Here is a 55710-nt window from a genome sequence, read left to right on the forward strand (position 1 = left end):
ACCCTTCGACAGGCTCAGGGACCCAGGGTGGCGGCGCAGGGACCCAGGGGTACGGCTCCGGGGCTCCGCGGCCGGGGCGCGATGCGGAGGCGGCGGTGTACTTCTCCATCGCCGAGTCGCTGACCAACGCGGCGAAGCACTCCCGAGCGAGTGAAGCGCGCGTCACCGTCCGGCTCCGTGAGGGGAACACCCTCTGGGCGCGGGTCGAGGACAACGGCATGGGTGGCGCCCAGGTGATCCCGGGCGGAGGCCTCGACGGTATCGCGAACCGGATCCTCGCCGCCGGCGGGACCTTCCGTCTCGACAGCCCGCAGGGCGGCCCGACCAGCCTGGAGGTGAACGTGCCATGCGCATCCTGATCTGCGAGGATTCCGTCCTCCTGCGCGAGGGCCTCGTGCGACTGCTCGAGGACGCGGGCCACGAGGTGGTCGCGGCCCTCACCGACACGACCGGTCTTCGCGAGGCCGTGATCTCGACCACGCCCGACCTCTGCATCCTGGACGTGCGGCTGCCGCCCACGTTCACGGACGAGGGCATCCGCGCGGCGCTGGACCTGCGAGCCGTGCACCCGGCGCTCGCCATCCTCGTGCTCTCGCAGTACGTGGAGGAGCGCTACGCGTCCGACCTCATCGCCGCCCAGGGCGGACCCCTCGGCTACCTCCTGAAGGACCGGGTGGCGGACGTCGCCGAGTTCATCGATTCGGTGCAGCGGATCGCCGACGGCGCCACGGTGCTGGACCCGGAGGTCGTGGCCCAGCTCCTGACGCGCCGGAACCGCGACGACCGCATGATGCGGCTCACCGAGCGGGAGCGCACCGTGCTGGCCCTGCTCGCCGAGGGCAAGTCGAACCAGGCGATCGCCGGCCTCCTCTTCCTCTCGGCGGCGAGCGTCGAGAAGCACATCACCTCCATCTTCCAGAAGCTGGGCTTCGAACAGGACGAGTCGGGCAACCGCCGCGTGCTCGCCGCCCTCGCCCACCTCGAGAACACGGGCGGCACGACGCCGCCGAACGGCCAGACAGGAGTCTCACGATGACCACCGACAACACCGGAGCGCAGGGCGGCCACACCCCGATCACTCCTCCCCCGCCGCCGTCCGCGGCTTCCCCCGCGGCGGCGCCCGGCGCGCCCGGACCCCGGCGCTCCTCCGGAGCGACCGCCGTCATGATCGTCACCGCGGTCGTCGGTGGGATCGCGCTGCTCGGAGCCGGAGGCACGGCGGCCGTCGCGGCGACCGGGACCCTCCTCTCCTCCAGCCGACCGGATTCGGTGCAGACGGTGGACGTCGACGGCGTCACCGCGATCGATCTCGACGCCGACGCGAGCATGGTCCGCATCGACTTCGGCGATGTGGACGCAGCGGAGCTCTCCGTGACCAACGGCCGCGGTGCGTGGACGTTCGAGCGCGAGGCGGACGAGCTCGTCGTCCGGAGTCCTCGCCCGGCCTTCGGCTGGTGGTTCGGCAACTGGTTCGGCGACGACGAGCGCGCGGTCCTCACGCTGCCGGAGGAGCTCAGCGGCTCCGCCCTCGACGCGAGTCTCACTCTCGATGCCGGCGCTCTCGACGTCTCCGGTGAGTTCGGCTCCCTGGAAGTCCAGATCAACGCCGGAGCCCTCGACGTCTCCGGTGCGGCCTCGGCCTTCGACGTGCAGATGAACGCGGGCCGCGCGGACGTGCTTCTCGACGGCGTCGACCAGGCGGATCTCGGCATCGCGGCGGGCGATCTGACGGTGGAGCTGACCGGCGACGCGCCCACGACGACCACGATCGACGTGAGCGCGGGGTCCCTGAACCTGACCCTCCCCGATGTGGAGTATCGGATCAGTCAGGACGTCAACGCGGGTTCCTTCGACGCGCGGGTCGACGAGTCCCCGAGCGCTCGCCGCACGATCGACGTGTCGGTGTCGGCCGGCAGTGTGGACGTCGAGCCGGGACGGTGAATCGGCCGAGGGCGAGGATCCCGGAAGGGGTCCTCGCCCTCGATTCGGATTTTCGCCGAAACTCCGGTAAAGTTCTGGAGGTTGACGGGGCTATAGCTCAGGCGGTTAGAGCGCTTCACTGATAATGAAGAGGTCCCAGGTTCAAGTCCTGGTAGCCCCACCCTTTCAATTCAAGAATTCCCTCACGGGGCCTTAGCTCAGTTGGTAGAGCGCCTGCTTTGCAAGCAGGATGTCAGGAGTTCGAATCTCCTAGGCTCCACCGTCCGCTCCCCCGCCTCACCTCACCCGTCCGATGGCGTGAGTTCGCGTAGTGCCGTGTACAGCCGCTCGGCTCGTCCGCCATCACGCTTCGATGTCCTCGATCGAGTGGGGTACTCGCGAGGCCTCGTGTACAAGGATCCCCCTGCTACTACTGTCGTGTCGCTGGGCGTAAGGAGAGCCGACTGGTGGTCCGCGGTTCTCGTCGATGTGCGCGCTGTGGCACCGTTCGAGTTCGACTGCGCACTTTCAGCGTGCCAGGATCGATGGCCCTGCGGTCAGAAGGCACAGTCGCGAAGAGTCGGTGAGCATACGACAGAGACGGCAGTCGGGTTCTAACGCAGGACGCTCCCTGGACTGCAGATGGCTAAATCTATTGAACGGAGACACAGCGCCGGGAGCCGGCAGCAGTCGGGCCGCACCCGCGGTTAGCCCGATGCGAAGGACAGTCGCGTTACGAGTCGTTTGCGACGCGTGCAGTTGAGCTTGAGGTCGTTACTGTGCTTTATGGTCGTTCGGACGGCGTGGGTACACCGTCTTGATAGGCAGCGGGACGACTCTCGCTAGGGAGGGCGTTGATCGTATCCCGGGCTTGCTGGACGGCTGTCGCAAACCAGGAAATCTCTTCCACACCACTCACCACCAGCGGTTCAGCACCCTGTCGCGTGTTCATCGTGGTTCCCCTTTCGTCTTCAACGTCTGTCTAGTGGTGGCGTCCGACACTGCGACTGGGACCCCCGCCTCACGGCCTGACGGATCGGCGAGCGGGTCCGCTTCCGCCAACCGGAACCGGGCTTCGCTCTTGTTGAACTGTACGAAGCTCCCGCTCGCGTCGCGCTTGCGGTGCGGGCTTTGGAAGACCGTAGGGTAAATGTTCCACGAGGCCCCGCGGAACGGTTCGACTAGAACCTTGCTGCCGACCGCTTCGCGATCCAGGGTGATTGAATCAGCGTACATCTCGGCAGCCAGCGACTTGGGGTAGGGGTCGACGAAGACGACTCGAACAATCCCGCTCGCAACGATTAGCCGCATGCACATATGGCACGGGAAGGCGGTGGTGTAGAGGGTGGACCCCTGAACCGCGCAGCCAAGTCTCGCGGCATGGGAGAGAGCGGACATCTCAGCGTGAACGATTCGTCCAAACTCTATGAGGGATAGTAGTCGTGTTCGCTTCATCCCAGCTTCAGTCGACTCAAGCACCTTCGTGATCTTCTCGGACGACGACAGAGCAGATAACTCTGCCGAGAGAAAGCCGCCCCTACTCAGGGACTCCAACGCCTCTTGAAGGGTTCTTCTGCTTTGACGTCTGTTGAAATCAGAGCCAAGAGCAAAATCTCGACCGTCGGGCTCATCACCCTCCCAGTATTCACCCCCGCCGAACTTCGGGACTTCGTTGGCACCGGTACTTAGTAGCTCGCCACTAGGCAGAGTTATTACGGCGCCGACCTGTCGTCCCGGGTCTGCGGACCGAAGCGACGCTCCGAACGCATGAAACATGGCGACCTCGTCGCGGTTGGGGGTCCGGAACGGATCACCGAAGAGCAACCCGACCATTCGGCTCACCTCTCCATGCAGCCCTTGGTCGATGTCGATCAGATAGTCTGCTTCGGCGTAAGCGTCACGCCCGTGCTGACCGTACTCATTCTCTATGTCCATCTCATCCCGCCGGATGAGTTGCTCGACGCGGGAGGCATGATTTGAGTCCCCTGGAGACTCGTCCTTCAAGAAGGCTAGGAGATTACGAAAGCGCCTGCGCGGGTCTTGGTGTACACCTACTAGAACGAATCGTCGACCGTACGTGTGACGGAGTAGCGCAACTTCATGCTCGTGCTTGAGGGTGCGAAGAATCCATGCGAATCGTCGTCTAGCCGTGTCCGGACGCGCAGTCTGGATTCGAGCAATAGCCAGCCCGGCTAGGATGTCCCCGCTGCCGTACTCGCGCCGAAGCTCGTCTCCTTTATCCATGCGAGCGCTGTAGTACCCCGTGGTATCGGAGGCTTCGGTAGAAACGTCGAGCAGATGACTTAGCCGGATCGTGTCACTGTCGTAGTTGTAAACCCGTAGCTCGTCTTGGAGTGCGACAACCAAAGAGTCCAGATCAGTGCCAATCGGTGCAACGAAGCCGAAAATGATCTCGAAGTCCGGGCTTCCAACGACGTCTACCAGCACGGTCACTCCCTCTATGGCGTCTTACCACCATGGCTGATGTGGCTCAGATTAGCTGAGAACGCGATCTCCCGGCGTGTTGGGTTCCTGACGGATCGATGCGACGGGATCCTCAGCGGTTAGCTTGCGGTGCCCTCGGTCGTCGTGGTGAGCTCATGCGGTGCCGCGTTGAGGCGCTCGACACCGTCCGCCGTCACGACCACGATGTCCTCGATGCGGGCACCCCACTCGCCGGCGAAGTAGATGCCGGGCTCGATGCTGAAAGCCATGCCCTCTCGGAGCACGAGGTCGTTGCCGGGGGCGATGTAGGGCTCCTCGTGCACCGAGACGCCGATGCCATGACCCGTGCGATGCAGGAACGCGTCGCCGAGGCCCGCCTCCGCGAGCACCGAGCGGGCGGCCGCGTCGACCTCCGCCGCCGTGACCCCGGGGCGCACCGCATCCACGGCCGCCTGCTGCGCCCGGACGAGGGTGGCGATCCGGTCCGCGGCTGCCGGATCGGGCGTTCCGACGACGTAGGTCCTCGTGCTGTCGGAGTTGTAGCCGCTCGGAACGGCACCGCCGATGTCGACGACCACCACATCGCCGTCCTCGATGACCCGGTCGGAGACCTCGTGGTGCGGGTCGGCCCCGTTGGGCCCCGACCCGACGATGACGAACTCGACCGTCCGATGCCCCTCCTCCACGATCGCCGCGGCGATGTCGGCGGCGACCTCGCGCTCGGTGCGGCCGGCGCGCAGCCATCCGGGCACGCGGCGGTGCACGGCATCGATGGCCGCGCCGGCGCGACGCAGCTCGGCGATCTCCTCCTCGTCCTTGGTCATCCGGCCCTCCCGGAGCACCGGCGTGGCCAGTTCGAGCCGGGCCTGCAGCCGTTCCCCGATCGGCACGACATGCAGCGCGGGAAGCGCATCCGACACACCGACGCGGGCGACGGCACCGGTGGCCGCGGCGACGAGGGCGTACGGATCGTCGCCGTCGACCCAGTCGGCGACCGCCAGTTCGAGTTCGCCGACGGCCGTGCTGCGCACCTTGGCGAGCTCCATCCGGGGGACGATGACGGTCGCCGCGCCGCGCGGTGGCAGCACGAGGGCGGTCAGGCGCTCGATGGTGTCGCCCTCGACACCGAGGAGGTACTGCAGGTCGGGGCCGGGACCGACGATGATCGCGTCGAGGCCGGCGGTCTGAGCGCGCTCCTGTGCGCGCTCGAGGCGTCGTGCGTAGACGGCGGCGGAGAAGGGAAGGGTGCTCACAGGCACCACGCTAACGCGCGCGACCCCGCGGCGTCAGACCCTCTTCGAGATCAGCTGATGGCCTGGCGGATGCGCCCGGCGAGGAACTCGAGGTCCTTCTCCGTGAGTGCGGTCACCGCGTACGCGGTCGGCCAGACGGTGCCGTCGTCGAGGTTCGAGATCGGCTCGAAACCGAAGGTGCCATAGCGGACCTTGAACTTGCCCGCCGGCTGGAAGAAGCACAGCACCTTGCCGTCGCGGCCCCACGCCGGCATGCCGTAATAGGTCCGAGGCACGAGCTCCGGCGCCACCTCGGAGACCAGCGCGTGCAGCTTCTCGGCGAGCAGCCTGTCCTCGTCGCTGAGCTTCGCGACAGCCTCCTTGAGATCGGCCTCTCCGGCGGCGCGGAGTTCCTCGGGCGACTTCTTGGCTCGGGAGCGTCGGGTGCGCGCCTCCTTCGCGGCGGCCTGCATGGCCTCGCGCTCCTCGGCGGTGAAGTTCTTCTCGGTGTCGGCCATGATGTTCCTCTCGTGCGGCCCGGATGATGCTCCCAGCGTAAGGACGGCGCGCGGTGCCGTGCTTCTCGATTCCTGATCGATCGCGCCCGTCGTCACGCGGCGGGACACAGCTCGATACCCGGATAGGGTGTGACGCATGGACCTGCGCGTCGCCGCATACGGGGTCGTCACCGACGAGGGTGGACGCCTGCTGCTGGCGCGATGGACGGAGGGCCGGCGCATCGCGTGGACGCTTCCCGGTGGGGGACTGGAACCCGGTGAGGCACCGGAGGATGCCGTGCGCCGGGAGCTCCGAGAGGAGACCGGCTACACCGTCCGCGTCGGCTCGCTCCTCGGCATCCACTCCCGTGTCATCCCCGCCGGGCGGCGTGTGCAGAAGTCGCCTGATCCCCTGCATACCCTCCGGATCGTCTATCGCGCGGAGGTCACGGGCGGGAAGCTGCGCTGGGAGACGGACGGCTCCACCGACCGGGCGGAGTGGTTCGCCCTCTCCGCCGTCGCAGGGCTGCAGCGGGTGCGGCTGGTCGACATCGCGCTGCGGATGGCCGGGCTGCTCTGACGAGCCGCGGCAGGATCCTCAGCGTTCCTCGGGAACCGAAATGTCGGCGACGGTCGCGCCGTACGCCGCGATGAGCGCGTCGGCGTCGACGAAAAGGCTGTAGCCGTGCGCACCGGCGCCCATCGCGATCCGCTCGCCGACGATGGACGCATCGGCGTAGACCGGCCAGTCGGTGGTGCTGCCGATCGGGACGATGGTGCCGCGCTCGTAACCGGTCGCCGCGAGAGCGAGCTCGGGTTCGGGCAGGCGGAGCTTGTTCACTCCCACGACGGCCCGCAGCTTCGGCCACGAGATGGACCGCCCACCGGGGATGAGCGCGAACAGATAGGTGTCGTCCGAGCGCTTGACCACGAGGGTCTTCACGATGCCGGACGGCGGGATGCCGAGGATCTCGGCGGCCTCGACGAGGCTACGCGCCTGCGGCCGCTCGCGGATCTCGATGTCGAGTCCGCGGGCGGCCGCAGCATCCCTCACCCGCGCGTGCGGGTCGGGAGTGGTCACGCGTCGGGAGCCGACAGCGGGTCGTCGGCGACCCAGAGCTCGTCGTCGGCCCGCAGCGCCTGCCAGGCGGCGTACAGCACGCCGACGGCGGCCGCAGCACCCAGGACGATGGCGATGACGGATCCGAGACCGGGACCCTTCTTCTGCGAGACGGCCTTGCGGGCCTTGTACTCGACCCCGTGGCGCTTCGCGTTGGCGACGTCCCAGGCGGTCAGCGCGGTGCCGACGACGCCACCCACGATCGGAACGACCTTGTCGTCCACGACGTGCTTTCCTGCCTTGACCGAGCGGTCAACGACCGGGGCCACGCGGCGGTTGTAGGTGTCCTGGACCACCGGGACGATCTGCTCGCGATTGAAGTTGCCGAGCTGGCGACCTGCCTCACGAGCGACGTCGGCAGCGTGGCCGACGAGCACCTGCTGGTCTTCCCACAGCTGGTTCGCGTCCTTCTGAAGACGACGAAGCTGCTTCTTCCGCTTGCGGCTGAGGCTCACGATGCTCTCCTGTCCATTGGAGTACGGGTTCCCCATCTTGCCACGAGAGGCTGGATGCGGCGAGGGAATCGCCCGCCCCTTGCATCATCGGCTCCTGCGTTGTACACGCCCGGCCCGCTCACCGGAAGCTCTGCGAGAATGAACGCATGGTTCACGCTTCCCACGTCGCAACTCTGCACACCAACCACGGTGACATCGTCATCAACCTCTTCGGCGACCACGCCCCGAAGACGGTCAAGAACTTCGTCGGTCTCGCCGACGGCTCCCAGGAGTGGACGCACCCCGCCACCGGCAAGCCGGGCGAGGGTCCCCTCTACAAGGACGTCATCTTCCACCGCATCATCCCGAACTTCATGATCCAGGGCGGCGACCCGCTCGGACAGGGCGTGGGCGGCCCGGGGTACAACTTCGACGACGAGATCAACAACGAGCTCAACTTCAACGAGCCCTACATCCTCGCGATGGCCAACGCGGGCCTCCGCCGCAACGCCATCACCGGCAAGGTCGAGGGCACGAACGGCTCGCAGTTCTTCATCACCACGGACCCGACCCCGTGGCTGCAGGGCAAGCACACGATCTTCGGCGAGGTCGCCGACGACGCATCCCGCAAGGTCGTCGACGCGATCTCCGCGGTCCCGACGGCGGCGGGCGACCGGCCGATCGAGCCCGTGGTGCTGCAGTCGATCGACATCGTCGCCGCCTGACGACAGCGACGGCCGATCCGGATGACGACGCCCGAGTTCACGAACAACCGTGAGAACTTCTGCTACCGGCATCCGGATCGGCAGTCCTTCGTGCTCTGCCAGCGGTGCCTGCGCACCATCTGCCCCGAGTGTCAGACGCCGGCCCCGGTCGGCGTCATCTGCCCGGAGTGCATGGACGCGGAGCGCAAGAACCGCACCCCCGCCCAGAAGAAGGCCGCGCGTCGGTGGCGTGGTGGTGGGGCCACGACCATGGGTACCGTGCGCAGCGGCAAGCCCGTCGTCACATACGTCCTGCTGGCGGTGACATCGTTCATCGGCCTCGTGCAGCTCATCCCCGGACTCAACGCCCCGATCATCCAGGCCCTCGGCTTCTACGCGCCGTTCCTCTACCCGAACCTGTCCCTCCTGCCGTTCGAGCCGTGGCGACTGCTGACCGTGCTGTTCGTGCACGGGGGGTTCGTGCATCTCGCGCTGAACATGCTCGCCCTGTGGATGCTCGGACAGAATCTCGAACCGATGCTCGGTCGCGTCCGCTATCTCGCGCTGTATCTCATCAGCGGCCTCGGCGGGTCCGTCGCGGTCGCCGTCCTCGCACCGGAGACCTGGACGGTCGGCGCTTCCGGCGCGATCTTCGGGCTCCTGGCTTCGCTCCTGATCATCGGCCGGCACATCGGGGCCAACGTCACCGGCATCCTCGTGATCCTCGGGATCAACTTCGCCTTCGGGTTCTTCGCCGGCGGCATCTCCTGGCAGGCGCACCTGGGCGGCGCGATCACGGGCGCTCTCGTGGCGCTCATCTGCGTACGGACGAAGCGCCGTGATCAGCGAACCTGGCAGATCGTCTTCCTCGCTGCTCTGGTGGTGCTGTTGATCATCCTCGTCGCCGTCGTGCCGCCGCTGCTCCTTTTGGCCTGATCCCGAGTTGTTAACAGGGTTGTTAACCCCTGTGAATAACATCGGTGTAATTCTCCCCAGTGTGGGGATAACCTGTGGATAACTTCCGCCTTGTCGGACAGACGAAAGAACCCCCCGCCGAAGAGGCGAGGGGTTCTTGTTGTTCCGGCCGGTCAGCGCCAGCGGGTGGTCATGAGGAATCCGATGAGGGCGATGCCCAGGCCGATGGCCAGATTCCAGTTGTCGAGTCCCGGGATGGGGAACTGCATGCCCGAGATGTAGAAGACGAGGATCCAGGCGAGGCCGAGGAGCATGAAGCCGATCATCACCGGCTTGAACCAGACGGCGTTGGGAGCGGCGTCGCCCTCGGCGCGCTCGACGGCGGGTTCTTCGGTCTTGCGGTCACGTGCCATGCCGTCATTGTACCCGGGAGACCTCGGCGCCGACGAGCCGCGATCACCGCAGGCGGGGACGGGACCCCGAAGCACAGGCGGGGCGGATATGATCACGCCCATGACTGCATCTGTCGTGCCTGGGGGGCGGCGCGAACGGCGGCAGCGACGACGGTCGCGCGCCACGTTCGCGAGCGTGCTCGGCGAACTCCTCCTGACCGCGGGCGTCGTCGTCCTCCTCTTCGTCGCATGGCAGATGTGGATCGGCGACATCATCATCGCGGCCCAGAAGAACGAGGAGGGTGCCGCGATCTCACAGCAGCTCGCCGCCGGCGAGGCGCCGGAACTGCCGCCGCTGGTCGAGACGGACGACGGTGAGACGGTCTACGAGGCGCCCGTCCCTGCGGCCCCGGCCGACGGGGAGTGGTTCGGACAGATGCACATCCCCCGGTTCGGCGCCGACTACAACTTCGGCATCTACGGCGGCACGAGTCGCGCGCGCACTCTCGACCAGAAGGGCATCGGCGTCTACACGCAGTCCAAGATGCCCGGCGAGGTGGGGAACTTCTCCCTCGCCGGCCACCGGACGACCTGGGGGAAGCCGTTCAACCAGCTCGACAAGCTGCACGTCGGCGATGCCATCGTCGTGGAGACCCCGGACGGCTGGTACACCTATCGGTTCCGCACGCTGGAGTATGTGAAGCCGAGCCAGACCGACGTGCTCGCCGACGTGCCGCAGATGCCAGAGCAGCAGACCGGCGAGCAGTACATCACCCTGACGGCGTGCTCACCGCTGTACTCGCTCGCGGAGCGCATCGTCGCGTACGGGGTGTTCGAGAGCTTCCAGCCGCGAGCCGAGGGACCACCGTCCGCTCTGACCGACCCGCCGCCCCCGCCGGCCGCACCGTCCGTGTGACCCGCCTCCAGGAGAGAGAAGACCCATGTACGCCGCACTCTGGCGCCTGCTGCCCGGCCCGTGGTGGCTGCGCGTCCTCATCCTGCTCGTGGTGATCGCCGCGGTGCTGTACGCGCTGTTCTGGTACGTGTTCCCCTGGGTCAGCCCGCTCATCGCCCCGGGCGAAGTCGACGTCGAATGACGGGGGTGCTCGTGGTCGACAACCACGACAGCTTCGTGCACACGCTCGTGGGATATCTCCGCGAGCTCGGTGCGGACACCACCCTCGTGGAGTCCGATGCGACCGACGCGGTCGAGGTCGAGGAGCTTCTCGGCGCGCATGACGCCCTCCTGCTCTCCCCCGGGCCCGGGGCTCCTGCCGATGCCGGCGTCTCGATCGACGCTGCTCGCATCGCGGTGCGGCGGGGAGTCCCCACCCTCGGCGTGTGTCTCGGGCATCAGGTCATCGGGGCCGCTTTCGGCACGGCCGTCCGGTCTGCTCCGCAGGTCATGCACGGCATGGTCTCGGCAGTCCGCCACGACGGCTCCGCCCTGTTCGCAGGCATCCCCTCACCTTTCGACGTCGGGCGGTATCACTCGCTCGCGCTGTCCGCGGCAGACCTCCCCGATGACCTCGAGGTCATCGCCACCGCCCCCGACGGCACCGTGATGGCGGTGGCGCACCGGACGCTGCCGATGCATGGGGTGCAGTTCCATCCGGAGAGCGTCCTCACCCGAGGGGGCTACCGGCTCCTCGCCAACTGGCTGCGCCTCTGCGGCGACGAGGAGGCCGTCGCCCGCTCCGTCCTTCTCGATCCGCTGACGCGCTGAGCTGCGGCGCGTCCCGCGTCAGGACCCGGTGCAGTAGCGGAGTTCGACCGACGACCCGACGGGGACATCCCCCGGAGCGATGGACATCGAGTGCACCGTCGCCGGATCCGTTGCCGGGCACTCCGGCGCCTCGGTCGGCACCGGAGTGAGTCCCAGGTCGTCGAGCGCCTGCGTCGCCGAGTCCATGGACCAGCCGACGACGTTGTTCAGCGTGACCTTCCCGCTGGCGACCTCGAGGTTCACGACGGTGCCCGGAGCCACCTCGGCCTCCGCCTGCTCGCTCGCCGTCATCACCGTGTTGGCGGCGAGACCCTTGTCGTTGCGTTGCGTCACTGTGCCGAGTTCGAGGCCGGCGGCCTTCAGCGCCTTCGTCGCGGCATCGAGGGACATCCCCTCGAGCTTCGGCACGACCACCGTCTCCTCGCCGGAGGAGACGTAGAGGGTGACTGTCGAGCCCTTCTCCACGGACACGCCACCCTCGGGATCGGTGCGGATGACGTTTCCCTCGGCGATCGACGGGCTCGATTCGATGACGATCTTCGAGGAGAGGTCCAGTTCGGCGAGGTCGTCCTGCGCGCGCTCGGAGGCGACGTTCGTCAGATCAGGGACGAGCCTCGAGGTGCTCGGCACGTCGGCGGGGCGCATGCTGATGGTCCAGACCCAGAACAGCACGGACGCCAGGAGCACCGCCAGCAGCGCGACTCCCGCCCAGATCCATGCGACGGGCGGTCCCGACTGCGTGCGGGCCATCGTGGTGTCGGTGCTGAGCTGTCGCAGCGACCGCGCCGTCTCCTGCGCCTGGCGAGGACTCGGGCCGTAGAGTTCGCTCGTCAGAGCGCCGATCTGCTTGCGGGTGGGAGCGGCGCCGGTCACTGCGGCGTCCAGAGCGGCGCGGAAGTGGGCGGCGTCCGGATACCGCTGATACGGGTCCTTCGCGAGGGCGCGCAATACGATCGGGTCGAGGGCTGCGGGCGACTCCTCGTTGACCTCGGAGGGCGGGACCGGGGTCTCGCTGACGTGCTGGTAGGCGACGGCGACCGGCGACTCGCCGCGGAACGGCTGCCGTCCGGTCAGCAGCTCGTAGAGCACGACGCCTGTGGAGTAGAGGTCGGCACGAGCATCGACCGGCTCGCCCTTGGCCTGCTCGGGTGAGAAGTAGGCGGCAGTGCCGATGATCTGAGTGGTCTCGGCCACGGTCGAGGAGGAGTCGGACACCGCGCGGGCGATGCCGAAGTCCATCACCTTCACCTGGCCCTTGTCGGTGACCATGACGTTGCCCGGTTTGATGTCGCGGTGAACGACCCCGGCGCGGTGGGAGTAGTCCAGCGCTTCGAGGATCCCGTCGACGTAGCGCACCGCATCCTCGACCGGCACGGGGCCGTCGGCGATGATCTTCTTGAGCAGGGTGCCCTTGACCAGCTCCATCACGATGTACGGCGGCTCGTCCGAGGAGCTGTCGACCGTGGAGGGGTCGCCGGCGTCGTACACCCGCACGATCGACGGGTGCGACATGCGCGACGCCGACTGCGCCTCCAGCCGGAACCGCGTACGGAAACTGGTGTCGCGGGCGAGATCAGGATCGAGGATCTTGATCGCGATCTCGCGGCCGAGGGTCAGGTCGTACCCGCGGTACACCTTCGCCATCCCGCCGTGCCCGATGAGCTCGTCGACGCGGTACCGGCCCGCGATGACTCGTGGCTCTGTGGACACGGATGACCCCCTGGAAACGACAATGGCTGGACTGGATACTCAGGCTACCCTTGGCCGCCGTCGCCGCCGTCACCCTCGCCGTCCTCCGGGGCCACGATCGTGACGGAGAGCGGGGGGGAGGCGTTCGACGTGCGCTGGTCGCCGCCCGAGCACAGGCCCTGATACGTCGCGATGAGCTGCTGCCCCACGGCATCGCCGACCGTCACCTGAGCGTTGCGCTGCGTCGGCTGGAAGTTCGGGCCGCCCGAGGCGAAGGTGCCGTTCTGCAGCGAGACGACGTAGCCGGACAGCGTCGTGCCACTGGGGCAGGTGAAACCCGTGCCCCAGGAGATCGTCACGGTGCTCCCGGCGACCGGGTCGCCGGTGATCGTCGGCTGGTCGGACGGCGTGGGCAGCGGCGTGCGGCCCGCGTAGACGGTGAGCGCGATGGGGGTCGTGGTCGCGACGTTCCCCTCGGGCTGCACCCGGTAGACCTTGCCGACATCGCCGTCGCTCGGGGCGGGGTCGCCCTCTCCGCAGGCGATGTCGGAGAACCCGGCTTCCTTGAGTGTCGCGGTGGCGGTGCCGCAGTCCATGCCGTTGAGCCCGAGTGCCGTCACGTCGACGCGCGTCTCCTCCGGAGTGGGCGCCTGCGAGGGTGTCTGCGATTGCGTCGTCGTGGGTGTGCGGCTCGCGGATCCCGTGGGGTCGGGGTCGGCGTCCTTGCCCTGGTTGCCGAACAGCGCCCACAGCGTGCCGGCGACGACGATGAGCAGCAGGACCAGCAGCGCGATGAGCGGCCAGGTCCACGCGCTCTTCTTCTTCTTTTTCTTCTCCTGCTCCTCCGCGGCGGCCTCGTCGGTGGGCAGCTGGGCGGTGGTCGGGAGGATGCGCGTCGTGCCGTCGTCGCCGGTCGCGGTGAGCATGCGCGTGGCGTCGTCGTCGCCTGCGATGCCGCCCGTGGCGATGGCGGGAACGGCGATGGCGGCGGAGTTCAGGTCTCCGCGGCGGAGGGCCTGGGCGGCCCGGGCCACCGTGGCCGAGGAGGACGGGCGGTCCGCCGGCTTCTTCGCGATCATCGCCATGACGAGGTTCTGCACCGGGATCGGCACCGTCGGCGGCAGCGGTGGCGGCTGCTCGTTGATCTGCGCCATGGCGATCGCCACCTGCGACTCGCCGGTGAAGGGGCGCTTGCCGGCGAGGCACTCGTACGCGACGATGCCCAGCGAGTACGTGTCGGTCGCGGGGGAGGCGGGGTGGCCAGATGCCTGCTCCGGCGACAGGTACTGCACCGTGCCCATCACCTGACCGGTCGCCGTCAGCGGCACCTGGTCGGCGATGCGGGCGATGCCGAAGTCGGTGATCTTCACGCGGCCGTCTGGCGTGATGAGGAGGTTCCCCGGCTTGATGTCGCGGTGCACGAGACCCGCCGCGTGCGCGGCTTGGAGGGCCGAAGCGGTCTGCGCGACGATGTCGAGTGTCTTGTCGGCACTCAGCGCGCCGTCCCGCTCGAGGATCGTCGAGAGGGCCTCACCCGGAACGAGCTCCATGACGAGGTAGGCGCTGCCGTTCTCCTCGCCGTAGTCGAACACGCTGGCGATGCCCTCGTGGTTGACGAGGGCGGCGTGACGCGCTTCCGCGCGGAACCGCTCGAGGAACCCGGGGTCCCCCATGTACTCGTCCTTGAGGATCTTGATGGCGACGGTGCGTCCGATGACGTGATCCGTCGCCTCCCACACCTCGCCCATGCCGCCGATCGCAATCCGCGACTGCAGCTCGTAGCGACCACCGAACGACACACCCTGCGTCGGCCTCATCTGCCCAGCACCGCCTCTATGACCTTCTTCGCAATCGGAGCGGCGATGGTGTCCCCGCTTCCTGATTGACCCTGTCCGCCGCCGTTCTCGACGACGACCGCTACCGCGACCGCGGGGTCGTCCGCGGGGGCGAACCCCGTGAACCACAGCGTGTGCGGCCTGTTTCCGTTCTCCGCCGTTCCGGTCTTCCCGGCCACGTCGACCCCGTCTATTCTTGCACCCTGCGCCGCGCCGTTTGAGACGCTGGCGACCATGGCGGAGGTCACCTCGTCCGCCACGTCGGGCTCCATCGCGCGACCGAACTCGGTGCTGTCGAACGAGCGGATCACCGAGAGGTCGTTGCCGATCACGGCGTCGACCATCTGCGGGTTCATCACGACGCCGTCGTTGGCGATTCCGGCGGAGACCATGGCGATCTGCAGGGGCGTCGCGGTCACCTGTCCCTGCCCGAATCCGGTGAGGGCGGTCTGCGCGTCGTCGAGCCCCTGCGGGTAGCTCGAGGGCGTCGAGGTGAGCGGGATGTCGAAGCTGCGGTTGAACCCGAACTTCTCCGCCATCTCCCGGATCGTGTCATCGCCGAGTTCGACGGCGAGCTCGGCCATGGGGATGTTGCAGCTGAGACGGATCGCCTCGGCGATCGTGACGGTGTCTCCTGGCCCGCAGGCGCTTCCCCACGCGTTGGAGACGCGACTGTTCGAGCCCGGCAGCGTGTACGAGGCGGGGTTGGGGAGGGTCGACTCCGGCGTCCACTCGCCACTGGCGTAGGCGGCCGCAGCGACGACGATCTTGAACGTCGACCCCGGGGGATTGAGGTCGCCGGCGATCGCGCGGTTCGACAGCGGCTTGCCGGGGTCGGCCACGAGCTGGTCGTAGGTGGCGTTGGCGGCGTTCGCGTCGTGGGTCGCCATGCTGTTGGTGTCGAAGCCGGGAGTGGACGCCAGCGCGAGGATGCGCCCGGTCTTCGGGTCCATCGCGACGACGGCGCCCTGCAGGCCGTCCAGGGCGTCGGTGGCGGCGCGCTGCGCTGCCGTGTTCAACGACAGCTCGACGCTGAATCCGCGCTGTGGCTGACCGGAGAGGATCCGCTCGATCTCTGCGAAGAACGCGTTGGAGCCGGTTCCGGAGAGGTCGGCGTTCATCGCCTCCTCGATCCCGGTGCTGGAGCCGAGCGCGGGGTTGAAGTAGCCGGTGACGGGCTCCCACATCTCGGCGTCGGTGTACACGCGCTGGAATCGGTACTGGTCGTCGCTCGGGACCGAGTTGGCGATCGCAGCGCCGTCGACGATGATCGCGCCGCGCTGGATCTCGTAGCTGTCCAGCCGGGTGCGCTTGTTGTGCGGGTTCTGCGACAGGCCGTCCGTCTCGACGACCTGAATCCAGCTCGTCGCGGCGAACAGCGCGATGAACATGAACAGCATGACGATGCTGAGTCTGCGGAGTTCTCGTGTCATGTCAGCCGATCACCACCCGGGGCTGACGGCGGACGCCGTCGGAGATGCGGAGGAGGAGTGCCACGATGAGCCAGTTCGCGACGAGCGACGAGCCACCGGCGGCCAGGAACGGGGTGGTCAGACCGGTCAGCGGGATGACCCGCGTGACACCGCCGACCATGATGAACACCTGCAGCGCGATGGTGAACGACAGGCCCGTGGCGAGCAGCTTGCCGAAGTCGTCCTGACCGGCGAGACCGATGCGGACGCCGCGGCTGACGAACACCATGTAGAGGCAGAGGATCGCGAAGAGCCCGATGAGGCCGAGCTCCTCGCCCAGGCTCGTGATGATGTAGTCGCTGTGCGCGAGCGGCGTGATCTCCGGGCGGCCCTGCCCCCAGCCGGTGCCGATGAGCCCGCCGCGGGCGAGCCCGAAGAGGCCCTGCATGGGCTGATAGCCGGCGCCGTCCGGGTCGACCTTCGAGGAGTCGAACAAGAACAGCCAGTTGACGAAGCGACCCTGCACGTAGCTGAGGATCTGCGACGCGACGGCGACGCCCGCGACCACGAGGCCGAGACCGATGAGCACCCAGCTCGTCTTGCCGGTGGCGACGTAGAGCATGGCCACGAACATGCCGAAGATGAGCGTTCCGGTGCCGAGGTCGCGCTGGACGACGATGATGCCGAGAGAGACGAGCCAGACGACGAGCACGGGTCCGAGCTCGCGCATTCGCGGCCAGGTGATCCCGAGCACTCGCTTGCCCACCGACGTCAGGCTCTCCCGCGTCCGCACGAGGTAGCCGGCGAAGAAGATCGCGAGGCAGATCTTGGCGAGCTCTCCGGGCTGGAAGGCGAACATGCCGCCGAGCGAGACCCACACCTGCGCGTTCGCATCGGGGATCCGCAGGCCGGGGACGAACGGCAGGAGCAGCAGGAGGATTCCGGCGAGGCCGAAGATGTAGGTGTACCGGAACAGGATCCGGTAGTTGCGCAGCAGGATGACCACCGCGATCGCCCCGGCCAGTGAGATGGCGGTCCAGGCGAGCTGTTTGGTGGAGTAGGCGTTCCACCCGGTATTCGCGAAGGCGATGTCGATCCGGTAGATCATCGCGACGCCGAGTCCGGTGAGCAGCGTCGCGATCGGGACGACGAAGGGATCGGCGTCGGCTGCCACGAAGCGGAGCACGATGTGCAGGGCGAAGGCCAGAGCCGCCAGCCCGCCGCCGATCGCCAGGATCATCGGGTCGATGGTGCCGAGAGCGCCGAGCTGGACGAGGGTGAGGGCGGCGCCGCTGATCGCACAGGCGAAGAGGAGCAGCCAGAACTCGCGATTGCGCTGCGTCTGCGGCATGCGCAGGCGGCGCAGGGCCTTGATGACCGTGGTGTCGGCCTGGACGTCGGTGCTCACCCCGCACCTCCCGAGGGCGTCGTGCTCGGAGAGGGGAGCGGTGTGGGCAGCGGGGTCTGCTCGATGATGTTCGCCTCGGCGCCCGTGCGGAGACGGTCCACGATGGCCATGGCGTCGGAGAGCGAGCGCGCGCTGATGGTGCGCTCGACCGATGCCCGCTGATACGGGGGCAGGTCGGCGAGGAGGATCTCGGTGTCCTCGACCGGTGTCGACAGCGTGATCGGGCCGATGTTCTGCTGCACACCCTGGAAGATCACGACGCTGTCCTCATCGGCGCCGATGAAGTAGCGCGTCTGCGTCCAGCTGTAGGCGGCGAACGCGGCGAAGCCCAGCATGGCCAGCGCCACGAGCGTTCCGGCGATCCAGCCCAGCCGGCGGCGCTTGGCGCGACGGCGGTCCTCCTCGATCAGCTCCTCGAGGTACTCGGGTGCCGGCTCGAAGTGGCTCGGCTCGTTCGCAGCCTGGCGGACCGGATGCAGCCAGTTGCTCCGCGGGGCCCGCACCGGCGGCACGTAGACACCCGACGGGTTCGACGCCGCGCCGACGATCGTGGCGGTGCCGGAGTGGACGGGGTGCTGTCCGCCGACATCGACGATCACGATCGTGACGTTGTCGGGGGCGCCGCCGTCGAGGGCCTGTTTGAGGAGGTTGTCGGCCGTCCGGCCGGGGGCGAGCCCGAGCTGCATGGCCTTGAGGATGCGGGCCTCGTCCACCACGCCCGAGAGGCCGTCGGAGCACAGCAGCCAGCGGTCGCCGGGCTGCGCGTGCATGACGAACATGTCGAGCTCGGGGTCGGCGTCCATGTCGCTGAGCACCCGCATGAGCACCGAACGACGCGGGTGGTATCTGGCCTCTTCCGGGGTGATCCGGCCGGAGTCGACCAGTCGCTGCACGAAGGTGTGGTCCGCGGTGATCTGCGTGAGCGCCTCGTCGCGGTAGAGGTAGATGCGCGAGTCGCCGATGTGGCCGATGACGGCGTACTCGTCGACCATGATGATCGCGCTGAGCGTGGTGCCGAGCCCGGCGAGCTCGGGACGATCCTTCGCGGCGCGGATGAGGTCGCCCGCGGCCGTCGTGGCGGCGGCCTGGAGGGCGGCCTGCGCGTCTTCCGTGGAGGAGTACGGCTGATCCAGCGGCTCCATGCGCTGGATCGCGATGCTGGAGGCGACGTCGCCGCCCGCGTGTCCGCCCATGCCGTCGGCGACGACGAACAGGTTCGCCCCGGAGTACCCGGAGTCCTGGTTGTTGGAGCGGACCTTCCCGGTGTGGGAGATCGCGGCGCTCGAGCCTTCGAAGACCATGCCGGCGTCAGGCCCTCAGCTCGAACGTCGTTGCGCCGACCTTGACCGGGGTGCCGAGGCTGAGGGAGACCGGGCCGCCCGTCACCCGCTGGCCGGCCACGAAGGTGCCGTTCGTGGAGTCGAGGTCCTGGATCGCCCACGTGTCGCCACGGAGCAGGAGCCGGGCGTGATGGCTGGACGTGTAGTCGTCGCGGATCACCAGAGCGGATTCGCTGGAGCGGCCGATCGTCATCGCGTCGGAGCCCAGGGGCAGTTCGAGACCCGCCTTCGGTCCGGACGTGATCACGAGGCGCTTCGCCGTGGCCACGGTCGCGGGCCCGGTCGACGGTCGCGCCGACGAGGGACGGGGCGGGGCAGCCGGTGCCGCGGCCGGAGCGGCGGCGGGTGCTCCCGCTGTCGCCTCCGCGGGGAGCTTCCGAGCGCGCACCCCGAACAGGTCGGCGCGCAGGGAGTAGACGACCCCGAACACGAAGAACCACATCAGCACGAGGAAGCCGATGCGGAGCAGGAGCAGGACCAGTTCACTCATCCGAGGGCTCCGAACACGCGGGTCGCGTCGTCGTCGGGGCGGGAAGACCGCGACGGGGTGGCGACGGGGACGATGCGGAACACGAGGTCGGTACGACCGATCGTGATCGTGGTGTCGGAGGGGAGGGCGGCCTCGCGGAGCTTCTGCCCGTCGACCTTCGTGCCGTTGGTGGATCCCATGTCGCGGAGCATGGCGCGCTCGCCGTCCCAGAGGATCTCGGCGTGACGACGGCTGGATCCCGCGTCGGCGATGGTGATGTCGGCGTCGGAGCCACGGCCGATCACGGTGCGGGCACGGGTGAGGGTGTGCCGGCGTCCGTCGACGTCGACCACGGCCTGCCAGCTCACGCGTCCTTCGACGGTGCCCGAGGTGACGCGCACGGTGCCGGTGGCGACCTTGTCGTCCGCCTCGAGTGTGAGGGACAGGGGGCCGGCGAAGCTGTAGCCCTGCGACTTCGCGTGCTTCGTGAGGAGTGCGTGCAGCTCGTCCGTCAGCGCGCCGCCGAGCCCGCGCATGCGCTCCGCGTCGTCGGGGCTCAGGCGCACGACGTAGTTGTTGGGCGCGATGATGCGGTCACGGCTCACCACGGCCGCAGTGGTATCCGCCTCGCGTCGCAGCGCCGAAGCGATCTCCACGGGCTGGATGCCGCTGCGGAAGGTCTTCGCGAACGCGCTGTTCACTGCGCGCTCGAGACCCTTCTCAAAGCTGTCAAGTAGTCCCACTGGGCTCCTCTGGCATGCCGACCGGTAGGGACATCGTAGCCAGGTGACCTGGGGGAACGCCGCCGACGCCCCTGCCGGGGTGTGCAACGCGGGCGAAAACGCGTGATATCCTCGGAAAGTTGAGTTCTTCGGAGCGAGACGCTCGCGCGAGTGGCGGAATGGTAGACGCGCTGGCTTCAGGTGCCAGTGTCCTTATGGACGTGGGGGTTCAAGTCCCCCCTCGCGCACAGCGAGACATTCATGAAAGAGTCGGTCAGAGTCTGACCGGCTCTTTCTGTTTCCCCGCGAACGCTTATCGAACGGTCTGCCGCATGAGCCCATGGATGCACAGCGTCGGACTCGTCCTCGTCCGCATCGTCTTCCCCGGTGCACTGGCCCTGACGGCGTTGCTGCTCCTCTGGTACAGCTTCGGCATTCTGGACGAGACGCCCGGGTTCGCCTGGGTGATGATCGCGACGGGGGGAGCAGGGTTCATTCTCTCCCTCTTCCTCCTCTGGCGTCTCAACAATGCCCGCGGTCGCGAGGATTTCCGGTGGTACGTCGTGCCGGAGGACGGGGAGGAGGAGTCCGTCCCGCCGGAGCCGATCTCGGCCGAGGAGAGGGAGCGCCTCACCCTCGAGCTGGACGAGGTGAACCGTCGGTGGCGGGAGGCGCTGGAGGCCGGTTTCCTCTCCGGTGGCTCGCTCGCCGCCCACGAGATCCGCGCGGAACTCGAGGAACGCGCTACGGCGCTGCGCCGTCGACTCGAGGCGCCTTCCACCCCCGATCGCTGACCTGAGTCCTCATCCTGGGGGGACGAAAGTCGCCCTGGAGTTCCCTGATCGCTCGCCTTACCCTCGGCGGTATCCCAGCTCGGGGAGCGGGTGAGCCGGGATCTGGACAGGGGAGTGTTCATGCGGGGTTCTCTGCGCACGCGGTCTGGTCGAGAAGAGAAGATGGATCGGAGAGCGCGACGACGACCACGGTCATCACCGCGGACGTCGTGGGCGGTGGCGACCATGCTCGCCCTCGTGCTGGGATCGCTCGTCGCGCCCGTGGGGCCCGCGACTGCAGCCCCGGGCGACCCGGCGCAGCTGTATCTCGGGGTGTCGTACGAAGGACCCGTCGTCGGCTCGGACAAGGATCTGACAGCCCCCACCGAGTGCCCGGCGAACTCCGTCCTCACGGCCGTGCGGACGGAGAACCGCACCGCGGACGCGCCGGGCTCCTCAGCGAACTCGATCCTCACGCGCTTCAGCCTGCAGTGCTCGACGATCACCGTGAGCAACGCCGGCGTCGTCACCTCCACGGTGAACCCCACCTGGATCGAGGGTCCGGTCTACGACCAGAGTCGCGGCAACGTGCAGACGGCGACGTGTCCGGCGAACACCTTCGTGCATCGCATCACCGGCACCACCTTCGTCGGCGACAACGGCGCGCGGTGGCCGTCGTCCGTGCAGATCACGTGCCGCCCGATGACCTTCACCGCCGCGGGGGAGCTGCGGATCGACCTCGCGGCCTCCGCCACCGTCCTCACCGCCGGGCAGAACTTCAACACGAACGGCGGCCTCAACACGCCGACCCCTCGATGCGGCCCCGCCGGCACCACCGGGACGAGCGACATCGTCGTGCGCGGCTACCGGGCGCAGAGCGGTGGCGAGGGCATCGACGGGTTCAACCCGTCGTGTACGACGATCCCCGATGACTTCGGCGACGCGCCGGCGAGCTACGGCTCGGTCTCCCAGGAGCTGAATGCGGCGACGTACCTTGGGTGGTCGGTCGATGCCGAGAGCGCGATGCAGTACAGCGCGAATGCGACGGGTGACAACGCGGTCGGCGGCACGGCCCCGAACCAGACCATCAACGACGAGACGGGGGTGGCGTCGTTCGGGCCGATCATGGCGAGCGTGACGAACACCTATTCGGTGTCGGTGCTGGCGTCGAACAAGGTTCCGGGTGTGCCGGCGACCCTGGTCGGCTGGATCGACTTCAACCGCAACGGCGTGTTCGACGCGAACGAGGGTGCCACCGCGACGGTCCCGGCGGGCACGGCGGACGGCTCGTCGGTGACCCTGAACTGGTCCGGCATCGCCTCGCAGACGGTGGGCGGGCAGACGTTCGCGCGGTTCCGCATCCAGAGCGGGACGGGGTTGACGACGGCGACGCCGACCGGGACCGGCGGTCCGGGTGAGGTGGAGGACTACGCCGTCACGATCACCGCTCCCGCACCCTCCCTCGCCCTGACGAAGACGGTCACGCCGACCACCGCCACCGCGGCGGGGGACACGGTGACCTACTCGTTCGCGGTCTCCAACACCGGAAACGTCGCCGTCTCGGGACTCGGCATCCGCGAGTCCGCGTTCAGCGGCACGGGCACCCTCGGGGCGGTGAACTGTGCGGCGACGACGCTCGCCGTGGGGCAGAACACCACCTGTACGGCGGCATACACGCTGACCCAGGCCGACATCGACGCGGGCACGGTGACGAACACCGCGCTCGCGACCGGAACGTCCGAGGCGAACACGGGCGTGGAGAGCAACCCGAGCACCGCGACGGTCACCACGACCCGCACCCCGGCGCTCACCGTCGTGAAGTCGGCGACCCCGTCCGGACCGGACGACTTCACGGTCGGACAGGTGATCGACTACTCGTTCATCGTCACCAACACCGGCAACGTGACCGTCTCGAACATCGCGGTGAACGAGACGGCGTTCACAGGCTCCGGAACGCTCTCGGCGGCCGTGTGCCCGACGGCCCCGCTCGCCCCGGGTGCGCAGGCGACCTGTACCGCGAGCTACACCCTGACGCAGGCGGACGTGAACGGGGGATCGGTCAGCAACACCGCGACCGCCACCGGTGTGCCTCCCGGGTCGCTGACGCCTCCGGTGTCCCCGCCGTCGACCGTGCGCGTGCCGGTGGACCCTGCTCCGGCGATCTCACTGGAGAAGAGCTCCGAGACGACCGCGATCACGGGCGCCGGACAGGTGATCGACTACTCGTTCCTCGTCACCAACACCGGGAACGTGACCCTGACGAACGTCGGCATCGACGAGGAGTCCTTCTCCGGCACCGGGGCCCTCGACGTGACCTGCCCCGCCGGCGCCGCCTCCCTCGCGCCGGGGGCCGAGGTCACCTGCACCGCGAGCTACACCGTGACGGCTGCGGACTACAACACCTCGGCGCTCACGAACACGGCCACCGCGACGGGCACGCCGCCGACCGGCACGGCACCGGTGTCCTCGCCGTCCACGGTCGAGATCCCCGTCACCTCCGCCCCGGCGCTCACGGTGGCGAAGACGGCTGACCGCACGGAGATCACCGCAGCCGGACAGACGATCACCTACTCGTTCCTCATCACCAACACGGGGAACGTGACGATCGCCGACGTCGGCGTGACGGAGACCACGTTCAGCGGAACGGGCACCGCTCCGGTCATCACCTGTCCCGCGGCCGCCGCATCGCTGGCCCCGGGCGCCCAGGTGACGTGCACCGCGCCCTACGTGGTGACGCAGGCGGACATCGACGCGGGCGGGGTGACCAACACCGCGACCGTGACCGGGGAGCCGCCCACGGGGGAGCCGCCGGTGTCGCCGCCGTCGACCGTGGTGGTCCCCGCGGACGAGACGCCCGCGATCACCCTCGTCAAGACGGCCGATCCGACGTCGATCACCGCCGCCGGGGCGACCGTCGACTACGCCTTCCTCGTGACGAACACGGGCAACGTGACCCTCACCGACATCACCGTGACCGAGACCGCGTTCTCCGGCACGGGCACGGCGCCTGTCGTTACCTGCCCGGCGGCCGCAGCGACGCTCGCTCCGGCCGCCCAGGTGACCTGCACCGCGTCCTACGAGGCGTCGCAGGCGGACGTCGACGCGGGCCAGGTCACCAACACCGCCACCGCGACGGGCACGCCGCCCCGCGACCTCGAACCGCCGGTGTCGGCGCCCTCCACGGCGATCGTCACGGTGCCCGGCGCGCCCGCCCTCACGGTGGCGAAGACGGCCGACCGGACGGAGATCACCGCCGCGGGCGAGGTCATCACCTACTCGTTCCTGGTGACGAACACGGGCAACGTGACCATCGCCGACGTGACCGTGGACGAGGTGTCGTTCTCGGGTACCGGCGCGACTCCGGTCGTCACCTGCCCCGCAGCGGCCGCGTCCCTCGAGCCCGGGGCTCAGGTGACCTGCACGGCGACCTACGAGGTGACCCAGGCCGACATCGATGCGGGTGGCGTGACGAACACCGCCACCGTGACGGGCGACCCGCCCGGAACCCTCGAGCCGCCGGTGTCGCCGCCGTCGGAGGTCGAGGTGCCCTCGATCGAGACGCCCGGCATCACCGTCGTGAAGTCGGCCGATCCCTCCACCGCCGCCGGCTACACGGTCGGCACGGAGATCACCTACACGTTCGTCGTGACGAACACGGGCAATGTGACCCTCACCGACGTGACGGTGCAGGACACGGCCTTCACGGGCTCCGGCGAGCTGTCGGCCATCTCGTGTCCGGCGGGGGCCGCTTCGCTCGCGCCGGGGGCGCAGGTCGCGTGCACTGCCACGTACACGCTGACGCAGACCGACGTCGACGCCGGGCAGCTCTCGAACACGGCGACCGCGACGGGCACGCCGCCGTCGGGCACACCGCCGGTGTCGCCGCCCTCGACGGTGGAGATCCCCGGCGACCCGGCTCCGGCGCTGACCGTGGCGAAGACCGCTGACCGGACGGAGATCACGGCCGCGGGACAGACGATCACCTACTCCTTCCTCGTGACCAACACCGGCAACGTCACGGTGCGTGACGTCACGGTGGAGGAGGGCACCTTCACCGGAACGGGCACTGCTCCGGTGGTGACCTGTCCTGCGGGCGCCGCCACGATGGTTCCCGGCGCGCAGGTCACGTGCACCGCCGAGTACGTCGTCACCCAGGCCGACATCGACGCGGGTGGGGTGACCAACACTGCCACGGTGACGGGCACGCCGCCGTCGGGAGAGCCGCCGGTGTCGCCGCCGTCCGAGGTCGAGGTGCCGTCGGAGCCGTCGCCGGGGCTGACGGTGTCGAAGACGGCGGACCGGACCGAGATCACGGCCGCGGGCCAGACGATCACGTATTCGTTCGTCGTGGTGAACACGGGCAACGTGACGCTGACGGATGTGGAGGTGACGGAGGCCTCGTTCACCGGCACGGGGACCCCGCCGGTCATCGAGTGTCCGGCCGCGGTGGCGTCGCTCGCTCCCGGGGACGAGGTGACCTGCACGGCGGAGTATGTCGTCACGCAGGCCGACGTGGATGCGGGTGGTGTGACGAACACCGCGACCACGACCGGTACTCCGCCCTCGGGTGAGCCGCCGGTCTCGCCGCCATCCGAGGTAGAGGTGCCGTCGGAGCCGTCGCCCGGCTTGTCGGTGGTGAAGTCGTCCGACCGGTCGACGATCACCGCAGCGGGTCAGACGATCACGTACTCCTTCCTGGTCACCAACACGGGCAATGTGACGATCGCGGACGTGACGGTGGACGAGACGGGCTTCACCGGCACCGGCACGGCTCCGGTCGTGACGTGCCCGGCGGGCGCCGCGTCCCTCGCGCCGGGAGCCCAGGTCACCTGCACCGCGCCGTACGTGGTGACGCAGGCCGACCTCGACGGCGGCGGGGTGACGAACACCGCGACCGTGACCGGCACGCCGCCCTCGGGCGAGCCCCCGGTGTCGCCGCCGTCGACCGTCCTGGTCCCCGGTGACCCGGCTCCCGCGCTGACCGTGGCGAAGATGGCCGACCGCACCGAGATCACCGCGGCGGGCCAGACGATCACGTACTCGTTCCTCCTCGCGAACACGGGCAACGTCACGCTGACGGATGTCGGGGTGGACGAGGTCTCGTTCACCGGCACCGGCACGGCGCCGGTGGTGACCTGTCCCGCGGGAGCGGAGTCGCTCGCTCCGGGAGCGGAGGTGACGTGTACCGCGCCGTACGTCGTGACGCAGGCCGACATCGATGCGGGTGGCGTCACGAACACCGCCACCGGCACGGGGACACCGCCGTCGGGGCAGCCGCCGGTCTCGCCGCCGTCGACGGTCGAGGTGCCCTCGGACGGGTCGCCGGCCCTCACGGTGGCGAAGACCGCGGACCTCACGCGGATCAGCGCCGCAGGGCAGACGATCACGTACTCGTTCCTCATCACCAACACGGGCAACGTCACGATGACGGATGTCGGCGTGGACGAGGTGTCGTTCTCGGGGACGGGAACCGCGCCGGTGATCACGTGTCCGGCCGCGGCGGCCTCGCTGGCCCCCGGTGCGTCCGTGACCTGCACGGCGCCGTACGTGGTCACCCAGGCGGATGTGGATGCCGGGCGACTCACGAACACGGCCGTCGCGACGGGAGAGCCGCCGACGGGTCCGCCGACCGGCGAACCACCGCTCACGCCTCCGTCGACGGTGGAGGTCCCCGGTGACCGGAACCCGGCGATCGCCGTGGTGAAGTCGGCCACCCCGAACGCCCCGGACACCTACGTGGTGGGGCAGGAGATCACCTATTCGTTCGTGGTGACCAACAGCGGCAACGTGACGCTGACGGATGTCGTGGTCAACGAGGGGACGTTCTCGGGGACGGGCACGTTGTCGGCGATCGACTGTCCTTCCGGCACCGCGTCGATGGCTCCGGGAGCGCAGCTCGTCTGCACCGCGTCGTACGTGTTGACTCAGGCGGACATCGATGCGGGTCAGGTGACGAACTCCGCCACGGCGACCGGTGTGCCGCCCGGCGACCTGGAGCCTCCCGTGTCGCCGCCGTCCGAGACTCGCGTCCCGGCGCTCCCCGCCCCGGGGCTGAGCATCGTGAAGTCGGCGACCCCGGCCGTGCTGACGACCGTGGGGGAGACTCTGGAGTTCTCCTTCGTCGTCACCAACACGGGCAACGTCACCCTGGCGGACGTGGCTGTCGATGACACCGACTTCTCCGGTGAGGGCGAGCTCTCGGCCGTCACCTGCCCGGACGACGCCGCCCGCATCATCCCGGGCCAGACGGTGACCTGTACGGCGACGTACACGACCACGCAGGCGGACGTGGATTCCGGGCGCCTGACGAACACGGCGACGGCCACGGCGACGCCGCCCACGGGCACCCCGCCGGTGTCACCGCCGTCGACCGTTGAGGTGCCGTTCGACGGGACCAATTCCCTCGCGATCGAGAAGCGGGCGACGACCGTCGACGTGAACGCCAACCGGCTCATCGACCTCGGCGACCGGGTGGAGTGGACGATCATCGTCACCAACACCGGGGCGCAGACGGTCTCCGACATCGTCGTGTCCGACCCCACGGCCGGTGTGGTCACCTGCCCGGCGACGAGCCTCGCCTCCGGGGAGCAGATGACATGCACGGTGCCGCCGCACACGATCGACGCCGCGGACGTGCGTCGCGGTGAGGTGCGCAACGTCGCGACCGTGACCGGCAACACGCCGGGAGGGCCGATCGATCCGCCGACCTCGCAGACGGTCACCCGCGTGGTGCCGACGCCGCCGAGCGGACTCGCGGTCACGGGCGGCACGCTCGCCGCCGGCGGCCTGCTGCTGGGCGGGGTGATGGTCCTTGCCGGACTGGGTCTCGGCCTCATGCGGGTACGTCGGCGAGAGGAAGAGCAGGAACAGCGCTGATCGAGAGACGGTCCGTGGCGGGTGATCGCCCGCCACGGACCGTCCCCGGTCGAAGGAGGAGCCCATGATGTCCACACGCCGCCGCAGCATCGTCCGCTTCGCGGCTCCGATCCTGATCCTCGGATTCCTTCTCAGCGGCTGCACGCCCGCTCCGGAGGAGCCGGCCCCGACGCGCACGGCCGCGGAGGGAGCGCCGCAGATCCCCGGTGAAGACGAGGGGGTCGTGGGAGCGACGAGCGTGCCGGAGGATGTGCCGGACGCCCCGGAGGTGCGCGCCGGGACCCAGATCACGGCGTGCAGCACCGAGGACGACGGCGGGACGGCGGAAGGTGTCGTCGGCAATCCCACCGACGAGGATGCGACCTACGTCGTGACGGTGTTCTTCACCACCGATGCAGCAACGGTCGTCGGGTCCGGTCAGGCGACGGTGGAGGTCCCCGCGGGCGAGGAGGCCGACTGGTCGCTCACCGCGGACTTCGTGCCGCCGAGTGACCTCCGATGCGCGCTGCGCGGAGCGGGCGCGGCGTCCTGACCTGATCCCGGTCGCGGGGCCGCTACGGCACGGGGACGTAGCGCGCGAGCGGCTCGAAGGGCGGCTGGGAGGAGAGGTCCGCGACGGCGGCCGCGCCGACCGCGCAGGCCGTCTGCAGGGCCGCTCGCGGGGAGAGCCCGCTCTGCAGGGCGAGCACGAGCGCGGCACAGAAGGCGTCTCCCGCGCCCACGGTGTTGACGGCGCGGGTGGGTACGCCGTCCGCACGGGCGATCTCCTCGCCGCCCCGGAACAGGGCCGCGCCCGCGGCGCCGTAGGTCACGGCGACGAGTGCGGCATCCGCCAGCTCCGGCATCAGCTCGCGCTCGGTCTCGTTCACGATGAACAGATCCACCCGCTCGAGCAGCGCGTCGGGGAGGGGCCGGGCGGGGGCGGCGTTGACGGCGACGAATCCTTCGGCGCGGGCGACCACGTTCTCGACGACGGACAGCGCGATCTCCAGCTGCAGCAGAACCGCCTCGTCCGGCGCGAAGGCGACGTCCTCGAGGGAGACGAGCTCGTTCGCGCCCGGGCACACCGCGATCTGGTTCTCGGCCTCGGCGTCCACGACGATCAGGGCGGTCCCGGTGGGTGCGGCGACCTGGCGGAGGTCGGTGGTGTCGACGCCGGCCCGACCAAGCTCCTCGCGCATCCAGGCGCCGTCGGCGTCTGCCCCCACTGCGCCCACCATCCGCACCCGGCCGCCCAGCTTCGCGGCCGCGACGGCCTGGTTGGCGCCCTTGCCGCCGAGGTCGCGGGAGAGCCGGCCCCCGGCGACCGTCTCCCCGGCGGTCGGGAGCCGGTCGACGAAGGCGGTGAGGTCGACGTTCGCGCTTCCAACGACGACGAGGGCGGGGGCGGGGAGGGCGTCCGGCTTGACGTTCATGAGAAAGAGTGTAAACGTTTACGCAGACCCGATTGCAAAGGAGCACCCCATGCCCGTCCCCGTCCTCCTCGACTGCGACCCCGGCCACGACGACGTCTTCGCCATCTGGCTGGCGGCCGGGAACGAGCGCATCGACCTCCGCGGCGTCACCACCGTCGGCGGCAACGGCTACCTGGAGCACACGACGCGGAATGCCCAGATCGCCCTCACGGTCGCGGGCGTGACCGGCGTGCCGGTCGCGGCGGGAGCCGACAAGCCGCTCCGCCGTGAGCTCACGCCGGGGGCCTGGATCCACGGCGACAACGCCCTCGGCGGACCCGTCCTCCCCGAGCCCACGGTCCCGCTGGATCCGCGGCATGCCGTCGACTTCCTCGCGGAGACCTTGAACGCGTCCGCGGAGCCGATCACGGTGATCCCCACGGGCCCCCTGACGAACATCGCCCTGCTCCTCCAGCAGCACCCGGAGGCCGCCCGCAAGATCAAGGAGATCATCTGGATGGGCGGATCGACAGGGCGCGGGAACGTCGGCGCCTACCCCGAGTTCAACGCCTGGGCCGACCCCGAGGCGGCCGCGGTCGTGTTCGCGTCCGGTCTGCCGCTCACCATGGTCGGACTCAACATCTCCCATCAGGCCCTCATCACCGAGGAGGTCGTGCAGCGGATCGCGGCGGTCGGCAACCGCACGGCCGCGTTCGGTGTCGAGCTGCTGCGCTTCTTCTCCGCGTCGTACGACCGGGCCGAGGGGATGCCGGAGGGGCCGCTGCACGACCCCATCACCGTCGCCATCGCGATCGACCGCGCCGTCGCCACCGTGCAGCGCTGCCACGTCGACATCGAGACGGCGGGCGAGTTCACGGCCGGGGCGACCTGCGTCGACCTCCACGACATGCTGGGCAAGGAGCCCAACGCCGACGTCGCGCTGACCCTGGACGTGCCGGCCTTCTGGGACCTGGTGACGGATGCCGTCGCAGCGCTGGCCTGACGATCACGCGCCCGGCGCGGGAGACGTCGACTCCGCCACGCGCAGAGTCGGCGTCACGCGCCGCAGGGCGTATGGCGTCTCCGGATCGTCCATCCGCCGTACGAGCGCTTCCACCGCTTCCGCGGCGAGCTCGTCGAACGGCTGGACCACGGTCGTGAGCCGCGGCTCGCACACGTCCGCCAGCATGGTGCCGTCGAACCCTGTGATGAGGATGTCGTCCGGGACGCGCAGGTTCGCGCGCTTCAACGCGGCGATCGCGCCCGCGGCGACCAGGTCGTCTCCCGCGACGATCCCGTCCGGAAGCGGACCGCGGGCCCGCAGCCGCGCGACGGCGGACTCTCCGAAGGAGAGAAGGTACTCGCCGAACACGTTCTCCTCGACCGGCAGCGACCGCGCGCGGACGATCGACTCGAACGCTGCGCGGCGCTCGCGGCCGACCGACGTCACGTCGTTGCCCGAGACGAGGACGATGCGAGAGGCGCCGCGGGAGGCCAGATGGTCGACGGCGAGCCCGATGCCATGATCGTTGTCCACCCCGACGAAGTCGGCATCGAGGTCCAGCACCCGCCGGTCGACCTGGACCAGCGGAAGCCGCTGGGCAGTGTCGGCGACGGCGTCGAAGGACAGCTCCGCGTCGGACGGAACGACGAAGACCCCCTCGACACGGCGCTCCACGAGCATGCGCAGGCGGGCGCGCTCGCGGTCGACATCGCCGTGCGAGTCCGCGATGACGAGATCGAACCCGCGACGCTGCAGGTGGTCCTCGAGCCGGTGGACGAGTTCGCCGTAGAACGGGTTGCTGATCACCGGGACGACGACGCCGATGGTCGCGCCCGTGCCCTCGCGCAGACCGCGGCCGATGAGGTTGACCCGGTAGCCGAGCTGCTCGGCCACGCGCGCCACATGCTCCGCGGTGGCTCCGGACACGCGCTCCTTGCCGTTCAGCGCGCGGGACACCGTGGCGATCGACACCCCGGCCGCGGCTGCCACATCGTGCAGCGTCACCGACGGCTTCCTCATCCGCACCTCGACTCCCGACGGGCACCGACATCGGCGCCTCGACTCCCAAGATAAGCCGCGCGTAAAGGATTACGCATTCCGGCGCCCCCGCACCGACACGAAGAAGTGAGTACGACATGCACACCACCGCCCTCCGGCCCCGGACGGCCGTCGCGCCCCTGATGGTCGCCCTCCTCGCGGCCTGCCTCGCGTTCCAGCTCAACGCGAGCATGCTCAGCCCGGCGCTGGTCACGATGGAGCGCGAACTCGACGCGACGGCCTCCGAGATCGCCGCCACCCAGACGGTGTTCTTCACCGCCGCCGCCCTCTTCACCCTCTTCCTCCCGCGGCTGGGCGACCTCATCGGACGGCGCCGGGTGCTCGTCGGCATGCTCGTGGTGATGGCGGTCGGCTGCGTGGTCGCAGCGCTCGCGACGAACGTCCCGATGCTCTTCGTCGGCCGCCTCATCCAGGGTGTCTCCGGTCCCGTCGTCCCGCTGTGCCTGATCATGCTGCGCGCGGCCGTCGCCGACCCGAAGATGTACGGCACCCTGCTCGGCGTCGTGACAGCCGTCAACGGCGGGATCGCCGGCGGCGACGCGCTGCTCGGCGGCTATCTCGCCACGAACCACGGTTTCGCCTCGATCTTCTGGACCATGGCCGGCGTCGCCGTGGTCGCGGCACTCGTCGTGCGCCTTCTCGCCCCGGAGACGATGGCGGAGGACCGCCCGCGCATGGACTGGTGGGGGTCGTTGCTCCTGGTCGTCTCCGTCGGATCGATGCTCGTCGCCCTCAACGAGCTCGGGAAGCTCGCCGAGGCGGATGTGCTCCTGGTGGTCGTGCTGGCCGTCGTCTCCGTGGTCTCCTTCCTCGCGTTCTGGAAGCTCGAGGGTGCGCTGCGGGACCCGCTCGTCTCGCCCGCCCAGTTGAAGCAGCGTGCCACCTGGGCGCTCTCCGCGACATCGTTGCTGACCCTCTCCGGGATCTTCGCGGTGATGAACGGCGTGGTCCCTGCGCTGGCGCAGGACACCGCGATGGGACTCGCGATGAGCGCGGAGGAGGTGTCGTTCTGGATCCTTATGCCGTACGCCCTCGCGGGCCTGCTGATGGGACCCCTCACCGGACGGCTCGCCGCGACCGTGGGCTACCGGGCGATGCTGCGGATCGGGCTGGTCGGCACGATCGTGGTGCTCGTGCTGATGGTCGCGAACGTCGGGACCTCGTCGCGGATCACCCTGCTCCTCCTCTCGGTCGCGGCCGGCATCACCTACGCCGGCATCGGCAACATCATGCTGAACGGCCTGGGGGTCGTGCTGTCGCCCACGGAGAAGCCGGGCTCCCTCCCCGGGCTGAACACCGGTGCGATCAACCTCGGGGCAGGGCTGAGCTTCGTCGTGATCTACGCGGCCCAGACGTCGTTCGGCGGCAGCGGGGACACGGCGGGTGGCTACGTCGCCGCGCTCCTCACCGGCGCCGTCGTGCTCGCCGGCGCGCTGACGTTCTCCCTCTTCATCCCGAAGCCCGTCCACGCCGAGCTGACCCGCTGAGGCGGCTCAGCTGAAGAGGATGAGGACGTAGACGGCGAAGGTCGCCAGGTGCGCCGCGCCGTGCATCGCGGTGACCCGCTTCGCCGCGAACGTCGTCACCGAGAGCAACAGCGTCACGGCCAGCATGAGGAGGTTCGCCGGTGATTCGGCGAGCACCACCTCCTGCCCGGTGAGCATGCCGATCAGGAGGACCGCCGGGATGGTCAGACCGACCGTCGACACGAGCGCGCCATGGCAGAGGTTGTTCACGCGCTGCGCCTCGCCGTTCAGGGCGGCGCGGATCGAGGTGATCGACTCGGGGAGGAACACGATGCCCGCGATCAGCAGCCCCGCCAGGGCGACCGGAGCGCCGAGCCGGCCGAGACCGTCGTCGAGCAGGGCCGCCATGTCGTGCGAGAGCAGCACGATCGGGACGACCGTGACGACGAGGAGCACGAGGCGGGTCAGCACCTCGACGCGGTGGGCCGCGAGCACCTCGCGGATGGGGGTCCGCGGTGCCGTCGCGCTCTCCGTCGCGCGGGCCCCCGCCCGCAGCCGCTCGTCCACCTCGGTGAAGTCGTCGGCCTGCGCACCCATCTGCCGGAACAGGAAGAACGCGTAGAGGGCGAGGGTGAGCAGGATGATCGGGATCTCCTGCCCGATCGTGTAGGCACCGCCGTCGCCGATGAGCCCGGGGAGGCCGAACGCCAGAGCGACGAGGACTACGAGCATCGACAGGTACGCGGACGTGCCGGTGCGGTTGTGCGCCATCCCCCGATGGCGGAGACCGCCGAGGAGGAGGGCCAGGCCGATCACGAGGTTGAGGATGATCATCGACACGGCCATGACCGAGTCGCGCGCGATCGTGGCGTGCTCGCCCGGTCCGAGCATGACGGCCGAGATGAGGATCACCTCGATCAGCACGATCGACAGCGTCAGCACCAGGGAGCCGTAGGGGTCGCCCAGTCGGTGGGCGAGGGACTCGGCCTGCTTCACGACGCCGAAGGCGCAGACGAGGATGACGGCGACGATCGCGAGGAGGGCGACGACCAGGAGCGGTCCGGGCACGGGTGGCGCGAGCAGCGGGTGCAGGGCGAGCAGGGCGGCGAACGCCCCCCACCCCAGGGCCACACGCAGGACGTCGGTGCGCGTGATGAACGACCGGATCATGACGGACTCCTTCATGAGTCAGTCGTCGTGTGCGGGTACTGCTCCCTCGTCCGCTGCTCCGGGTGCCGGAGACACCTCCAGGATACCCGCGCTCCCGGAACAGCGGCTGAGCAGAGCCGGACTCAGCCCTGCGGAGCGTCGTTCCAGGACCAGATGTCGTCGCCGCGCAGCACCGCGTCGGCCCCGCCGTCGCAGTAGATCGTCTGCCCCGCCATGTGGGTGTTGGCCGGGCTGGTCAGCCAGACGAGAAGCTCGGCGATGGAGGACGCCGGCTGGTGGTAGTTCAGTGGCATCGGCACGGCGGCGTCCACCATGGCCAGGCCCTCGGGCGAGTCGAGCAGGCCGGCCGTCATCGCCGTGGTGACGGTGCCGGGGGCGACGGCGTTCAGCGGGATGCCCGCTCCCGCCCACGCCGGAGTGACGCTCTCGCGACGGACCCAGCGCGACAGGGCGCGCTTGCTGGACGAGTAGTTGAGGAACCCGGCCTCGGGCGTCGCGGCCAGGCGGTCGCCGATCTCGATCGCGCGCGCCTCGTCGCCGGCGAGGGCGGCGTCGACGAGCTCGGGCGACACCGGCTGCAGCGAGGCCATCGACGACACCACGGCGGCGCGGGGTGCGTCGGCCAGGCTCAGCGTGGGCTGGAGCGCGGTCAGGAACTCGGTCACGCCGAAGAAGTTGATGGACATCGTCTTCGAGATCGGAGCCGAGATGCCGGCGCAGGCGATGACGGCGTCGATCCCGTCGTCTGCCGCCTCGACCACGGCGCTCGCCGCGGCCAGACGCCCCTCGTGAGTGGACAGATCTCCGTCGACCTCGACGCCGGCGAGGTCGACGCCGATGACGGTGTGGCCCTGAGAGCGGAGCAGCTCGGCGGTGGCGGCGCCGATGCCGGATGCTGATCCGGTGACGATATAGGTGCGGGTCATGAGGTTTCCTCCTTGATGGACACGACCGGCGGCGTGCCGGACAGTGCGGTGACGAAGCGGCCGAGCTGGCGGCGGAATCCGTCGATCTCGTCCGCTGACCAGCCTGCGAGCGCATCGCCGACCATGCGATGGCCGGCCTCGACCAGGCGCGCATAGGCCGTCCGGCCCGCGTCCGTCAGGCGCACCTCGACCGTGCGTCCCGAGCGCACGGGGTCGACGACGCCCTGCGTCGCCATGCGGGCGACGAGCTTCGACGTGGTCGGCCGCGACAGTGTCGCGTGCGCGGCCAGGTCGCCGAAGCCCATCGCACCGCCGTTCATCCCGAGCAGGTAGAGCGCGCGGATGGCGGACGGATCGAGGGCGACGTCGACGGCTTCCGCGACCTGCCGTTGCAGGTCGCTCTCACTCCATTCCGACACCACGCGGACGAGGGCCAGGTGGATGCCGGCGACGTCTTCGCCGGTGGTCATGGAACCAGGGTACGCCGCAAAGTTGCCTCAGGCAACAGTTGTGATGTATCCCGTACTGGTCGTGTCCTCCGCGAGCGTGAAGAAGTGCCGACCGCCCGCGCGCCGCGCGCGCCGCCACCGTCGCTGCTGCCCGTCGGCGTAGTCGAGCACGATCCACGCGGGCGGGGGCGTGCCCTGCGGGCCGAGCACGAACGAGCACGCCCCGAGGCCGGGGGAGGCGAGCTCGGCGACGAAGCGGTCGTCACCGGGGGCGAACGGCGCCGTGTCATGGAGCTCCGCCGCCTGCAGCCGCAGCACGGTGTCAGCGTGCTCCTGGGTCTCCGTGCGGAGCCGGCGCCTCACGCGGCACCGCCCTGGCGTGCCGCCCACTCGCGGGTATCCCGGAGGTCCTGGGCGTCGAGGTAGGCGCGGATCACGTCCGCGGTCAGGCGGATCTGCGCCTCCGTGCCCATCGCCGCCTGCATGACGCCGATCGCGGGCGCCGGCTTGCTGTCCACTCGCTCGAGCGCCTCCCAGACGATGTCCTCACGGCCGCCGCGGCCGAGGGCGTGCGGCATCGAGGTGAACCCCGTCCTGCGCTGGTCAGTGGGTCGTGTCTCTGGCATGGGTGTTCCTCTCTCGGGGCGGATGGGCAGGCTCGCGCCGAGGGACGGGGGTCCCTCGCGGGGCGCACGTCGGACGGCGGGGTGGTCTCCCCGGGTCGGTGCGCGTGGTGCGGTGGCGCGCTCCGCAGGCGGCCCGGTGAGGGGTGTGCGGAGCGGTCGGCCTGGCCGGTTGCTGTCCTCCGACGGTATCACTTTATTTTGAGTCATTCAAAAGAAGTGCGAGAGCGTGCACCGCGACGCACGGGGTGCTGAGCGATTCCCGCGACCGTTTTTCTCCCGTTCAGCGGGAAATTTGACTTCCCTGTGCTTCCGGGTATGGTCGGGGGTTACGCCAGCCAGTCACAAAGGGGAAGCGCCATGTCAGGAAAGTCCACACCGGGTCGCGCAGGAAAGAAGGAGCCGCAGCTCTCGCTCAAGGAGAAGCGGGCGGCGAAGCGCGCGAAGAACGCCCCGGACGAGTTCCTCAAGCCTCGCAAGGGCGCGAAGAGCTGAGGGCTCCGGCCCGGTGGGGGTGGCGGTCCTCCGCTGCGCCCACCGGGGATACCGGGGCGACGGCGACCTGTCAACGGGCCTTGTCCTCAGCGCGGATTTGGCGCACTCTGGAGTCTCCGCCACGAGAGGAGCGCGTCATGTCGAACCCGGAAGCCTTCATGTACCCGGATGAGCCCTTGCTGTCGGAGGAGGCTCTGCGGCTCGCGGAGGAGGACGCCGAGTCCGACGAGGAACCGTCCCGCGAGGGCGTCGCGGCACACCTCGCCGAACGGGGCGGCGACGACCCGGATGCTCTTCAGGACGTGCCCGCCGGTGGCGCCGGTGCGGACGCCGGGGCCGGAAACGCGGCGCGTGTCGACCCGGCGTCGAAGAACCCGCCCGAACCCGCCTACGAGTCGACCCACAGCAAGGAGCCGGGCGTCGGTCCGCGGCACGAAGGAGACTGAGCCGCGGCTCAGCGGAAGATCCGGCTGATCCCGCTCTCGACCTGCGCGAGCTGGATGAACACGAGACCCCGCCAGAGCGGACGCAGCGGTGCCCGCAGCACCCGTCGCACCGGACCGCGGGGCCTGGTCTCCCACGTCATCGTCGCGCGGAGCTGCGTCCCGCCTGCGGCCGGTTCGAGTGCCATCGTGAGGACGCGCGGATTCGCACGGGGCGCGTCGGGGTACTCGAAGCGCCAGGTGAGCGCCCCGGACTCCTCCTCCTCCCGCATCACGCAGAGGCGATGGAACTCGGGTTTGCGACGAAGGGGTCGTCCGTCCGGGGCCGTCGCCGGGGCGAACGCCTCCCAGGGGCCGTCCTCCCCGGCGGGGAGGACGGCCGCGACGCTCTGCTCCCACTCCGGGAGCCGTTCGGCGTCGGCGAGCACCGCCCGGACCTCGGCTTCCGCGGCCGGCACGAACATCGAGCGGGACCCCGTGATCCCCCTGGCCGCCGGCTTTCGGCCCGGCCGTGGGGAGCGCGCGGTGCCCTCGACCTCGTCGAGCTGCGCCGTGAGGTCGTCTTCCGTGACTGCGAGCCGACCGAGGATGGCGGCGATCAGGCCGCTGGGTTCGCCGAGAAGGGCCCGAAGCACGGCGGCGGAGTCCCCGCGGCGACCTCCCTGGGACGCGGCTCGGAGCACCGCGAGGGCACGCTCGGTCCAGTCGTAGCCGTCCGTCTCGTGGAAGATGATGCGACCCGGACCCACCGCCGGGGCGTCGATCCCCATGGCGAGGAGCTGCCCCGCGTGCTGCGCCTCGACGGCGGCCCGGGCGGCATCGAGGCCGATCCCGGCCCGCCGGAGCACCTGCCCGCCGGTGTCGGCGTCGATCGTGAGCGCGAGCAGCAGATGATCGATGTCCGCGTCATGCACGCCGAGGCGCGACGCCTCCTCCATCGCCGCGAGCGACAGCGTGTGCATGGTGGCGGCCGCCTGCGTGAAGCGACTCATGCGTTCCTCCGCGGCACCGGGATGGTGGGGTCGATGCGGCGGCTGTGCTTCTTGTGCACGGCCTGCCTCGTCACACCGAGGGCGTCTGCGATGGCCTGCCAGCTCATCCCGGCGCGGAGCGCGGCCTCCACCTGACGCAGCTCGAGCGCGTCGGCGAGCGTCCGGAGGGAGGCCACGGCGCGCAGGCCGGCGCGCGGATCGGTCGTGTCCGCCGCGGTGCGGGCGATGTCGAGGGACTCCATGCTGTCAACCTAGGTTGCTGAGGTGCGGATTGTCAACCGGGGTTGCTCGAAGGGTCGCTCGAACCGTCTGAGGCGGCCGATCAGAGCACCTGTTCAGAAGCTCCCTCGCGCACGATGCGTCGCTCGTGCCACTTCCAGGTCACCACGCCGACGAGCCCCCATGCGGCACCGACCACGATCGCCGTCAGCATCTCGCTGCCCGCAGCAGCGAGACTTCCGGATTCGATGAAGGACCGTGCCGCGGTCGTCACATGGGTCAACGGAAGAACGCCCGCCAGCGCTTCGAGCGGCGCCGGGAAGAGCGTGACGGGTGCGATCACCCCGCATACGAGCGGGAGCGCGTAGCCAGCGACGTTCGAGGCGACGAGCGGGTCGCGCATTCCGAGCCCGAGGCCTCCGATGAAGACACCGAGGCCTGCACTGGCGACCACAGCCGTTGCCACGAAGAGAGGGATCTGCAACCAGACCGCTGGCGCGATGGACGCCCGCGACAAGAGAAGGATGGCGTACGACGATGCGATTCCGGTTACCACGCCGATCAGCACGGGTACGGACAGCCGCCCGAGCCACAGCGACGTGTTCGCGCGGGGCGAGAGAAGGAGGAACGCTCTCGTTCCCTCGAAACGATCGGTGACCACAAGAGTGCTCACCGTCACCGTGGCAGCGATCGCTCCGGAGGCGAGAGACGCCGCCAGGGCGTCGCCGGGCCGGAGGCTCGTCGTCCCGCCGGAGGCGAGCAAGAGGTAGAACAGCGCGGTGAGGAAAGGGACCACCACGAGCCCGACCAGGAAAGTGATCGGGGATCGTGTCTCCGGCAGAGACACGTAAGAGACCCGGGCTCCCACTGCGAATGCGCCCCTCACGAGACGGCCAGCGTTCCGTTGACGCGGGCGCGCGTGATCGCCGCGCGCAGTCCCACACCGGCCAGCACCACCCACACACAGCTCACGGCGACCGAGAGCCCGCCCCATGCCACTGCAGCACTGACGGATTCTGCGTGGCCGGCGAGAACCGCGCTGGTGAGCGGGTGCACCAGGGCGACGGGTGCGAGCCAACCGGGGAGCTCCGCGAATGGCACGACGATTCCGATGAGCATCCACACTGGAACCAGGATGAGGGGTTCGAGTGCGGAGGCGGAGGGGTTCACGACGAACAAGGAGGACAGCAGCGCTGCTGATCCGATGCAAGCGATGAGTGCCACCAGCACGCCGATCGCCGATTCGATCGTCAGTTCGAGCTCATGCGAGATCACGAATTGGATGAGCATTGCGAACGGAATCCCCACCATCCCGATGAGCGCCGCAGACGCGGTCAAGGCTCCGAAGACGACTCCAGGCCGGTGCACGCTCAGAACGTGCGATTCCAGAGTGCCCTGGAATCGCTGATACATGATGAGTCCCGCTGCCGTGGTCGTGGTTGCCCAGACGCCGGCCGTCGACGCGTCCAGCCACGTGAGCGGCGCTAGCGGGGCGCCGACGTTCATCGCGCCGAGTCCCCGCAGCAGGAGGAAGCTCACCGGAGCGAGCAATGCCGTCTGCATGAAGAACGGCACCCGCAGCAATTGCCGGGCGTGGAAGCCTGCAAGAGCGAAGAACACGCGCATCACTCGTCGCCCGGATTCTCTGCCGGGACGCGGCTCCTCGCCAGAAACGCGAGGTAGGACTCTTCCAAGCTCGGCCTGCGCAGCCCCAGTGGCTCGAGGTTCAGCCGCTGCGCGAACGAGGAGTGCGGGTCGATGTCGGACCATGCGACGTCCACATTCCACCCCCCGTAGGTCTGCGTGGTGAGCACTTCCACGACACCCTCGACGCTCCTCAGCGTCGCCTCGACCTCGTCGGAGAAGGTGAGCGTCCGGTAGCTGGTCACTCCTGTCAGCCCTGCGGCGGAGGCGATGTCTTCCACGCTGCCCTCGACGGCGATGCGCCCCGTGTCGATGACAGCGATGCGATCCGCGAGTTCTTCCGCTTCCTGCATGTAGTGGGTGGTGAGGAGCACTCCCGTGCCGGCCTCACGGAGACCTCGGACGAGGGCCCGCAACTCCCGGGCCCCTTCAGCGTCGATGCCGATGGATGGTTCGTCGAGCAGGATCAACTCCGGCTCACACAGGACCGCACGGGCGATGTGCAAGCGTTGCCGCATTCCGCGCGAGAACTGCTCGACCCGGTCCTTGCTCCGCTCGCCCAGCCCGACCATCTCCAGAGCATCGGAGATCCGCCGATCACGCTTCCTCCGGGGGACGCCTTGCAGCTCTGCGAAGAAGCGAAGGTTATCTGTGGCGGATGCTCTCATATAGAACCCGCGGTCACCGCCGAGCACCAGACTCATACGAGCACGGACATGCCGGTAGTGCGTCGTGACGTCCATCCCGCGAAAGAGAATCCGCCCATTCGTGGGCGTCAGCAGAGTGGCGATCATCTTGATCAGCGTCGTCTTGCCTGCACCGTTGGGGCCCAGATAGGTGACGATCTCCCCTGATCGGATCTCCCCGGAGATACCCCGCACGGCCTCCACTTCGTCGGCGCCGCGGGAGTAGGTCCTCGTGACGTTCTCCAGCGTGACGAGGGCCGCGCCCGAGCCGGTCACCAGTCTTCTCCTTCGATCCACGCCTTCAGCCCCACCGGGTCATCCTGCAGGGATTCGTAAACGGTCTGAGCCATCTCGTTCTCACCTCGCTCGTGGTGAATCGCAATGAGGAGCTTTCTCGTCGACGTGACCTGCGTAACCGCCCCATCACGACAAACGATTCGCTCTGCTTGCTGTACGAGGTCGAGCGCCTGTGCCAGCTCCTTCGCTTGGAAGGCGATGTAGCCGCAGAGGATCATCGCCTCGGTTCCGGAGCCGCGGTCATCATCGAGCGCCCACTCCATATGCTGCTGGGCCATTCGGTGGGCCGCGCTGACGTCGCCGCTCATCGCTTCGAGCTGTATGAGGTTGACTCCTGCCTGAGCCAGGTACCTGTTGCGTTCGTCCTCCCCGACTCGTTGCAGACCGGTCGCGCTGAGCTTCTCCTTTGCTTCTTCTATCGAAGCTCGGGCTCTGACGGCATCGCGGCGTTTCGTCCAGACAAGCCCGCGGAGGTTCTCTCCCACACCGAGCATGACGTCACTGTCGCCGCGGCTGATCTGACGTTCCTCGGTGAGTTCGTTGATTGCGTCGGCTCGTGCATCCAGAACCGCTTCGCCGGTTTCGAGGTCATCGGCCCGTTTGATGAGCCACGCCGCTTTGCGGATGAGGGCCATGCTCCACAGGAATGGGCCCGTCGCGTATCTGGAGGACAGTTCAAAAGCCTCTCCCGCGCGATCGTCCCCCACCCCCGACAACGCCGACGCCGCATAAGTCAATGCGCTGCCGCCATGCTTCTCTGCCTCCTCGATGATCCTGGGGGCCACCTTCGCTGCAAGGTCCCACTGGCCTGCGAAGTTGATAGCGGCGTCGAGATGAGCCTCGGCGCCCTTCCACAGGGGGTTTCCTTGAGCGATGCTGCGATGCATCGATTCTGGCGTGGCCTCCTTGAGGTACTCATCCACGTTGATCCCCACCGCGACTGCGACTGCGTCCAAGTACCGCTTGGGATCGTCCGAGGCGCGAACGCCGAGGTCGGATGCGTAGTTTGGCGCGAGCAGGCTTCGTCGGACTGGAATGTATGGAAAAGACGCCAGTGTGGCTCGTTCGCGCATGGGAGCCGGGAGCCGCTCAGCGTCGAGGAGATCTCGCGCGAGCCGTGTGATCGGATTCAAGCCGTTCCTTGTCATTCCGCGCACCTTTCAAAGGCCACGCTGCTATCAATGAGGCACACAAAGGGGCGGTGAGCGCAGAGAACTGCCTCACCGCCCCTGCCCGGTGGGACCGGGTGCGTTCCACTTAGCCGCCGTGGTTCCAGGTGAACGTGATGGTGCTCACGAACTCAGGGACGCTGTTCTTGACTTCGGTCGCAATGCTCTCGATGTGAGTCATTCTGCACTTCCTTTCACGCCGCGAACGGGCGGAACCCCCCCACCCGCAGCCTCCGGTCCATCAATGAACCGTCAGCATACATCACTGTTCAGGAGCCATTCGGAACCAGTTCTCCTCGCCGGGGTCCTCGAGACTATGACGCGATTCTTGGGGAGCGTTGGGCAGCTTCCGCGCCCGATCAGTGGTCGGTCGCCAACAGCATGCGCTGCTGCCGACGCTCGCACATCGCCGCTCTCTCCGGTGTAGCGGTCGTCCTGCTCGTCGCTGCGGGCGGGCGAAGTGCGGCCTGGGGCAAGTGTGGCGCGGTCCCGCCACGTGAACTCCGGTGGCGGCCGATCGCTACTCGGCCGTCAGTCGGCTGATGGGGCAGACCCGTCCTCCGGACGTGGGCTTGGTGGGCAGGCGGCGGCGGTTCACGTCGAGCCCTTCATCGAGCACCGTCAGCTCCGGGTCGCTCAGCACGGCGACGGCGGCGGAGAGTCCCGCGATGACGAGCTTCTCCCCGGGGCAGCGGTGACCGGTGGCGACGTCGCCACCGCCCTGGGGGACGAAGGTCGTGATCTCCTCGTAGTCGTCCACGTCGGTGAATCGCTCGGGGGCGAACCGCTCCGGGTGCGACCACGACCGCTCGTCGGTGTTCGTGCCGAGGATGTCGAGGACGACCCGGCCGCCCTCCGGGACCGTGACGCCGTCGATCTCGACCTCGGCGATGGTGCGACCAGGCAGCATCGGCACGAACAGTCCGGTCCGCCGCACCTCCTGCGCGAACATCGTCGCGAGCGTTCCACCCACGAGCGATCCCCGCTCGGCGGTCTCGGCCGCGATCCGCGTACGCCACTCGGGGCGGTCGTGCAGCTGTTTCGCGGCGAAAGCCACGAAACGCGCGGCGGCGATCATGGGACGGATGCTGTTCTGCAGCTCGACCCCGGCGACCCGGGCAGGCAGCAGCTCGCCGTTCTCGTCGCGATGCGCGGCCCACAGGGCGAGCGCCGTGCCCTCCGGCGCCGCCAGATCGCCGGCACGGACCGCTTCGATGAGGCGATGCGCATGCCGGTCCGAGAAGATCCGGTTCGCGAAGGCCTCGACGTAGGCGGGGGAGTAGGGGGCGCCGAACCCGTCGACGATCTGCGCGAGGCGCGCGGCCCAGCGGGTCTGCGCCGCCGCGGTCCCCGGCAGTCCGGCCCAGCGCATCATGGCGCGCCCGAAGGCGCCGACGGCCGCGTCGTAGGCGCTGCGGGTGCCGCCGGCGCGCCAGTCTTCACGCTCGGCCGCCCATTCCCGTTCGAGGAACGGTGTGAGCCGTTCGACCTGCGCATCCTCGTACGCGGCTTCAACGAAGGTGGCCTTGCGGCGGCGGTGGGCGGTGCCGTCGAGCGCGTGCACGGACCCGTGCCCGAACAGGGGCTCGCGGACGATCCCCGGCATGGCGCCGGCGCGGGCGATGCGGCTCTCGTCGTAGAACAGCTCCACCCCCTCGGCACCGCGGACGAAGGCCGCCGGGTGCCCGAGGAGGCGCATCGGGGCCGACCGGGCGCCGGGGCGGGCTCGGCGCCAGATGCGCTCGCCGAAGTCGTAGCCGTGGGTGAGCAGCGACGGCGAGTCCTCGTGCAGGACCGCGTCGACACCGTCGGACAGTCGGGAAGTCAGTCGCTGAAGCATGATCCGACCCTGACACGGGATCTCGACGGGGCCCAGGGGGAAGCATCCTCGAGACGTTTGTGCTAACCGGGACGGTCGGTGTCGCCGATGTCAAGCACCTGCCCGAGCGAAGTTCGCGGCGCGCAGGATGGAGGCAGAACGGAGGAACCATGGCCACCAACACCCGCGACCTGACGTGCACCACCCATGACGTGTTCCGCGTGCTGGCGAACGGCTGGCTCTACCCCGCGTGGGTGGTCGGCGCCTCCCGCATGCGCGACGTCGACGACTCCTGGCCGGCGGCGGGCGCCCAGCTGCACCATTCGGTCGGCACGTGGCCCGCGCTCCTGGACGACACGACCGAGCTGGTGGAGTGGCACCCGCCGCACCGTGCGGTCATGCGGGCCCGCGGTTGGCCGGTGGGCGAGGCGCAGGTGACGATCCGTGCGCGCACGACCCCGACGGGGTGCCAGGTGCGCATCGACGAGGAGCCGGTCAAGGGCCCGGCGACGATCCTGCCCCGGTTCCTGACCACGCCGATGCTCCGCTGGCGGAATGCGGAGACGCTGCACCGTCTCGGCTACCTCGCCGAGGGCCGCGCGTCATGACACGCGTTCAGCGCGTCGGCGCCATCGCGGCCGCGACGGCCGCCTCCACATGCAGGGCGGTCGTCGGGAACACCGGCACCGATGTATCCGCCGCGGAGACGAGGAGCTCGATCTCCGTGCACCCGAGGATCACGCCGTCCACGCCGCGGGCGATGAGCCGGTCGATGACCTCGACGTAGCGACGGCGCGACTCGTCGAGGATGATCCCGTGGACGAGCTCGTCGTAGATGACCGCGTGCACCACGCGGCGGTCGTCCGCCTCCGGCACGAGGGTCTCGATGCCGCGAGCGGCGAGGCGTGCGATGTAGAACGGCCGCTCCATCGTGAAGGCGGTGCCCAGCAGCCCGACCCGACCGAGCCCCGCGTCGGTCACCGCGGCGGCCGTCGCGTCCGCGATGTGGAGGAACGGGATGTCGACGGCGGCAGCTATGCGGTCGGCGACCAGGTGCATGGTGTTCGTCGCGAGGACGAGCAGTTCGGCGCCGGCGGTCTGAAGCGCCTGTGCGCGGGCGGCGAGGAGTCCGGCGGCGGCGTCCCAGTCGTCGTGAGCCTGCATCGCCTCGATGTCGGCGAAGTCGAGGGAGTCGAGCAGGATGCGGGCGGAGTGGTGTCCGCCGCGCAGGGCGCGGACGCGTTCGTTGGCCAGGCGGTACCACTCCAGCGACGACTCCCAGCTCATGCCGCCGAGCACGCCGATGGTCTTCATCGGGTCACGCCCCCGCCCGCATGAACTCCTCGGCGGCGCGCACCTGCTCCGCGGACGGACGGATGCCGGTGTACAGGACGAACTGCTCCAGTGCCTGTCGCGTCGCGACCTCGGCGCCCGTGATCACCGTCTTGCCCGCGGCCCGCCCGGCGGCGATGAGCGGCGTCTCGGCGGGCAGGGCGACGACGTCGAACACGACGACGGCGGCGGCGATGGCCTGTTCCGGGAAGGCGAGCGCGTCCGCCTCCGCGCCCCCGGCCATCCCGATCGGGGTGACGTTCACGAGCACGTCGGCCGTCGCGTCTCCGACCTCCGCACGCCAGGCGAAGCCGTACAGCTCGGCGAGGGCACGGCCCGCGGACTCGTTCCGGGCGACGAGCGTCACATGCGTGAAGCCGGCGTCGCGGAACGCGGCTGCCGTTGCCTTCGCCATGCCGCCCGAGCCGCGGAGGAGGACGGAGGACGCGGGGTCGAGGTCGTTCTCCGCGATCAGCTGCGCGATCGCCGCATAGTCGGTGTTGTGGGCCGTGAGCACGCCGTCGTCGTTCACGATCGTGTTGACGGAGTCGATGGCCTGCGCCGAGGGGTCCATGCGGTCGACGAGCGCGATGACGTCCTCTTTATAGGGCATCGAGATCGCGCACCCGCGGATGCCGAGACCGCGCACACCCGCGATGGCCTGCGCCAGGTCGGTCGGGGCGAAGGCCTTGTAGATCCAGTTCAGACCGAGGGCCTCGTACAGGTGATTGTGGAAGCGCGTGCCGTTGTTGCTCGGCCGTGCGGACAGCGAGATGCAGAGCGTCATGTCCTTGTTCAGCATGGTCACCGAATCAGGCTACCGCCGCATCTGTCAAGGTCCATGGCGCCGGATCATGTCCTCCCCTATGGTGAAAGTGCATGCAAGGGGATCGATCGTCTACGCCTCTCCCCAGGAGGCGGAGGCCCTCCCCACGGGCCGGACGATCCGTGCATGCGATTGGGCCCTCTCGAGTAGTTCAGTCCCCAATGGACTCCTCGAGAGGGCCGCTCTCCGGCTAGCCGCCACGAAGTTTTTCAGATTTGTCCCCCAAAAGGGGGACAAGAAGCTCGCGGAGGGGTTAGGCTGTTTCTGACGCACCCTCCGGTCGTCTTCGGCCCTCATCGCTCCCCCCGCGGTGAGGGCCACACCATTTTCCGGGCGCGTCCGCTCATGCAACATTTGGATTACCTTCTCGCAACGGCTATTCCGCCGGGGGTCCCCTCCACTAGCGTTAGCGATGTCGGTGCACCCCTGCGTCGGCTTCTACATCAGCAGAACAGGCAGTACATGAGCACCCAGGGCACGGTCAAGTGGTTCAACTCGGAGAAGGGCTTCGGCTTCATCTCCCCCGACGACGGAGGCGCTGACGTCTTCGCGCACTACTCCGCCATCCAGTCATCCGGCTACCGCTCTCTCGAAGAGAACCAGCGGGTCGAGTTCGATGTGGCGCAGGGTCCCAAGGGCCTGCAGGCAGAGAACATCCGCCCCGTCTGAGGCGGAAGCAACACCGGGAACTCCCCGTCGGAATCACGCGCAGGCGCTGACCCGGCGGGGAGTTTCGTCTTCCTGACGGCCTGGGGCCGGTCAGGGCAGCAGGAGTGCGCGCAGCTCGTCGACGCTCGTGACGCGGAACGCCGCGTCGTCGCCCTCGTGCGGGTCGCTGAATCCCCAGCCCACGAAGATCACCGGCACGCCGTTGGCGAGACCGCCCTCGACGTCGTGGTGCCGGTCGCCCACGAGGACCGGGCGGGAGGTGTCGGCACCGAGCGCGCGCAGCCGTCGCAGCGCCTCGGCCACGATGTCCGTCTTGGACGCGAGCGTGGCCTCGTCCGGCGTGGCGCCCACGGTCGTGAGGAACGACGGCCGGAGTCCGAAGTGATCGACCAGGGCGTCGACCTGATTCTCGGGCTTCGAGCTCGCCGTCGCCTGGGGGACGCCGGCCGCGTGCAGGTCATGGATCAGCTCGGCGACCCCCGGATACGTCTGCACGTCGGTCGTGTACCCGTCGGCTTTGCCGAGGGTGCGGTAGAACGCCACGGCCTCGGTCGACTGCTCCGGCGTCATCCCAGCCTGGTCCTGGAAGGACTGGAACATGGGAGGGCCGATCCAGTGCACGAGCTCCTCGCGCGTCGGCGCCGGGTGGCCGAAGTGCGTCAGGGCGATGTTCAGGCGACGCAGGATCCCGACCGAGGCGTCGACGATGGTCCCGTCGACGTCCCAGAGCACACACGAGTAAGGCGAAGAGGGCATGCCTCCAGCCTAGGGTCCCGCGAACGGGTGCCCGCCCGTCCTGCACAGGTGTGCACGAAACGGGTTCATCCACCGAACGCGGGAAGGCCCTTCACGCCGATCTAGAGTCGTGACAGCGGCGGGATCACGGGTGAGAATGGGGGCATGTACGTGTCGGTGGAAGTCATCACGATGCTGGCGACGGCCGCGACGACTCTCGTCGCGATCATCAGCGGATTCGGCTGGATGATCGGTCGGATGGACACGCGGTTCGCCGCGATCGACGCGAGGTTCGCGATCCAGGACGCGAAGTTCGACCGGATCGAGCACGAGCTCACCGAGGTGAAGATCGCGATCGCACGGCTGGAGGGTCCGCGGCCGCGCCTGGTCTCGACGCGCTGAGGTCAGAAGAGGCGGGGGATGCCCGATTCGATGCCCTTCATGTCGTCGTAGTCGAGCACGAGGCAGCGGATGCCGCGATCCTCGGCGAGGACGCGGGCCTGCGGCTTGATCTCCTGGGCGGCGAACACGCCCTGCACCGGGGCGAGGTGGGGGTCGCGACCCAGGAGCTCGAGGTAGCGGGTGAGCTGCTCGACGCCGTCGATGTCGCCGCGGCGCTTGACCTCGACCGCGATCGCCACGCCGTCGGCGTCGCGCACGAGCAGGTCGACCGGGCCGATGGCCGTGGGGTACTCGCGACGGACCAGGGTGGCACCCTCGGCGACGCGGTCCACCTGTTCCGCGAGCAGGCGCTGCAGGTCGGCCTCGACGCCGTCCTTCTGCAGGCCGGGGTCGATCCCGAGCTCGTGGCTGGAGTCGTGGATGACCTCGTAGATCTGCACGCGGAGGGCATCGCCGGTCTTCTTGTGGGTCACGCGCCACACCTCGACGACGCCGGCGCCGGCCTCCTCCTCGCCCGGTTCCTCGGTCGCCAGCACACACGGCGGGCTCATCCAGTTCAGCGGCTTGTAGCTGCCGCCGTCGGAGTGCACGAGCAGACTCCCGTCACCCTTATGCACGAGCAGCCGGGTGGCGAGCGGAAGATGGGCGTTGAGTCGGCCGGTGTAGTCGACCGAGCAGCGGGCGATGACGAGACGCACCCGACGAGCCTACTTCGTCGTCGCCGGTCACGCGCTCAGAGGAACGCGTCGAAGAGTCCGAGCTCGGTCGCGGCGGAGCGGGCGATGAGGAAGCCGATGATGCCGATGATCCACGCCGTGTTTTCCGCGCCCGTCCGCTCCATCCAGGCGGCGAAGCGTTCCAGCGGACGCTGCACGAGCGGGGCCGCCACCAGTCGCAGCACGAGGAGCACGAGCGCCGGGGCGATCATCAGCGCGCAGTACCCGGCCAGGGAGAGCACCCGGAGCGGCGTGTCGACGCCGGCGTCCGCGAGCATCGTCATCGCCACGATGTACGGGAGCATCGTCGCGACCTCCACGAGCCCCGCGGCGATGGCGACGGCCATGACCGCGAATCCCCGAGTCTGCGGGTCGAGCAGGCGTTCCCGCCACCGAGCGATCCGACCGGGACGCGGTGCGGTCGTCGCGGCGGCGGTCGAGGGAACGGGTGGGCGTGCCGGGGGGATCGACCCGGACAGCGGTTCGCTGCCCGGCACACTGGGGCTGGTGGCCGCGGGCGCTCCGACCGGCGCCGCTTCCGCAGGCTTCGTCGGCATCACGAAGGCGGTGACGAGCAGGGCGGCGCCGACGACGAGACGGGTGATCATGCCCACGGGAGAGCTCAGGAAGTCGGAGGCGACGTCGACGAGGTTCACCAGGCCCCAGAGGAAGAGGAGGCCGACCACGAGATAGAACACCGCGATCGTCGCGAGGTAGAGGAGGATCCGCCCGGCGCGCACGCGTCCGGGGTGCAGGAGGAGGAAGACCGGGATGAGCAGCGTCCCGACGCTCAGACCGTCGATGAGCGCGAGCACGGCGAGGGAGAGGGGCAGTGGCAGCCCGCCGAAGAGTTCCATGCGTCCACGATCCCGGCGGCACGCCGAGCGCGGATCGGGCGAAAGTCGGGGTCGTCCGGAAGCCCTCATCCTTTGGTCGGATGCGACGCCGTCCGCGCCGTGGTTGCATGAGGGCATGCACGATCCCGCCGACGGAAGGCCCGCCGCCTGGTACCGGGGGCATCGGTGGTGGGTGGACCCGTTGGCCATGGCCGCCCTCGCGACGGTCATGGCGGCTCTCGGGTTCCACGGCCTCTGGGGGCCCTTCTCCCTGCTGCCTGAGGACGTCTCGCCGTGGTGGGCGCTGGTCCTCGCGATCCCGGCCTGCGCTCTGGCCCTCGGCAAGCGCCGTCGTCCGTGGACCGTGCTCGCCCTCGTCGCCGTGCTCTTCGTCGCGGACCTGCTCACGGTCGGCGGCGTCGGAACCCTCGTGGTCCTGCTGGACGTGCTGTGGACGGCGGCCTTCCGCGCCGGCCCACGCGGGCGCCGCGTGCTGCTCGTGCTCCTGGGCGTGGCGACCGTCGCCCTCTTCCTCGGGGCCCTGCTCTCCTCGGCGGCGGCACCCGCCGTCGCGGTGCTGTTCGCGGTGCAGTTCGGCGCCATCTTCGGAACGGACTACTGGTGGGCGGTGGCGGTGTCGCAGGCGCACGAGCTGGCCGACCTGCATCGTCAGCGTGCGGAGGACGCCGCAGCCACCGCCGCCCGAGACCGGGCGCAGGCCGTGCAGCGCGAGCGCGAGGCGATGGCGCGCGAACTGCACGACGTGGTGGCCGGGCACGTGATGGCCATGGCCATCCGGGCGGAGGCGGCGCTCGCCGCGCCCCCGACGCGGGCGGACGATCGCGCCGCTCTGCAGGCCGTGCGCGATGCCGGGCTGGACGCGCACGGAGCCCTGCGCACCATGATCGGGGTGCTGCGCCGCGGCGACGGGGCGCTCGCGCCGACCCCGGGATGGGCCGACCTCGAGGGCCTCGCGGCGGAGGCCCGACGCTCGGGCTTGGACGTGCGCCTCGCCGTCGAGGACCCGGGTGCGCTCGGCGGCGGCGGCGAGCAGGCGGTCGTGCGGGTGGTGCGCGAGGCACTGGGCAACTGTGTCCGCCATGCCAACGGTGCCGTGGTCGAGGTGACCATCGGCCCGGTCGACGCGCAGGCCCGCGTCGCGGTGCGGTCGCGGGGCGGCACACCGACCGCGACCGCCGGACAGGATGGCGAGGGGTGGGGGCTGCAGATGCTGCGGGAGCGCGTCACCGCCCTCGGCGGGACGTTCCGGGCCGGTCCGGAGGCCGACGGCTGGCTGGTCGAGGCCCGACTGCCGGCAGGGGCCCGGGCATGACCGTTCCGACCGTGCTGCTCGCCGACGACCACGGCGCGATCAGGGCCGGCCTGCGCATCATGCTGGAGACGCACGACATCACTGTCGTCGGGGAGGCTGCCGACGGCGAGGTGGCCGTGCGCAATGCCGCAGCGCTCCGGCCGGATGTCGTCCTCATGGATCTGCGCATGCCAGGACGCGACGGGGTCTCCGCCACCCGCGAGATCGTCGAGCGCGGACTGGGGGATGTGCTCGTCTTGACGAGCTTCGACGAGGACGAGCTCGTGCTCGCCGCGATCCGGGCGGGAGCGGTCGGATTCCTCCTGAAGACCGTCGACGCGCCGACTCTCGTCCAGGCGGTGCGCGCCGTCGCCGTCGGAGACGGGGCGCTGGACCCGCGGGTCACCCGCCGCGCGCTCGCCGCCGTGGCGGCGTCCGCTCCGGAGCCCACGCCTATGACGACGTTCGCGCTGCCGGAGCTGACGCCCCGGGAGCACGACGTCCTCGACGGGATCCTGCAGGGGTGGTCGAACGCCCAGCTCGCCGCGCGCCTGCGGATCTCCGTCCCGACGGTGAAGACGCACGTCTCGAACGTCCTCACCAAGCTCGGCGCGCGCAGCCGGTCGCACGCGGCTGCGCTCGTCCGGGGGGTCGAGGACTGAGTCAGCGCTCGACGGTCGGAACCGCCGGAGCCTTCTCCTCCGCGCGCAGCGGTCGGGCGGCGCCGGAGAACAGGCCGGAGAGCACGACGAGCGCGACGAGGATGAAGAGCGTGTTGAGCAGTCCGATGTGCTCGCTGATGACCCCGAGCACCGGCGGGCCGCCGAGGAACGCCACGTAGCCGATGGTCGCCGCCGCGCTCACCCGCGCGGCGGCCTTGGCCGGGTCGTCCGCCGCGGCCGACATGCCGAGGGGGAAGCCGAGCGACGCACCGATGCCCCACAGCGCCGCGCCGACGAGGACCAGCGGCAGCGTGGGCGCGAGGATGAACAGCAGGATCCCGGTGGCGGCGGTCGCGGCCAGGATGCGCAGCACCAGCACCCGGCCGAAGCGGTCGACCAGCGGTCCGCCGAAGAGGCGCACCACCGTCATGCCGACGGAGAACACCGCCAGGGCGACGGCGCCTGTGCCCTCCGCGAAGCCGTGCCCCTGCTCCGTGCCCAGGGCGATCCAGTCGTTGGCTCCGCCCTCTGCGAAGGACATACCGAGCATGACGGTCCCCAGCAGATACGTGCGCGGCTCGCGCCAGGCTTCGAGCGCCGTGTGCATCCGCTGGCGGAACGGAGGCTTCTCGTGGTCCTCGGGGTCGAGCGCGGCCTCGCGCACGGGCACCTGGAAGAAGCAGACGACGGCGATCACGGCGATGAGGACGCCCATCGACACCGCGTGCGTGCCGACGTCGACCTTGAGGGCCGCGGCGAGGGCGCCGATGCCGGCGCCGAGCACGGTGCCGAAACTGAAGAACGCGTGGAAGACCGGCAGGATCGTGCGGCCCATCTGCTGTTCGATGGCGGTGGCCTCGACGTTCATCATCACGTCGACGCAGCCGTTGCCGAAGCCGAAGAGCACCATGCCGATGAGGACGACAGGCACCGACCCGAAGACGGTCGCGCCGAGGCCGACGAGGGCGATGCCCGAGGCGAACGTGAGCATCGCCAGGAGCATGCCGCGCCGCGCACCGGTCCGCGCCATGACGGCGGGGCTCGTCGAGATGCCGAGGATGGACGCCACGCCCATGCCCAGGAGGATCAGGCCGACCTGCGCGTTGTCGAGGTCGAGCGCCTCCTTGATCCCCGGCACGCGGGAGGCCCAGGTCGCGATCGAGAGTCCGCTGGCGAGAAAGATGGCGAAGATCGCGGTGCGCCAGCGCACGAACTGCGAGCGGGTGAGGGCGGTGTCCATGGCGGACAGCCTATCGAATCGATTCGACCTTTCGCGACCGAACCGGGCTATCCTCGGAGTATGACCAGGGAGACGCCGCGCCGGCCCACGATCGCCGATGTGGCTCGGGAGGCGGGGGTCGCCACCTCGACCGCGTCCGTCGTGTTCAGCGGCAAGGCCAAGGTCGCACCCGCCACCCGCGACCGGGTGCTCGCCGCCGCGACCGACCTCGGCTACACAGGGCCCGACCCTCGCGCCGCCTCCCTTCGTCGCGGGCGTAGCGGCATCGTGGCGGTGGTCCTCGAGGGGCATCTGCGGGCGGCCTTCCTCGACCCGGTGACGACCGCGATGATGGACGGCCTCACCGACGGGCTCGCCGATCTCAGCGCCGGGATCCTCCTCATGCGCGACGAGCCGGGCGAGGACGGCTCGGCCATAGCGAGCGCCCCCGTCGACGCCGTCGTGCTGATCGGATGCTCCGGACGCACCCGCGCGTCCCTGGAGATCGTGCTCGGCCGTGGTCTCCCCGTCGTCGTCATCGAGGGCGACGCAGGGCTCGACGTCCCGCGCATCACCCTGGACAACGTCGCCGCCTCCGCGGACATCGCGCGCCACGTGCACGACCTCGGGCATCGCGACGTCGCCCTCGTCACGCTGTCGCTGGACGCCGAACGCGAGCGCACCCTCATCACACCGGAGCGGTTGGCGAACGCCACCGTCGACGTCACCGTCGATCGGCTCGCCGGCATGCGCGAGATCTTCCCCGACGCACCGGCGATCTCGGCCTCCGGCAGCCTCATCGACGAGGGCATCCTCGTCGGGCGGATGCTGCTGGCCGATCCCGACGCCCGCCCGACCGCCGTGCTCGCGCAGAGCGACCTGCTGGCCGTGGGCGTGATCCGCGCCGCGGAGGAGCTCGGGCTCCGGGTTCCCGAAGACCTCTCGGTCGCCGGATTCGACGGCATCCCGCTGGACGGCCTCGGCGACCTCACCCTCACCACCAGCGTGCAGCCGGCGGTCGAGAAGGGGAGGGCCGCGGGGGAGCAGGTCGCCCGCATGCTCCGCGGGGAGCCCGGCGTCACGCAGGACCTGCACTGCGTGTTCCGCGCGGGCACGACGACCGCGCCGCCCCCGTCGCGCTGACAGGCCGCACCGGTCAGGAGCGGGCAGGCCCGAGGGGAAGCGTCGCCGGCGCGTAGTCGAGGATGCGGTAGCGCCCGCACGCCACGACGGCCGTGGGCGCCGCGGCGGTCGGCAGGTTCCATGCCACCGTCTGTGCGTCCTCGATGAGGAACGACACCTGACCCACCGCGAAGTCGCGGCGGTCGACCAGCCACGCGTACCCGTGGAGCTCGTGGTCGACCTGCACGAGCCTGGTCGGGTCGGTCGCGTGCAGCTTCGGCAGCCGTACGGTCCAGAACTGTCCGGCGCCGGTGCGCTCCGACGCGTCCACCCAGTCCGTGACGCAGGCGAGGTCGGCGTCGGTAGCGCTCGTCGCCTTCACGATGCGGGGTACGGATGCGGCACCGCCGATGAGGAGGGCGACGACGACGACGGCGGGGGCGAGACGAGTCAGCGCGGCTCGCCGGACCCGGACGCGCGGCAGGGTGAGGAGGGCGAGGATCGGAGCGAAGACGAGTGGCTGCAGGTACCGCGCCGCGTGCGTCCCCGCCGCGATGCCGCCGATGAGCACGACGAACGGGAGTGCCCAGGCGGCCGTGGCCACCAGGCGGTCACCGGCGTCCGACGCGTGAGCCGTCCGCACGACCGCGAGCACGGTCAGCGCCAGTACGGCGACTGTGCCGAGCACCCCGCCGGGCGACGACAGCCGGTCGATCGCGAGGTCGGCGTAGTACACGGCGGAGTGGATCCATTCCGCCGGCTGGATGTAGCCGGCGCCGGAGTTCGCAATCCATGCCGAGAAAGGAATGCGACCGAGGAAGCCGAGGATGCTGCCCCCGACCAGCGCGGCGATCAGCGCGAGACCCCGGCGCCGGACCGCGGGCGTGGTGAGACAGAGGCCGCCCAGCACGAGGGAGAGGGGCACCGTGGCCCACGCGGCGAACAGCGGATTGCTGAGGGTCGCTAACGCTGCGAGCACCCCGAGCACGAGCGGGAGCGCGACGGCACCGGCAGGGCGATCGAGGAACCGCCGACACAGGCCGACCGCGACCAGCACGCCCACGACGGTCGCGGAGTAGTACGTGGTCGTCAGCATCAGCGACGCGAGCTCGAGCGCGTCGCGGGACGGCCCGGACTCCGTGACGATGAGGAGACAGAACACGGCGAGGGCGCCGACCGACCAGGCGACCGGTGCTCGACCCTCGGCGCGCCTCCCGGCTACGAGGCGGAGCGCGCCGTAGAGCGCGAGGACGTTGACCACCGCGTTGGCCGCGAGCACGCCATCCACGTCGAGCGGCAGGAGGGCGTCGAGGGCCGTGAAGACGGCGATCTCGGGGAGGAAGAGCACGCTGGACAGCGCCCAGTCACCTCCGCCCCCGTCAAGGATCGAGCGGCCGACGAGGGCCACGATCAGCGAGTCCCCGTCGTCGAACATCAGGGCCGAGCGCGGCGAGGAGGCGAGGTGTCCGACGGCGAGGAGCGCCAGCGCCAGCGCGGCCGCCCAGCCCGCCAGTTCGCGTCCCCAGACCCGCCGCATGCGACCACTCTGACACGCGATCTCGAAGCTCGCGGGGCCGACAGGCGTCTCGGCCCGGTAAACTGGACGGACACCGCCCGCCTGAGCCGCACGGCCGACGAGCCCCGAGGAGCCGCGTATATGCTGATGCTCCTCGCAGTGTTCCTTCTCGGGTCGCTCTTGATGCCCGTCTTGGTGCGCTGGCTGGGAGCTCAGGCTTTCGCGGTCGCCGCCCTCGTCCCGGCTGCCGCGTTCGTGCACGCGCTCGTGCTCACGCCGCAGGTGCTCGACGGCCCCGTCCCGTTCGTCTCCGTGCCGTGGATCCCGCAGCTCGGGCTGAACCTGTCCATGAACATGGACGTGCTCGGGTGGGTGCTCACGCTCATCGTCACGGGCGTCGGCGCCCTCGTGCTCCTCTACTGCCGCTGGTACTTCCATGACGAGGCCGCGGGCATCGGGCAGTTCGCCGGCGTCCTGCTCGCCTTCGCCGGCGCGATGTACGGCCTCGTCCTCACCGACGACCTCGTGATGCTCGTGATGTTCTGGGAGGCCACGAGCATCCTCTCCTACCTCCTCATCGGTCACTACCGCCGCCGCGCC

57 protein-coding genes and 3 tRNA genes (1 of these 60 only partly in view) are annotated in these 55710 nt (G+C 69.6%); 26 read left to right on the plus strand and 34 right to left on the minus strand.

Translation table 11 applies throughout. The annotated features are described in order from the left end of the window. The 5 genes from DW296_RS04930 to DW296_RS04950 form a co-directional block, all read left to right on the plus strand. The coding region (locus DW296_RS04930) for a sensor histidine kinase (protein WP_342588948.1) at positions 1–359 on the plus strand (359 nt) is incomplete at its 5' end. After that, positions 347–1036: a LuxR C-terminal-related transcriptional regulator gene (locus DW296_RS04935; protein WP_136051334.1), complete on the plus strand. Its 690-nt coding sequence runs from the start codon at positions 347–349 to the stop codon at positions 1034–1036. The genes DW296_RS04930 and DW296_RS04935, both read left to right, overlap by 13 nt. Next, the gene (locus tag DW296_RS04940) at positions 1033–1941 is read left to right on the plus strand and encodes a DUF4097 family beta strand repeat-containing protein (RefSeq protein ID WP_168428984.1); all 909 of its coding nucleotides are present in this window, start codon (positions 1033–1035) and stop codon (positions 1939–1941) included. The genes DW296_RS04935 and DW296_RS04940 overlap by 4 nt, the downstream gene beginning before the upstream one ends. 86 nt (positions 1942–2027) lie before the next feature. Continuing rightward, positions 2028–2101: transfer RNA gene (locus tag DW296_RS04945), tRNA-Ile, on the plus strand. Positions 2102–2127: 26 nt separating this feature from the next. After that, positions 2128–2200 (plus strand) — tRNA-Ala (locus tag DW296_RS04950). Between the two features lie 668 nt (positions 2201–2868). On the opposite strand, the gene DW296_RS04955 is transcribed toward DW296_RS04950, so the two are convergent. The 3 genes from DW296_RS04955 to DW296_RS04965 all read right to left on the minus strand — a co-directional run bounded on the left by DW296_RS04955 (position 2869) and on the right by DW296_RS04965 (position 6115). After that, positions 2869–4368 carry a deaminase gene (locus DW296_RS04955; RefSeq protein ID WP_136051335.1) on the minus strand — a complete coding sequence of 500 codons (1500 nt, stop codon included), beginning with the start codon at positions 4366–4368 and terminating at the stop codon, positions 2869–2871. Between the two features lie 116 nt (positions 4369–4484). Next, positions 4485–5618 (minus strand): M24 family metallopeptidase, encoded by a 1134-nt coding sequence (locus tag DW296_RS04960; RefSeq protein WP_136051336.1) that lies wholly within the window; start codon positions 5616–5618, stop codon positions 4485–4487. 50 nt (positions 5619–5668) lie between these two features. Continuing rightward, on the minus strand, positions 5669–6115 hold the full coding sequence (locus DW296_RS04965; RefSeq protein ID WP_136051337.1) for a hypothetical protein: 447 nt from the start codon (positions 6113–6115) through the stop codon (positions 5669–5671). Positions 6116–6251: 136 nt separating this feature from the next. Here DW296_RS04965 and DW296_RS04970 point away from each other — a divergent pair, with 136 nt between their 5' ends. Then, positions 6252–6674, plus strand: a complete 423-nt coding sequence (locus DW296_RS04970) for an NUDIX hydrolase (RefSeq protein WP_136051338.1) — start codon at positions 6252–6254, stop codon at positions 6672–6674. Positions 6675–6692: 18 nt separating this feature from the next. Here DW296_RS04970 and DW296_RS04975 read toward each other — a convergent pair whose 3' ends face one another. Both DW296_RS04975 and DW296_RS04980 read right to left on the minus strand, forming a co-directional pair. Further along, positions 6693–7175 (minus strand): aminoacyl-tRNA deacylase, encoded by a 483-nt coding sequence (locus tag DW296_RS04975; RefSeq protein ID WP_240742988.1) that lies wholly within the window; start codon positions 7173–7175, stop codon positions 6693–6695. After that, complete coding sequence (locus tag DW296_RS04980) at positions 7172–7669, minus strand: hypothetical protein (protein WP_025102885.1); 498 nt, start codon at positions 7667–7669, stop codon at positions 7172–7174. The genes DW296_RS04975 and DW296_RS04980 overlap by 4 nt, the downstream gene beginning before the upstream one ends. 146 nt (positions 7670–7815) lie before the next feature. Here DW296_RS04980 and DW296_RS04985 point away from each other — a divergent pair, with 146 nt between their 5' ends. Continuing rightward, a complete protein-coding gene (locus DW296_RS04985) occupies positions 7816–8373 on the plus strand; it encodes a peptidylprolyl isomerase (RefSeq protein ID WP_025102886.1) in 558 nt (185 codons plus the stop codon). A 21-nt stretch (positions 8374–8394) separates the two neighbouring features. Continuing rightward, a complete protein-coding gene (locus DW296_RS04990) occupies positions 8395–9288 on the plus strand; it encodes a rhomboid family intramembrane serine protease (protein ID WP_136051339.1) in 894 nt (297 codons plus the stop codon). A gap of 152 nt (positions 9289–9440) precedes the next feature. On the opposite strand, the gene DW296_RS04995 is transcribed toward DW296_RS04990, so the two are convergent. Further along, positions 9441–9680 carry a cell division protein CrgA gene (locus DW296_RS04995; protein WP_025102888.1) on the minus strand — a complete coding sequence of 80 codons (240 nt, stop codon included), beginning with the start codon at positions 9678–9680 and terminating at the stop codon, positions 9441–9443. Positions 9681–9780: 100 nt separating this feature from the next. Here DW296_RS04995 and DW296_RS05000 point away from each other — a divergent pair, with 100 nt between their 5' ends. From DW296_RS05000 to DW296_RS05010, 3 genes are read left to right on the plus strand one after another with little or no spacing between them, the layout of a single operon-like run. After that, on the plus strand, positions 9781–10575 hold the full coding sequence (locus DW296_RS05000; RefSeq protein ID WP_136051340.1) for a class E sortase: 795 nt from the start codon (positions 9781–9783) through the stop codon (positions 10573–10575). A 25-nt stretch (positions 10576–10600) separates the two neighbouring features. Beyond that, positions 10601–10756 carry a DUF4175 domain-containing protein gene (locus DW296_RS05005; protein WP_136051341.1) on the plus strand — a complete coding sequence of 52 codons (156 nt, stop codon included), beginning with the start codon at positions 10601–10603 and terminating at the stop codon, positions 10754–10756. Beyond that, positions 10753–11385, plus strand: a complete 633-nt coding sequence (locus DW296_RS05010) for an anthranilate synthase component II (RefSeq protein ID WP_136051342.1) — start codon at positions 10753–10755, stop codon at positions 11383–11385. Before DW296_RS05005 ends, DW296_RS05010 begins: the two co-directional genes overlap by 4 nt. A gap of 18 nt (positions 11386–11403) precedes the next feature. On the opposite strand, the gene pknB is transcribed toward DW296_RS05010, so the two are convergent. Genes pknB through DW296_RS05045 form a run of 7 tightly spaced genes read right to left on the minus strand, consistent with a single transcriptional unit; the run spans position 11404 to position 20281 of the window. Then, on the minus strand, positions 11404–13095 hold the full coding sequence (pknB, locus tag DW296_RS05015; protein WP_136051343.1) for a Stk1 family PASTA domain-containing Ser/Thr kinase: 1692 nt from the start codon (positions 13093–13095) through the stop codon (positions 11404–11406). Between the two features lie 44 nt (positions 13096–13139). Further along, positions 13140–14891, minus strand: a complete 1752-nt coding sequence (locus DW296_RS05020) for a serine/threonine-protein kinase (protein ID WP_136051344.1) — start codon at positions 14889–14891, stop codon at positions 13140–13142. Continuing rightward, positions 14888–16342, minus strand: a complete 1455-nt coding sequence (locus DW296_RS05025; protein WP_136051345.1) for a peptidoglycan D,D-transpeptidase FtsI family protein — start codon at positions 16340–16342, stop codon at positions 14888–14890. Before DW296_RS05025 ends, DW296_RS05020 begins: the two co-directional genes overlap by 4 nt. A gap of 1 nt (position 16343) precedes the next feature. Further along, positions 16344–17729, minus strand: a complete 1386-nt coding sequence (locus DW296_RS05030; protein WP_136051346.1) for an FtsW/RodA/SpoVE family cell cycle protein — start codon at positions 17727–17729, stop codon at positions 16344–16346. Next, positions 17726–19030, minus strand: coding sequence for a PP2C family protein-serine/threonine phosphatase (locus DW296_RS05035; protein ID WP_136051347.1), 1305 nt, complete (start codon positions 19028–19030; stop codon positions 17726–17728). Before DW296_RS05035 ends, DW296_RS05030 begins: the two co-directional genes overlap by 4 nt. 7 nt (positions 19031–19037) lie before the next feature. After that, entirely contained in the window at positions 19038–19559 is a 522-nt protein-coding gene (locus DW296_RS05040) for an FHA domain-containing protein FhaB/FipA (protein ID WP_025102896.1), read from the minus strand. Beyond that, positions 19556–20281 (minus strand): FhaA domain-containing protein, encoded by a 726-nt coding sequence (locus DW296_RS05045; RefSeq protein ID WP_025102897.1) that lies wholly within the window; start codon positions 20279–20281, stop codon positions 19556–19558. Before DW296_RS05045 ends, DW296_RS05040 begins: the two co-directional genes overlap by 4 nt. Positions 20282–20425: 144 nt before the next feature. On the opposite strand from DW296_RS05045, the gene DW296_RS05050 reads away from it, so the two are divergent. The 4 genes from DW296_RS05050 (at position 20426) to DW296_RS05065 (ending at position 28441) form a co-directional block, all read left to right on the plus strand. Further along, positions 20426–20508, plus strand: a tRNA-Leu gene (locus DW296_RS05050). A 96-nt stretch (positions 20509–20604) separates the two neighbouring features. Continuing rightward, positions 20605–21054, plus strand: coding sequence for a hypothetical protein (locus DW296_RS05055; protein WP_136051348.1), 450 nt, complete (start codon positions 20605–20607; stop codon positions 21052–21054). Positions 21055–21279: 225 nt separating this feature from the next. Further along, complete coding sequence (locus tag DW296_RS05060) at positions 21280–27909, plus strand: DUF7507 domain-containing protein (RefSeq protein ID WP_240742994.1); 6630 nt, start codon at positions 21280–21282, stop codon at positions 27907–27909. A 64-nt stretch (positions 27910–27973) separates the two neighbouring features. Further along, positions 27974–28441: a hypothetical protein gene (locus DW296_RS05065; protein ID WP_136051350.1), complete on the plus strand. Its 468-nt coding sequence runs from the start codon at positions 27974–27976 to the stop codon at positions 28439–28441. A 22-nt stretch (positions 28442–28463) separates the two neighbouring features. Here the strand turns inward: DW296_RS05065 and DW296_RS05070 are convergent, their stop codons facing one another. Then, on the minus strand, positions 28464–29324 hold the full coding sequence (locus DW296_RS05070; RefSeq protein ID WP_136051351.1) for a ribokinase: 861 nt from the start codon (positions 29322–29324) through the stop codon (positions 28464–28466). Positions 29325–29373: 49 nt separating this feature from the next. Here DW296_RS05070 and DW296_RS05075 point away from each other — a divergent pair, with 49 nt between their 5' ends. After that, on the plus strand, positions 29374–30306 hold the full coding sequence (locus DW296_RS05075; RefSeq protein WP_136051352.1) for a nucleoside hydrolase: 933 nt from the start codon (positions 29374–29376) through the stop codon (positions 30304–30306). Positions 30307–30309: 3 nt separating this feature from the next. Here the strand turns inward: DW296_RS05075 and DW296_RS05080 are convergent, their stop codons facing one another. Then, on the minus strand, positions 30310–31311 hold the full coding sequence (locus tag DW296_RS05080; RefSeq protein WP_168428985.1) for a LacI family DNA-binding transcriptional regulator: 1002 nt from the start codon (positions 31309–31311) through the stop codon (positions 30310–30312). Between the two features lie 131 nt (positions 31312–31442). Here DW296_RS05080 and uriT point away from each other — a divergent pair, with 131 nt between their 5' ends. Then, on the plus strand, positions 31443–32852 hold the full coding sequence (gene uriT, locus DW296_RS05085) for a uridine transporter UriT (RefSeq protein ID WP_136051354.1): 1410 nt from the start codon (positions 31443–31445) through the stop codon (positions 32850–32852). 6 nt (positions 32853–32858) lie between these two features. Here uriT and DW296_RS05090 read toward each other — a convergent pair whose 3' ends face one another. The 5 genes from DW296_RS05090 to DW296_RS05110 all read right to left on the minus strand — a co-directional run bounded on the left by DW296_RS05090 (position 32859) and on the right by DW296_RS05110 (position 36002). Beyond that, positions 32859–34001, minus strand: a complete 1143-nt coding sequence (locus DW296_RS05090; RefSeq protein WP_240742989.1) for a calcium:proton antiporter — start codon at positions 33999–34001, stop codon at positions 32859–32861. 122 nt (positions 34002–34123) lie between these two features. Next, positions 34124–34927 (minus strand): SDR family oxidoreductase, encoded by an 804-nt coding sequence (locus DW296_RS05095; RefSeq protein WP_136051356.1) that lies wholly within the window; start codon positions 34925–34927, stop codon positions 34124–34126. Continuing rightward, positions 34924–35397, minus strand: a complete 474-nt coding sequence (locus DW296_RS05100) for a MarR family winged helix-turn-helix transcriptional regulator (RefSeq protein ID WP_136051357.1) — start codon at positions 35395–35397, stop codon at positions 34924–34926. The genes DW296_RS05095 and DW296_RS05100 overlap by 4 nt, the downstream gene beginning before the upstream one ends. 27 nt (positions 35398–35424) lie before the next feature. Then, positions 35425–35739, minus strand: coding sequence for a hypothetical protein (locus tag DW296_RS05105; RefSeq protein WP_136051358.1), 315 nt, complete (start codon positions 35737–35739; stop codon positions 35425–35427). Beyond that, positions 35736–36002, minus strand: a complete 267-nt coding sequence (locus DW296_RS05110; protein WP_136051359.1) for a hypothetical protein — start codon at positions 36000–36002, stop codon at positions 35736–35738. Before DW296_RS05110 ends, DW296_RS05105 begins: the two co-directional genes overlap by 4 nt. A 357-nt stretch (positions 36003–36359) precedes the next feature. Here DW296_RS05110 and DW296_RS16695 point away from each other — a divergent pair, with 357 nt between their 5' ends. Continuing rightward, on the plus strand, positions 36360–36494 hold the full coding sequence (locus DW296_RS16695; RefSeq protein ID WP_256209374.1) for a hypothetical protein: 135 nt from the start codon (positions 36360–36362) through the stop codon (positions 36492–36494). Between the two features lie 137 nt (positions 36495–36631). Continuing rightward, positions 36632–36940, plus strand: a complete 309-nt coding sequence (locus DW296_RS05115; RefSeq protein WP_136051360.1) for a hypothetical protein — start codon at positions 36632–36634, stop codon at positions 36938–36940. An 8-nt stretch (positions 36941–36948) separates the two neighbouring features. On the opposite strand, the gene DW296_RS05120 is transcribed toward DW296_RS05115, so the two are convergent. The 7 genes from DW296_RS05120 to DW296_RS05150 all read right to left on the minus strand — a co-directional run bounded on the left by DW296_RS05120 (position 36949) and on the right by DW296_RS05150 (position 43784). Further along, positions 36949–37929 (minus strand): SRPBCC family protein, encoded by a 981-nt coding sequence (locus DW296_RS05120; RefSeq protein WP_136051361.1) that lies wholly within the window; start codon positions 37927–37929, stop codon positions 36949–36951. Next, a complete protein-coding gene (locus DW296_RS05125) occupies positions 37926–38171 on the minus strand; it encodes a hypothetical protein (protein WP_136051362.1) in 246 nt (81 codons plus the stop codon). The genes DW296_RS05120 and DW296_RS05125 overlap by 4 nt, the downstream gene beginning before the upstream one ends. Before the next feature lie 80 nt (positions 38172–38251). Then, entirely contained in the window at positions 38252–38947 is a 696-nt protein-coding gene (locus DW296_RS05130; protein ID WP_136051363.1) for an ABC transporter permease, read from the minus strand. Positions 38948–39030: 83 nt separating this feature from the next. Further along, positions 39031–39774: an ABC transporter gene (locus DW296_RS05135; RefSeq protein ID WP_136051364.1), complete on the minus strand. Its 744-nt coding sequence runs from the start codon at positions 39772–39774 to the stop codon at positions 39031–39033. Beyond that, positions 39774–40754 carry an ABC transporter ATP-binding protein gene (locus DW296_RS05140; protein ID WP_168428986.1) on the minus strand — a complete coding sequence of 327 codons (981 nt, stop codon included), beginning with the start codon at positions 40752–40754 and terminating at the stop codon, positions 39774–39776. Before DW296_RS05140 ends, DW296_RS05135 begins: the two co-directional genes overlap by 1 nt. After that, positions 40751–41923, minus strand: a complete 1173-nt coding sequence (locus tag DW296_RS05145) for a hypothetical protein (RefSeq protein WP_136051366.1) — start codon at positions 41921–41923, stop codon at positions 40751–40753. The genes DW296_RS05140 and DW296_RS05145 overlap by 4 nt, the downstream gene beginning before the upstream one ends. Positions 41924–42464: 541 nt before the next feature. Next, complete coding sequence (locus DW296_RS05150; RefSeq protein ID WP_136051367.1) at positions 42465–43784, minus strand: cytochrome P450; 1320 nt, start codon at positions 43782–43784, stop codon at positions 42465–42467. A gap of 149 nt (positions 43785–43933) precedes the next feature. Between DW296_RS05150 and DW296_RS05155 the strand changes: the two genes are divergently transcribed. After that, positions 43934–44371 carry an SRPBCC family protein gene (locus DW296_RS05155; RefSeq protein ID WP_060923431.1) on the plus strand — a complete coding sequence of 146 codons (438 nt, stop codon included), beginning with the start codon at positions 43934–43936 and terminating at the stop codon, positions 44369–44371. A gap of 7 nt (positions 44372–44378) precedes the next feature. Here DW296_RS05155 and DW296_RS05160 read toward each other — a convergent pair whose 3' ends face one another. Both DW296_RS05160 and DW296_RS05165 read right to left on the minus strand, forming a co-directional pair. Next, positions 44379–45077, minus strand: a complete 699-nt coding sequence (locus DW296_RS05160; RefSeq protein ID WP_136051368.1) for an aspartate/glutamate racemase family protein — start codon at positions 45075–45077, stop codon at positions 44379–44381. 4 nt (positions 45078–45081) lie between these two features. Continuing rightward, positions 45082–45903, minus strand: a complete 822-nt coding sequence (locus tag DW296_RS05165; protein WP_205807837.1) for a shikimate 5-dehydrogenase — start codon at positions 45901–45903, stop codon at positions 45082–45084. 480 nt (positions 45904–46383) lie between these two features. Here DW296_RS05165 and DW296_RS05170 point away from each other — a divergent pair, with 480 nt between their 5' ends. Continuing rightward, positions 46384–46590: a cold-shock protein gene (locus tag DW296_RS05170; RefSeq protein WP_017203899.1), complete on the plus strand. Its 207-nt coding sequence runs from the start codon at positions 46384–46386 to the stop codon at positions 46588–46590. A gap of 90 nt (positions 46591–46680) precedes the next feature. On the opposite strand, the gene DW296_RS05175 is transcribed toward DW296_RS05170, so the two are convergent. Further along, positions 46681–47346, minus strand: a complete 666-nt coding sequence (locus DW296_RS05175; protein WP_136051369.1) for an HAD hydrolase-like protein — start codon at positions 47344–47346, stop codon at positions 46681–46683. 144 nt (positions 47347–47490) lie between these two features. Between DW296_RS05175 and DW296_RS05180 the strand changes: the two genes are divergently transcribed. Continuing rightward, on the plus strand, positions 47491–47727 hold the full coding sequence (locus DW296_RS05180) for a response regulator (protein WP_136051370.1): 237 nt from the start codon (positions 47491–47493) through the stop codon (positions 47725–47727). 2 nt (positions 47728–47729) lie between these two features. Here the strand turns inward: DW296_RS05180 and nucS are convergent, their stop codons facing one another. Continuing rightward, positions 47730–48425 carry an endonuclease NucS gene (gene nucS / locus DW296_RS05185; RefSeq protein WP_060923428.1) on the minus strand — a complete coding sequence of 232 codons (696 nt, stop codon included), beginning with the start codon at positions 48423–48425 and terminating at the stop codon, positions 47730–47732. A gap of 35 nt (positions 48426–48460) precedes the next feature. Then, complete coding sequence (locus DW296_RS05190; protein ID WP_136051371.1) at positions 48461–49300, minus strand: GAP family protein; 840 nt, start codon at positions 49298–49300, stop codon at positions 48461–48463. Positions 49301–49415: 115 nt separating this feature from the next. Between DW296_RS05190 and DW296_RS05195 the strand changes: the two genes are divergently transcribed. Together DW296_RS05195 and DW296_RS05200 are read left to right on the plus strand one after the other, a co-directional pair. Continuing rightward, entirely contained in the window at positions 49416–50612 is a 1197-nt protein-coding gene (locus tag DW296_RS05195) for a sensor histidine kinase (protein WP_136051372.1), read from the plus strand. After that, on the plus strand, positions 50609–51253 hold the full coding sequence (locus DW296_RS05200) for a response regulator (protein ID WP_136051373.1): 645 nt from the start codon (positions 50609–50611) through the stop codon (positions 51251–51253). The genes DW296_RS05195 and DW296_RS05200 overlap by 4 nt, the downstream gene beginning before the upstream one ends. 1 nt (position 51254) lies before the next feature. Here DW296_RS05200 and DW296_RS05205 read toward each other — a convergent pair whose 3' ends face one another. Continuing rightward, on the minus strand, positions 51255–52493 hold the full coding sequence (locus DW296_RS05205) for an MFS transporter (protein WP_126894403.1): 1239 nt from the start codon (positions 52491–52493) through the stop codon (positions 51255–51257). 60 nt (positions 52494–52553) lie between these two features. Between DW296_RS05205 and DW296_RS05210 the strand changes: the two genes are divergently transcribed. Beyond that, a complete protein-coding gene (locus DW296_RS05210; protein ID WP_136051374.1) occupies positions 52554–53615 on the plus strand; it encodes a LacI family DNA-binding transcriptional regulator in 1062 nt (353 codons plus the stop codon). 13 nt (positions 53616–53628) lie between these two features. On the opposite strand, the gene DW296_RS05215 is transcribed toward DW296_RS05210, so the two are convergent. Next, positions 53629–55131 carry a hypothetical protein gene (locus DW296_RS05215; protein WP_136051375.1) on the minus strand — a complete coding sequence of 501 codons (1503 nt, stop codon included), beginning with the start codon at positions 55129–55131 and terminating at the stop codon, positions 53629–53631. 120 nt (positions 55132–55251) lie between these two features. Between DW296_RS05215 and DW296_RS05220 the strand changes: the two genes are divergently transcribed. Next, positions 55252–55710, plus strand: partial view of a Na+/H+ antiporter subunit A gene (locus DW296_RS05220; protein ID WP_136051376.1) — the 5' portion only. 2514 nt of this gene lie beyond the right edge of the window; 459 of the gene's 2973 nt are visible here — the first part of the coding sequence; its start codon is at positions 55252–55254; its stop codon lies off the right edge, out of view.

It is taken from the genome of Microbacterium sp. K36 (genome assembly GCF_004794355.1).
Lineage (GTDB): Bacteria > Actinomycetota > Actinomycetes > Actinomycetales > Microbacteriaceae > Microbacterium > Microbacterium paraoxydans_D.

Excerpts from the sequence above, each read along its gene's own strand:
- DW296_RS04935 (WP_136051334.1), top strand. The coding sequence starts at position 347 with ATGCGCATCCTGATCTGCGAGGATTCCGTCCTCCTGCGCGAGGGCCTC.
- DW296_RS04940 (WP_168428984.1), top strand. The coding sequence starts at position 1,033 with ATGACCACCGACAACACCGGAGCGCAGGGCGGCCACACCCCGATCACT.
- DW296_RS04965 (WP_136051337.1), bottom strand. The coding sequence starts at position 6,115 with ATGGCCGACACCGAGAAGAACTTCACCGCCGAGGAGCGCGAGGCCATG.
- DW296_RS04970 (WP_136051338.1), top strand. The coding sequence starts at position 6,252 with ATGGACCTGCGCGTCGCCGCATACGGGGTCGTCACCGACGAGGGTGGA.
- DW296_RS04985 (WP_025102886.1), top strand. The coding sequence starts at position 7,816 with ATGGTTCACGCTTCCCACGTCGCAACTCTGCACACCAACCACGGTGAC.
- DW296_RS04990 (WP_136051339.1), top strand. The coding sequence starts at position 8,395 with ATGACGACGCCCGAGTTCACGAACAACCGTGAGAACTTCTGCTACCGG.
- DW296_RS04995 (WP_025102888.1), bottom strand. The coding sequence starts at position 9,680 with ATGGCACGTGACCGCAAGACCGAAGAACCCGCCGTCGAGCGCGCCGAG.
- DW296_RS05000 (WP_136051340.1), top strand. The coding sequence starts at position 9,781 with ATGACTGCATCTGTCGTGCCTGGGGGGCGGCGCGAACGGCGGCAGCGA.
- DW296_RS05005 (WP_136051341.1), top strand. The coding sequence starts at position 10,601 with ATGTACGCCGCACTCTGGCGCCTGCTGCCCGGCCCGTGGTGGCTGCGC.
- DW296_RS05010 (WP_136051342.1), top strand. The coding sequence starts at position 10,753 with ATGACGGGGGTGCTCGTGGTCGACAACCACGACAGCTTCGTGCACACG.
- DW296_RS05020 (WP_136051344.1), bottom strand. The coding sequence starts at position 14,891 with ATGAGGCCGACGCAGGGTGTGTCGTTCGGTGGTCGCTACGAGCTGCAG.
- DW296_RS05025 (WP_136051345.1), bottom strand. The coding sequence starts at position 16,342 with ATGACACGAGAACTCCGCAGACTCAGCATCGTCATGCTGTTCATGTTC.
- DW296_RS05035 (WP_136051347.1), bottom strand. The coding sequence starts at position 19,030 with ATGGTCTTCGAAGGCTCGAGCGCCGCGATCTCCCACACCGGGAAGGTC.
- DW296_RS05040 (WP_025102896.1), bottom strand. The coding sequence starts at position 19,559 with ATGAGTGAACTGGTCCTGCTCCTGCTCCGCATCGGCTTCCTCGTGCTG.
- DW296_RS05055 (WP_136051348.1), top strand. The coding sequence starts at position 20,605 with ATGCACAGCGTCGGACTCGTCCTCGTCCGCATCGTCTTCCCCGGTGCA.
- DW296_RS05060 (WP_240742994.1), top strand. The coding sequence starts at position 21,280 with ATGCTCGCCCTCGTGCTGGGATCGCTCGTCGCGCCCGTGGGGCCCGCG.
- DW296_RS05065 (WP_136051350.1), top strand. The coding sequence starts at position 27,974 with ATGATGTCCACACGCCGCCGCAGCATCGTCCGCTTCGCGGCTCCGATC.
- DW296_RS05070 (WP_136051351.1), bottom strand. The coding sequence starts at position 29,324 with ATGAACGTCAAGCCGGACGCCCTCCCCGCCCCCGCCCTCGTCGTCGTT.
- DW296_RS05075 (WP_136051352.1), top strand. The coding sequence starts at position 29,374 with ATGCCCGTCCCCGTCCTCCTCGACTGCGACCCCGGCCACGACGACGTC.
- uriT (WP_136051354.1), top strand. The coding sequence starts at position 31,443 with ATGCACACCACCGCCCTCCGGCCCCGGACGGCCGTCGCGCCCCTGATG.
- DW296_RS05090 (WP_240742989.1), bottom strand. The coding sequence starts at position 34,001 with ATGATCCGGTCGTTCATCACGCGCACCGACGTCCTGCGTGTGGCCCTG.
- DW296_RS05095 (WP_136051356.1), bottom strand. The coding sequence starts at position 34,927 with ATGACCCGCACCTATATCGTCACCGGATCAGCATCCGGCATCGGCGCC.
- DW296_RS05100 (WP_136051357.1), bottom strand. The coding sequence starts at position 35,397 with ATGACCACCGGCGAAGACGTCGCCGGCATCCACCTGGCCCTCGTCCGC.
- DW296_RS05110 (WP_136051359.1), bottom strand. The coding sequence starts at position 36,002 with ATGCCAGAGACACGACCCACTGACCAGCGCAGGACGGGGTTCACCTCG.
- DW296_RS16695 (WP_256209374.1), top strand. The coding sequence starts at position 36,360 with ATGTCAGGAAAGTCCACACCGGGTCGCGCAGGAAAGAAGGAGCCGCAG.
- DW296_RS05115 (WP_136051360.1), top strand. The coding sequence starts at position 36,632 with ATGTCGAACCCGGAAGCCTTCATGTACCCGGATGAGCCCTTGCTGTCG.
- DW296_RS05120 (WP_136051361.1), bottom strand. The coding sequence starts at position 37,929 with ATGAGTCGCTTCACGCAGGCGGCCGCCACCATGCACACGCTGTCGCTC.
- DW296_RS05125 (WP_136051362.1), bottom strand. The coding sequence starts at position 38,171 with ATGGAGTCCCTCGACATCGCCCGCACCGCGGCGGACACGACCGATCCG.
- DW296_RS05135 (WP_136051364.1), bottom strand. The coding sequence starts at position 39,774 with ATGCGCGTGTTCTTCGCTCTTGCAGGCTTCCACGCCCGGCAATTGCTG.
- DW296_RS05145 (WP_136051366.1), bottom strand. The coding sequence starts at position 41,923 with ATGACAAGGAACGGCTTGAATCCGATCACACGGCTCGCGCGAGATCTC.
- DW296_RS05150 (WP_136051367.1), bottom strand. The coding sequence starts at position 43,784 with ATGCTTCAGCGACTGACTTCCCGACTGTCCGACGGTGTCGACGCGGTC.
- DW296_RS05155 (WP_060923431.1), top strand. The coding sequence starts at position 43,934 with ATGGCCACCAACACCCGCGACCTGACGTGCACCACCCATGACGTGTTC.
- DW296_RS05160 (WP_136051368.1), bottom strand. The coding sequence starts at position 45,077 with ATGAAGACCATCGGCGTGCTCGGCGGCATGAGCTGGGAGTCGTCGCTG.
- DW296_RS05170 (WP_017203899.1), top strand. The coding sequence starts at position 46,384 with ATGAGCACCCAGGGCACGGTCAAGTGGTTCAACTCGGAGAAGGGCTTC.
- DW296_RS05175 (WP_136051369.1), bottom strand. The coding sequence starts at position 47,346 with ATGCCCTCTTCGCCTTACTCGTGTGTGCTCTGGGACGTCGACGGGACC.
- DW296_RS05180 (WP_136051370.1), top strand. The coding sequence starts at position 47,491 with ATGTACGTGTCGGTGGAAGTCATCACGATGCTGGCGACGGCCGCGACG.
- DW296_RS05190 (WP_136051371.1), bottom strand. The coding sequence starts at position 49,300 with ATGGAACTCTTCGGCGGGCTGCCACTGCCCCTCTCCCTCGCCGTGCTC.
- DW296_RS05195 (WP_136051372.1), top strand. The coding sequence starts at position 49,416 with ATGCACGATCCCGCCGACGGAAGGCCCGCCGCCTGGTACCGGGGGCAT.
- DW296_RS05200 (WP_136051373.1), top strand. The coding sequence starts at position 50,609 with ATGACCGTTCCGACCGTGCTGCTCGCCGACGACCACGGCGCGATCAGG.
- DW296_RS05205 (WP_126894403.1), bottom strand. The coding sequence starts at position 52,493 with ATGGACACCGCCCTCACCCGCTCGCAGTTCGTGCGCTGGCGCACCGCG.
- DW296_RS05210 (WP_136051374.1), top strand. The coding sequence starts at position 52,554 with ATGACCAGGGAGACGCCGCGCCGGCCCACGATCGCCGATGTGGCTCGG.
- DW296_RS05215 (WP_136051375.1), bottom strand. The coding sequence starts at position 55,131 with ATGCGGCGGGTCTGGGGACGCGAACTGGCGGGCTGGGCGGCCGCGCTG.